The organism is uncultured Microbulbifer sp. (assembly GCF_947489355.1).
Taxonomy (GTDB): Bacteria; Pseudomonadota; Gammaproteobacteria; order Pseudomonadales; family Cellvibrionaceae; genus Microbulbifer.
This window is the reverse complement of record NZ_CANLDD010000018.1, coordinates 1-57,671: the sequence shown is the minus strand read 5'-3', so window position 1 is coordinate 57,671 and position 57,671 is coordinate 1. Positions and strand designations below refer to the sequence as shown.

The following is a 57,671-nucleotide window of genomic DNA, read 5'->3' as shown; positions in this document are numbered from 1 at the left end:
CCAACTGGATGTGTGCCGCCGGCCACCCGGGCGAAGAGGAAAAACTCTACCGCACCGTGGAGGCGGTGGGCATGGAACTGTGCCCGGCACTGGGCATTACCATTCCGGTGGGCAAGGACTCCATGTCCATGCGCACCGCCTGGGAGGATGAGGGCGAGCAGAAGGCGGTTACCGCACCACTGTCCCTGGTGATCTCGGCCTTTACCCCAGTGACCGATGTGCGCAAAACGGTGACGCCGCAGCTGCGCACCGACAAGGGCGACAGCGAGCTGCTGTTGATCGACCTGGGTGCGGGTAAAAACCGCCTGGGCGGTTCTTGCCTGGCGCAGGTTTTCAACGAACTGGGCGACAAACCTGCCGACCTGGACGACGCCAGAAAGCTGAAAGGTTTTTTTGAGGTGGTACAGCAGGCCCTGCAGGAAGACCTGATTATGGCCTACCACGACCGCGCCGATGGCGGCCTGTTCACCACCCTGGCGGAAATGGGCTTTGCCGGCCGCGTGGGTATGGATGTGGAAATTTACGAACTGGGTGAAGATCCGATTGCCGCATTGTTCAGTGAAGAGCTGGGTGCGGTATTACAGGTCCCCGCCTGTGAGGCGGATATGCTGGTACAGCGCTTTGCCGCAGTCGGTGTGCCTACCCATAAGATTGGTTACCTGAACAACAACGAACATCTGTGTATCACCAATAACGGCATTGAAATCTTCAAGCGCGCCCGTGCCGAACTGCAGCAGATCTGGTCGGAAACCAGCTTCCGTATCCAGTCCCTGCGCGATAACGCCGAGTGTGCCGAGCAGGAATTTGCCGCTATCGCCCAGGAAGATCCGGGTCTGTCGGTGAATCTTACCTTCGATATCAACGAAGATATCAGCGCGCCTTATATTGTCAGGGGCGTGCGTCCGAAAGTCGCCATACTGCGCGAGCAGGGGGTAAACAGCCAAGTGGAAATGGCGCACGCCTTCCACCGCGCCGGCTTTAATGCCGTCGATGTGCATATGAGCGACATCCTCTCTGGTCGTGTGGCCCTGGATGCGTTCAAGGGCCTGGTGGGCTGTGGCGGCTTCTCTTACGGTGATGTACTCGGTGCCGGTGAGGGTTGGGCCAAAACCATCCTGTTTAATGATCGTGCCCGGGATCAGTTTGAAGGCTTCTTTAACCGCAAGGACACTTTCGGCTTGGGGGTGTGTAACGGCTGCCAGATGTTCTCGGTGATCAAAGCATTGATTCCCGGAGCAGACCATTGGCCGCGGTTTGTGCGCAACCTGTCTGAGCAGTATGAAGCGCGCTTTTCCCTGGTGGGTATTGAGGATTCCCCCTCGGTGTTGTTTAAGAACATGGCCGGTACCTATATGCCGGTTGCTGTTGCCCACGGTGAGGGCCGTGTGGAATTTGCCGACCAGCAGGCACTGGAACAGTGTGAAGTTTCCGGCACCATCGCCATGCGTTACCTGAATAACAGCGGTGAGATTGCCCGGATTTATCCGGCCAACCCCAACGGTTCGGTCAATGGGATTACCGCCCTGTGTTCGGAGGATGGGCGTGTCACCATTATGATGCCGCATCCGGAACGCGTTGCCCGTACAGTCAGTAACAGCTGGCATCGGGATGAATGGAAGGAAGACGCGGGTTGGATGCGCCTGTTTCGCAATGCGCGGGTGTTTGTCGATTGAGGCGTATCCGCTTGTTCCCCAGGCCAGTGCCCTGGATTCAGGCAAGGATTGACTGGACCTTGCCCTAGATCGGCCATAACCCTTTCACAGGCGCCCTTGAACTAGGCCGACAACCCTGCGGAGTTGTTTGGTCTTTTTCGGGGCTCACGCCAGCCTGTTGCCGGTGCTGGCCTCTCTCTGGGCCCTATTCTCCGAGCGACTGTCGGGCTAATACTCTTAGGTATGCGAAATAGATAATTAGATCGGATAAGAATTGAATATCAAGAATACAGAAGAGCTGATGGATTATGTCAGTCACGGAAATAAGGTGAAGTACCTATTCTTCTGGGGGCATAGGAAACCGAAGAAAGGGGTATCGAAGTCTTGTTTGAGCCAGTGGTATGACTCGCCTTTTGAATCTGACAGCAACAGATTTCTCACTGCCGAACATTTTATGATGTATAAAAAAGCAAAACTGTTTGGCGATGATTCAGCTGCAGAAAAGTTGCTTACTGTGACTGATCCAGGTGCTGCTAAAGCAATTGGTCGTCAGATTGAAGGGTTTGATCAAGAGCTTTGGGATAAGAAAAGGTTCGACATCGTTGTACAGGCAAATTTGGCGAAATTTAAAGACAACCATGCGCTGAAAGAGTTTTTATTGAATACTGGTGATCGGGTACTGGTTGAAGCGAGCCCTGTGGATAGGATTTGGGGAGTGGGCCTGGCTGAAGATGATGAGAGATGTCAAAATCCCAACAAATGGAAAGGCCACAATCTATTGGGTTTTGCCTTAATGGCTGTTCGCAGCAGGCTGAGAGAGGGCGGCACATAACAAGTGTCGGCACGATCGCTAATACTGTGCCTATGCTGGACCTCCACCGCTTTGCGGCTCCGGCCCGTGCAACAGGCGATAGTGATAACGCTGAGTGCGGGCGCCTGACTTGCCTATTGGGAAAACAACGCTATGAGCAACAACCACAAGCGTCCGCTTTATATTCCCCACGCAGGGCCCTCCCTGCTGGAGATGCCACTGTTAAATAAGGGCAGTGCATTTACGCTGGAAGAGCGCCTTGAGTTCAACCTGGCGGGACTTCTGCCAAACACGGTGGAGACCATTGAAGAGCAGGCGCGCCGCGCTTATCACCAGTATCAGCACTGCAAGACCGACCTCGACAAGCATATTTACCTGAGGGCCATTCAGGATGACAACGAAACCCTGTTTTTTTACCTGATTGAGCACCATATCAAGGAAATGCTGCCGATCATTTATACCCCCACTGTTGGCGCCGCCTGTGAAGAGTTCTCCAATATCTATCGCGACCACCGCGGGCTCTTTATCTCCTACCCGGATCGCGAGTATATGGATGATATATTGCGCAGCGCCACCAAGGAGAACGTCAAGGTGATCGTTGTGACCGATGGCGAACGCATACTGGGCCTCGGTGACCAGGGCATCGGCGGGATGGGTATTCCTATTGGCAAGTTGTCCCTGTATACCGCCTGTGCCGGTATCAGCCCCGCCTATACCCTGCCTGTGGCGCTGGATGTGGGCACCAACAACCGCAATTTGTTGAGTGATCCCATGTATATGGGATGGCGCCACGAACGCGTTTGCCAGGAGGAGTACGATGCATTCCTCGAACAGTTCATCGCTGCGGTAAAACGCCGGTGGCCAAAAGTACTGGTACAGTTTGAGGACTTTGCCCAGACCAATGCCATGCCGCTGCTGCAACGGTATCGCGAGCAGCTGTGTTGTTTTAACGATGATATCCAGGGTACCGCATCGGTGGCACTGGGCACCATTTTGGCAGCCTGTAAGGTCTGGCAGGAATCCGTTGCGGTTCAGCGGGCTGTTATTGTCGGTGCCGGTTCCGCGGGCTGTGGTATTGCCGAGCAAATCGTGCGTGCCATGGTGCAGGCGGGTCTCAGCGATGCGCAAGCCCGCGCGCGTATTTTTATGTACGACCGTTACGGGCTGGTGACCTCGGACATGAAGGGTTTGCACGACTTCCAGGCGGCGTTGGCCCAGGACCCGAAAGCCTTTGCGGGGGCTCGGGAGTGGGATCTGCAGACCCTGATCGGCAAAGTGAGCCCGAGTATCCTGATTGGCGTCTCGGGACAGGGAGGACTGTTTACCCAGCAGGTGGTCGAGGCTTTGCACACAAGTTGTCCCCGCCCCCTGGTGATGCCGCTATCCAACCCCACTTCCCGCGCCGAAGCGACGCCCGCGGAGATTTATACCTGGACCAATGGCGAGGCCCTGGTGGCAACCGGCAGTCCCTTCGCGGCGGTGGAGACAGGGGGGCATCATATCGCTGTGGCCCAGTGCAATAACGTCTATATTTTCCCCGGCATCGGTCTCGGTGTGATCGCCGCCGCTGCAACGCAGGTGACTGACGGCATGTTGATGGCGGCATCCAACGCCCTGGCCGAGCAGGCACCGGTGGTAAAACACGGCGAGGGTGCACTGTTGCCGCATTTGAGCACTATTCGCGCGTTGAGCAAGCATATTGCCCGGGCTGTTGCGGCTCAGGCCCAGTTGGATGGGGTGGCGCCAAAAGTCAGTGGAGAAAGCCTGGAGCGGTCCCTGGAGCGCAATTTCTGGCGGGCCGATTACCGCAGCTATCGTCGGCGCTCTTTTTAAGGAAAGGGCTGCTTTTCCAGGATTGTCGAACAAGGTACGCTGTTATGGCCACTGATGGAGCGGCTGCCCGCAGCTAATTTGGTCCCTCCTTGCCTGAATTTTTCACCAAACCTATTATGTTCAGGGGCAATCGCACAATCTTGTTTCGGGTATTCAGGCAATAGCTATTTTTTTTCAATAAATAGCTAACCCAGCGCAATTACGATGCAACTCCCCCAACCCCCCATGCTTTTTCTACCCGCCGGGGACAGCGCTTATGCGGAGTTATCCGCTGAGCAGGCGCTCTGCCGTGTGGCGAAATAGTTTTTGCCAAGGATACTGCACCGCTAGTTGGAATACCCAGCGCGATGGTTTGTAAACCACCACAGCTGCTACTTTCAATAGTTTCAGTCGAAGGGCTTCTACATAGGCATTGGCCAGTTCCGTTCCCTGCAGCGCCAGCGCGCGGTATGACTACCCGGCGCGCAGCCTATGTTCCGAACCCTGGCTTACCGGGTTGCACGAGAAGAAGGCGCCCACAGTGGGGCTCTACCGGGACCCGGAACAAGGGTTTATATTACTGGCCCATATTGAGACACAGGGCCTGTATCGCAACCCGCACAATCACGGGGGGATTTTACACGCTGCAGCACGGGGCGATGCAAATGTCCACCTAGGGTCAGTTTGAAGAACCAGGCAATGGGCTACAACTGGTCAGCCGCAGTGCAAACACCCTGGAAATGGGTGACTGCTGCGCTTTTTTGCCCGAAGATATTCACGATACACTCTGCCTTTCTGCGTATGCTCTGATATTCCGTCTGACCAGCTGTGATTTCCCAGAAAAAAGCGGGCTGGCGGGTTACAGCAATTTGAGCCGGTTCGGAGAGAGGGCAGGGTGCTTGTTAAAAGTGCACAAAAAATCGCTTCCCTATAGTGGAAAACCCCTCCCCAATCGTCTGGACATTCAATGGAGGAGAATCGACGGCTATCAGGGTTGGGGGTAACGATATCGATACAGGGCTTAAGTGCTCAAATAACAAACAATTTAATGGGGTTTTAATTCGGAATTGCACGGATTCGGTTCTGCAAGCAGCATTTTTAGAGCAAAGATTGAGTAATTTGGCAAAGTGCTGGGCTGAGTAGTTACGGTTGGGGAGAGATGTCAGAAAAAGAAACACTAAGCGGCATATATCTCGCAATCCGGGCGACACTGGCGCGGGCGGTATCGCGCCTTGTACCACCGAAAGAGATTGAGGATATCGTTCAGGAGACCTATGTCAGGGTCTGTCAGGTTAAGCAAAAAGAAGAGATATTGTACCCGCGCTCCTTTTTACTAAAAACGGCCCGAAACCTGGCACTGGATTACCTCAAGCGGTCAGAAACACGGCTGGCGGTGAGCGCCGATGAAGACCCGGAACTGGCGCCTGGCCAGGGGGAGTATTTTTCCGACGCAACCTATGACCGGGTCGCGGTGGAGGAAGAATTCGCACATTTTTGCGAAGCCGTTCGCCAATTGCCCGTACAATGCCGCAAGGTGTTTGTCATGAAGAAAGTGTACGGCTACTCCCAGCGGGAAATAGCCAAAGAGTTGAATTTAAGCGAAAGCACTGTGGAAAAGCATGTTGCCACCGGCATCAAGCGCTGTACCTATTTTATGATGCAACGGAGCAGCCTTGAGCCAGACAGCCATGGCCTGAGCAAACAGCGGCCACTAGCCTCCACCTCGCCGTCTGTAGCGGGGCAGGGGGAGCGCAGATGAGTAATATCCACAAACTGCAAACACAGGAACAGCGCTACGACCAGGCCAGCCAGTGGATTGCCAAACTGGACAGGGGCTTGAGTGCGAAAGAAATTCAAGCCCTGCACCAATGGTTGGCGGACACTGGCGATAATCGCCAGGTACTGTTCAAGATGGCGGAAATCTGGGACAAAATGGACGCCTTGTCGCGGCTTTCCGAGCTGTTCCCCAGCAGCCCAAAGCCCGAGCATGGCACTCCCCGGCCCTACCTGGCCGTGGCGGCGTCTGTGCTGCTGGTGTTTGCCAGCCTGTGCGCCTGGGTGGGCACTACGTTTCCCGAAAAGTTTGCCGGGCGGCAATACCTGTTGGCCACTGTCGTCGACCGGATGTACGAAACGGCAATCGGCGAACACTCGTCGATTCATTTACCCGACGGCAGCCAACTGGTGCTCAATACCAACAGCCGGGTAAAAGTCAACTATACCGACCACCACCGAGTGCTGGTGCTTGAGCGCGGCGAAATCCACGTCAAAGTGGCCCACGATAACGCCCGCCCCCTCAGTGTTATTGCGGGAGATAAAGTGGTGCAGGCTGTGGGAACAGCGTTCAATGTGGAAATTAACAGCGATCAGCATATCGAGCTGGTGGTCACCGACGGCAAGGTCCTGGTCGCCGTACACCAGACACCGGGCAAAAATGCGCTCGAGTTCGGACCCGATATTTTGCCACCTTCCTCAGTGGCTGTCTCAAAAGGTGAACAACTGGTACTTGGGGGAGAGGAAGAGAAGAAAGAAGTCGAAAAAATAAAACCGGAAGAAATACAAGTCAAATTGTCCTGGCGAGAAGGCAACCTGGTTTTTCGGGGGGAATCGCTGGAGGACGCAGTGGCCGAAATAAGCCGCTACACACAGGTTGAATTCGTTATTCTCGATGAAAACCTGAAAAAAATGCGCATTGCCGGATTGTTTAAGGCCGGCGATGTTAAGGGCTTATTGTTGGCCCTGAGAAAAAACTTCAATATCTCCTATCAGCGGGTTGGGAAAAGCAAGGTCTTGCTAAGCGCCCAGTAACTCCAGCCTGATAATCCTAAGCGGTGCGAAATGCACAGCAAGTATACTAATTATAAAAAATGCATTTGGCAGTATGGTGGAAAAAAATTGCTAGGTCGTCTACCCAGTACGCGAGCCCGAAGCTCGCGACTGAGAATAATAATCTGGTGCGATTTCGGTGTGTTGTCCTCTTCCTACTGATGATACTGTCATCTGTATTACCTGTAAAAGCGGCACAGGCACTTGAAAAAATTCCTTTCGTTATTCCTCAGCAAAGAGCGGACCTGTCGCTCACCGAATTTGCGCAGCAAGCCGATCTAACGCTTATTTTTCCTTTTGATATCGCACAGGAAAAAACGGCAAACCGTTTGGTGGGTGCCTACTCGATAGAAGAAGCTGTTGAAGGTTTACTATCGGGAACGGGGTTAAGCGCAAAACTGGAGGGGGATGGGCTGCTCAGTATCAGTATTGATAGCGCCCGAGGAGGGGTGAATTCCATGAGGTTGGATTTTTGTAAACCACAAAAAAAGGCAATTGCACAGACGATTCGTGAGGTGCAGCAGAGCAAGCACAGCGCTCCCGCTTGGTGTAGCGCGGCACTGGCCTACCTGGCGATAACCGCGACGCCCGCCAGCGCCCAGAGCAATGAAGAGGCCGATAGCAAGGCGATTGAGGAAATCACTGTTACCGCACAGAAGATTGAGGAGAGCATTCAAGACGTGCCTATCGCCGTGTCTGCCATCTCCGGCGATACCATGGGCGACCTGAAGATAGAACGCGGTGATGAGTTGGTACGCGCAGTGCCTAATGTGAATTTTTCCAAGGCCAATTTCAGTACCTACAATTTTTCCATCCGTGGTGTGGGTACCAAGGCCATTTCCGCCAGTACCGACCCGGCAGTGGCGGTGAGTTTTAACAATGCACCCATGATCCGCAACCGCCTTTATGAACAGGAATTTTTTGACGTGCAGCGGGTGGAGGTGCTGCGCGGCCCACAAGGCACGCTGTATGGCCGCAATGCCACCGCCGGGGTAGTGAATATGCTGCCGCAGATGCCGACGCCGGAATTTGAATCGAATATCAAGGGAGAAGTAGGCAGCTACAATACTCGCCGTACCAGCGCGATGCTGAATGTGCCCCTGGGGGACACCCTAGCCATGCGCTTTTCCGGCGCCATGACCCAGCGGAGCGGCTATGACTACAACACCTTTACCGATAATGACGTCAATGACCGGGATCTCTATTCCACCCGCGTTATTTTGCAGTGGGAGCCCAGTGAAGTATTTAACGCCAACCTTATCTGGCAGCACTTTGAGGAAGACGACAATCGCTCCCGCACCGGCAAGCAGCTCTGCACCCGCGATCCGGGTCCGGATATGGTTGGCGAAGCCAAGGTGTCAGATCAACTAAAACCGCAGTTTAGCCAGGGTTGTTTGCTCGGTTCCCTGTACGATGGCGATGCCTTTGGCGCTCCCAATGGCCAAGCTTTAGCCTTTCTTCGCGTTCATTCCTATCCTCTAGGAGTCCCTTTGGGGCAGTTGCCCCCCACGCCCGACAGGCCTTACAACCCACTTCCGCATGTCAAAAATATTGACCCCTATAAGAACGTTAAGCAGTCCCGCGATCTGCACGAGATCGAGACCAGCTACGATCCGGTATTTCGTGCCGAAAATGATGTGGCGCAGCTGAATCTGGAGCTGGCTCTGGGGGATTCACTGCGGCTCTTTGCCCAGTCCACCTATGCCAAGGACGACTACTACAGCTCCCAGGACTATAACCGTTATCTATCCGCCCCAGTCTTTAACGACTCCGCCCGGGAGGATCTGTTTGGCCTTGGGGGTAAGGGCCCTAATCGTACGTTCACTTTGCCGGGAATAAGCCCAGGGGGTGTCTTTACCGACCCCCAGTTGGGCCCTTCCGACCGGATGCTGGCGGTGGACATCAGTCAGTCGGATAACCGCCAGTTGAGCCAAGAGCTGCGTTTGCAGTCCGCCTTCGATGGCTCGTTTAATTTCTCCCTGGGAGCCAATTATCTGGATTTTGAATCCCAGGACGACTACTACGTCTTTAACAATCTCTTTACTCATCTCGCTACTACCTTTTATCCCCCTGCGAAAGATGAAGAAGGCCGTCCCACCCACAGTGCCTGCGACGATACCAGGATGGAGGAGTGTATCTATGTGGACCCCAATCCCCTGGGGCAATTAAACGAAGAAGGACACAACTATTTCCTTAGTCGTAACCTAGTCAAAACCCGCTCCAGTGCGCTCTTTGGCGAGACCTACTGGCAAATGACGGACGATGTCAAGCTGACCGCCGGTCTGCGCTACACCGAGGACCGCAAGACCGCCACCCCCATCCCCAGCCAGCTGTTGCTGGGTACGAGACAACATGAGGGAGAATTTGTAAATGGCGGGACTTCCGGCGGCAAAGCGCGGCGCGGCTATCCCCGTGGGCAGGATATCAAACAGAAGTGGCAGGAGTTCACCGGCAGGCTGGTGCTCGATTGGCGCACCGAGACCCCCTTCACCGACGAAACCCTGTTTTACACCTCCTTCTCGCATGGCTATAAGGGCGGCGGCAGTAACCCGCCTCGGGTGGATATTGATACCAGGGTGGTGCAATACCAGCCATTGGCCGAGACTTTTGAACCGGAATTTGTCAACGCCTTTGAGTTTGGAGCCAAAAATACCTTACTAGATGGTAGCCTCCAGGTGAATGCCACCGCCTTTTACTACGATTACAAGGCCTATCAGATTTCGCAGATTGTCGATCGCATCTCCTATAACGAGAACTTCGATACTGAAACCTGGGGGCTTGAGCTGGAGAGTGCCTGGCAACTAACCCTCAGTACGCGCATGGATTTTAATCTGGGCTATTTACAAACCCGTATTGCCGACGGTGAGGGATCCATCGACGTTATGAATCGCACTCAGGGCAACGCGGACTGGATGCTGGTACGCCCCACCCTACAGGTGCCCTCCAACTGTATTGCGCCACGTCACATCGTTGAGAAGCTTGTTGCCCAGGATGCGATTGGACTCCATGTGGGCCAGCTTTGCGGTGGTGCGATCAATTATGGCACCTATGCACCAGTAATAAACCCGAATCGAGCTCGTCCTATACGGCTTGATGTGCTTTACAACCTGGGCGAAACCTATGATCCGCTGATCCAGGCACCCAACGGCGGGCGTGGTTTTTCTGCCGACCTGAGCGGAAACGAGTTGCCCAATGCGCCGCGTTTTACCGCCAACCTGGGCCTGGAGCATGTGATCCAAGTAATGGATTGGGATCTGAAGCTGCGTGCAGACTACTACCGCCAGGGAGAGAGTTATGCGCGGGTGTACAATACCGAGTATGACCGCCTGGAAGCCTGGAGTAACCTGAATGTATCGGCCACCTTTACTCAGCCGGAATGGGACCTGCAGATGCAGCTCTATGTAAAGAATGTATTTGACGATGCACCCATTACCGACTTCTTTACCAATAGCGATGATACCGGGCTTAGCACCAATGTATTTACCCTGGACCCGCGTATTGTGGGGTTGAGTGTGTACAAGGGCTTTTAAAGGTAGCCATTCCTTGGGATGGCGATGATTTTTTCAGCTATCAACCCGGCGGCGATGTAGTTCTTTATAGTGTGGTGTCCTACTACAGGCGCCGCACGATTAAATATGTAGCATCAATAACTATTTTCCTGCCTGATTAATAAGATAAGGAAATTTCCTCATTGGCCGTAACTTATTGTTGTGGCCCTTTTTATCCCCGATAAAGAGAAGGGGGGGTAGACTTTCCAGCATTGAGGCTTGCGAGGATACCGGGATGGGGCAGTTTATCTCGGTGGACCCCAACCCTCTGGGACAATTCAATGCGGGCGGGCATATCAGGCGGAAGCCCGCTGGCCTGAATAATAAGGGAAACAGAGCTGTTGCCCTTATTTTGGTGAAATATTCAGGCTAGCTCTGTTTTTCGCTGGCTTCTGCCGTGCCCCGCTGGCGTAGCAGCAGATAATCCGCCCACCGAAAACCACCGCCCAGGAACTCAGTGGCAGCTTTTGCGCCGGATAAAAACAGGTGTTCACAGTGGCTTTCCGGCATGGAGAAGTCGAGCCAGTGGGGAGACTCGCCAGTTGCCATTGGCTTGATGGCAATCTCTTTAACCAGGGTGTGGTACTCCGCATTAAAGTGCGCGCGCATATGGCTGTCGAGAATATTGCGGCAGGTATTGACCAGCCCCATGGTAAAGCGACCGGCCCGGCTGGATTTCGGCTGGTAGTGATCCACCTCCAGCTTGATACCGAAGGTGGGCAGTTTCGGTATGCCGCTGGGCTTGTGGAAGATGTCAAAGGGAAAATTGGACACCAGACCGCCGTCCACAAACTGGACATCTCTGGGAAAGCCGTTTTTAAAAAACTGCCTGGGAACCCCCTTCATTCTGTGCCAGTTGTCCGCCACGGAAGCGCACTCGTCCAATTGCGGGATATTTTTTACCGTGTGGGGCTGGAAGAAGCCGGGCACAGACATGGAGGCGCGCACATATTCGGCAGGGTTGACGGCGCTGGGATTGGCGTAATAGAGGGGGGCTTTGGCCGGAAACACAGCCCGGGTTTCTGTGGTGATATCTGCGGCCACCAGTGCCACTTCGGCTCTGGCTACCTGGCTGTCGGGATTGCCCCGGTAGCACAGGGGCGGGAACTGGTTGATGCGCTGGTTGAGTTGCGCGGTGTTGGTAATGCCCAACTGGCACAACGCTTCCTGCAGCCAGCGGGTAAAGGCGTCGCCGGGATTGAGCCCCTTGTGGCGCAGCAATTGTCTACAGGTACGCAGGGAATCCAAAGGATGCAGGACCAGGCTGCTGAACAGACCCTTGCCCCCGAGCAGGCGCTGCACGGTTTTACAGGCAAAAGGTTCGCCATCCTCGAAACTGGCAAAATCCGCATTGGCCATAATGTCCAGCAGCACCGTACTCTTGCTGACCTCAGGTGTGCCGACGGCGGCCAGAAACAACGTATTGATGGCGCCTGCAGATGTCCCGGCGATTTTGCGAAAGCGAATACCGGCTTTTTCCAGAATGTAGGTATAGCCTACCAGGGCAATCCCCAACATGCCCCCGCCCTCCATCACCAGGTCGACATACTGGAGCCCCTCTGTATCGTACACATCGCTAAACTGCTTGCCTTCAATGTCGGCCCTGGCGTTTTTCCAATAGGTGTTTGCCTGGGAGATTGCGTTGTTGACCCACTCTGTTTTTTTCATGGGAGTTTTCCGTATCAGGTAATTTTTCACTTCAAATCTGGAGATTAGGCGTATTTTTTTGGATGGCGACAGGGTACCATCCCGGATTAACTTCGCCAGTCCTTGCAACGGGTTTTCTGTGCCCAGTCAACAGGATTTTTCAGATCGTGCAGAAAGCTTGAGGCAAATTTGCACGGCTGTGCCATTTAGATCCGCTGTGTCAATCCCTTTCCAAAAGCCATTCAGCAAGTGGATGATACTGGGTGTTTTCATCCCGTATTGCCCGGCAGTCTCAACAATGCACGTTTGGCCTGCTCTCGGGAACACCCACGCAAGGCCCTCAAATTAAAAATACCAGTACTCGATTGAGTAATAGGGTTTGGGTGCTTTTGAAGCCTGGATGCCAATAAGTGCCCAAGGTACAGGCCCGCCGGGCGACAAAGGGATAGAAAGGCTCTTGGGCGCACTAAGAGTGGAGCAAAGTGCGGTGTGACCGCTGTCTGTAACGGTTGTTCAAATGAGAAAATCAGATCATACAGTGACTGATCACTGTAATGGATCTATTGTGTAGTGGCATGGTGAATCACAGTGATATCTCTTGTTTCCGGCAAGCGGTGGCGCCGGCACTGCATTTTCGGGCTGTTTGAGAGCCGCCATGATCGGGCTGTCGGTAGTGGTTATGACCACCCTTATACTTTGTATTTACTGCCGGGTCTGAAGGAAAGAATACCCTTACCCCGGGACGCGCTGTGAATACAGCCCTGTACGCTCGTAATCGGCATCCATGCCTCATGTGATCCCAGGAGAGGGGGTATCTTTCTTCCTGTCTTACTGGTATGTGTCCAAAACGGGCTGCTGCATGGTTTAATGAGGATTGTCAAAGAGTTGACACAGTATTGCTCTGGAAGTGGTCATTGGGATAATACTGATCACTAGATCAATGCCATGTATCACGGAGAGAGCTGTATGAATACACTTTTGCTCGCAGCAGGGCTGCTTTCCATTTTCGTAGGCTTGATCCACTCAATTTTAGGTGAGCTTCTAATTTTCAAAAAAAGTCAGAGATGGGGCCCTTATTCCCGCTGTCACAAGCGGGCTGCTTGGTGAAGGCAATATTCGCATATTGTGGGCCATGTGGCATATTGCAAGCATTTTTGGATGGGTTGCTGGCGTCATGCTTATCAGTATCGCAAACAATGGTTTTTCAGCCTCAGCATTATTTATTCAGTATATTTCAGCATCAATGTTCGCTGCGGGTTCACTGGTTTTTATAGCAACCAAAGCCAGGCACCCTGGTTGGATTGGGCTTTGTGGTGTTGCTATTCTTTGTTGGTTGGCATGAAAATTAGCAGTCTCATAACAACGCAATCAAAGACGCCCCTGTGGGCAGGGCCACCACTTCGCGGCTTCGCTGTTAAGGTCCGGCAACTTCCCTTATTATGGCGATCAATATCAAGCATAGACTGGTTTACTCGGGAGGCATCGTGATTAGGCAATACGGGTTCATTGTTAAGGCTAAAAGCTATGATTATCATCATCACAAAACGGTTATGGATGCAGCAGATTTTTTCACAGAAGTTATCGGTGTAAGCAATGATGATGACGCTGTCTTAGTTGCTAGAGGAATGGTGGAGCGTGGTGTGCAGGTCATTGAGCTTTGTGGTGGTTTTGGTTCGGAGAGTGCAGAATATATAATCTCGCAATTAGACACAGATATTCCTGTTGGTTACGTTACGTTTAATGAGAAGGAAAATCAAAAATTGGTGCGTATCCTGTCTGAGGCTTCAGGTGCTTAACAGTCATTTCAAGCCCACTGACAGCGCGTGGCCGTTTCTGTTTGAATTGGTTTTAGTGTTTGTGGTGGTCTATTTAAGTGGTTTTGGACTTTGACAGCAGCACCTATACCGAAAGTAGATTTTGTCATAGGTTATCTCTTTTTTGCTAATGGTAAAGAAATAACGGAATTCTGAACACTACCCAGCTTTTAGAAGCAAAAAATTGATATGGTTGCAGAAATGCTTGTCTCATTGGGTTCAGGATAAAATTTTCCCACAATTTATCTTTTCCCATCTTTACCTGGCACCATCAATTAAAAGCTCTGGCAACTTTTGTTTTGGTGGGAAACAGTATGTATAGCCGATATCCACCTGTTTACAGGTGGATATCGGATTGACAGCACGGCCATTTTATGGGCCTGAAGGTGCCGGGTGCCGACGAACCACTTCCTCTAGGACCGAATCAAGTAGTCGAAGGCACTGAGCGCCGCGGTAGAGCCGGCGCCCATGGAGACCACGATCTGTTTGTAGGGCACGGTCGTGGCATCGCCGGCGGCATAGACGCCGGGGAGAGAGGTTGTTCCGCGTTCGTCGATCATTATTTCGCCCATGGGATTCAATGCCACATCTGTTTTCTTGAGGAACTCGGTGTTAGGGACCAAGCCGATCTGTACAAAAACACCGGCAATCGCAAGAATGTAGCTTTCGCCAGACACGCGCTCGGTATAGGCGAGGCCATTAACCTTATTGCCGTCACCGAGTACTTCGGTGGTCTGGGCATTAACGATAATATCGATGTTATCCATCTGTTTTGCTTTTCGCATCAGGACTTCATCTGCACCCAGCCGATCGGCGAATTCCAGCACGGTGACATGCTCGACAATACCGGCGAGGTCAATGGCGGCCTCGATACCGGAGTTGCCACCGCCGATTACCGCAACGCGCTTACCTTTGAAAAAGGGGCCGTCGCAGTGGGGGCAGTAGGCAACGCCCCTGGTGCGATATTCCGCTTCACCGGGTACGCCCAGCGCTCTCCAGCGGGCACCCGTGGCGAGTACTACCGAGCGGCTGGACAGGGTGGCGCCGCTGTTGAGTTCCACCTGCAGCATGCCTTTGCGCTGTAAGTGCGCGGCGCGCTGCTCAGTAATAATATCCACGCCGTATTCTTTTACATGTTGTTCCAGACTGGCGGCGAGTTTAGGGCCCTCTGTGTAAGGCACGGAGATCAGGTTTTCAATACCCACAGTATCCATCACCTGGCCACCAAAGCGCTCCGCCACTAACCCCGTGCGAATGCCTTTGCGCGCGGCGTAAATGGCTGCTGCAGCGCCGGCCGGGCCACCTCCAACTACGAGAAGATCGTAAGGGGCTTTTTCATTCAGTTTAGCAACGTTACCTTCGGTGGCACCGGTATCCAGTTTGCCTATGATTTCCTCAAGCGACATCCTGCCCTGACCAAAGTGTTCACCGTTTAAGTAAACGGCGGGTACTGCCATTACGTTGCGTGCGTCTACCTCTTCCTGGAACAAGCCGCCATCAATCATCTCGTGGGTAATATTTGGGTTGAGCGTGGCCATCAGGTTCAGTGCCTGCACCACATCCGGGCAGTTTTGGCAGGACAGGGAAATATAGGTTTCAAAGTGGAATTCACCCTCCAGGTTGCGCACCTGCTCCAGCACCTCAGGATCGGCCTTGGCGGGGTGGCCACCCGCCTGCAGCAGTGCCAGTACCAGCGAGGTGAATTCGTGGCCCAGGGGAAGACCGGCAAAGCTTACACGGGGCTTGGTCCCGACAGGCGCAATGGCCATGCTTGGGCTGCGTTTAGCCCGGTCTTGCCGTGGGGTGATTTTTCCGGAGAGCGCAGAGATTTCGTCCACCAGGGTTTTCATTTCTTTGGATTTAATGCTGTTGTCTGTGGATACATGAATTGCTATCGGTTTGACAATATTTTGCAGGTAAGCATCCAGTTGATTTTTCAGGTTTGCATCTAACATCGGTGTTCCTTTCTGTCGCAATCTCGATATTTCACCTGCCCGCCTTTCGGCGGGCTCAAGAGGTCAAGGGTTTAAATTTTTCCTGCCAGGTCCAGGGAGGGAGCCAGGGTTTCCCCGCCATCTCTCCACTTGGTTCCACTTGGTCGAGCAGACTTCGCCGGGGTGTCCTGGTAAATCTTGGTGTTAAAAGGGTTCAATTCGGATTCGATGTGGCGTGACATGGAGAGCTCCTCAATCTTCAGTGTCTTGTCGGTGGTGGTTCTAGAGTAGATTTAATGCTATTAATTTTTTTATCTTGATAGAAATTATTAATATAAATCCCTTTAATAGTTTTCTTATATCAGTGGTTTCTCTGGTAACCCGTCTGTGAATTGCGATACTGGTGCGGGGTGGTGTACGGGTGTGTCCAAGGCCCCCTTGTTGACCCAGGTAAAGACAGAGAGAGAAAGAGAGACGTCAGGTTTGAACCGGTACGCTAAAGAAGGGGTGACGTGTAAAGCCGGGGGAATATGGAAAATACAGTGCGGGTTGATGAGTAACCGCAAATGGTTGCTTGAAGGGCAATGTCCGCTAGACAGCGGACATTGCCAGTACCAACCCTGTGAGATGTGGTTCAGCGATGCCTTAGATTTTGCCGATCAGGTCCAGGGAGGGGGCCAGGGTTTCTTCACCCTCCTGCCACTTGGCGGGGCAAACCTCGCCGGGGTGTGCGGCAATGTACTGGGCGGCCTTTATCTTGCGCAGCAATTCGCCGGCATCGCGACCAATACCACCGGCAGTAATCTCCACGAGCTGGATACGGCCTTCGGGATCGATGACGAAGGTGCCGCGGTCGGCAATACCTCCCTCTTCGATCATTACACCAAAATTACGTGTGATGGTGCCGGTGGGGTCGCCGATCATCGGGAACTGGATCTTGCGGATAGTTTCTGAGGTGTCGTGCCAGGCCTTGTGGGTGAAGTGGGTATCGGTGGATACAGAGTAGATTTCCACGCCCAACTTCTGAAAGGCTTCGTAGTTGTCTGCCAAGTCACCCAGCTCGGTGGGACAAACAAAAGTAAAGTCTGCGGGATAGAAGAAAAACACGGCCCACTTGCCCATCACGTCGGCGTTGCTGATATCAAGGAAATCGCCGCTCTGGTAAGCTTTGGCGCTGAAAGGTTTCAATTCGGATTCGATGTATCGGGACATGGAAAGCTCCTTAGGGTGTGTAAACTCTGGTGTTGAATAAGCTTGCTAGGTTGTATTCTATTTGTGCTTTTTGATTGATAGAAATAAACAATTTAAATGTGCTAAATAGGTTCCTGCTATCTGTAGTTAGCCCTGCCACAGTTCCAGTTTTGTCATTTATTCCCTGTGGATGGGCAACACACTAGGGGTACGCCAGCGGTTTGTGGCCTCGTTCACCGGTTGCGCCGACAATGGCGTTTTTGTGCAAGGGAATGGTATGCGATTGATTCGGTTGTTAAAGCACGATCTGGCTCGGGAGGCCCGGGAGTGGGTGGCGGATGGCGTGATCAGCGAGGGCCAGGCGGAGTTGATCTGTACCCGCTATGAGGTGGACTACCACGGGGCGCACCAGCGTGCGCTCGGTTACAACCTGCTGGTGGGACTTGGATATTTATTTGTCGGACTGGCTGTGATCACCCTGATAGGGGCCAACTGGGAAGAGATTCCCCGCGCCCTGCGCATGGGAGGGGTGATTGTCATCACCATTGGAACCCAGGTTTTGGCTTTGCGGGTATATCTCACCCGCGATCCCCGGGCGGGGGAGGGGCTCTTTCTGCTGGGGAACCTTTTCTTCGGTGCGGCGATCATTCTGATCGCACAGATCTATCATCTGGGCGAGCATATGCCCGACGGGGTCTTCTGGTGGGCCCTGGGGTGTGTGCCGTTTGCCTTGATTACGCGAAGCCCCTGGCTTGCCGGCCAGGCCAATGCGCTGGCGCTCATCTGGTTCTTCCTGCAAGTTAACCTGGGTTTTTATCCGGTGCTTTTCCCGCTCTTTATCCTGGTTTCCCTCTATGTACTGATTTGGGGACGGGCAAGCATCATTCTGTTGCTGATGAGCATACTCAGCGCGGGCCTGTGGCTTGAATATTCCCTGGCGGAATTATGGCGGTCGCAGACGCAACGCTTTGGTTTTGACTTATTCCCGGAAAATCTGGCGGTGGCGGTTGCCCTGTTTATCTTTCTGTATGTCTTCGCGCATTGGCTGGCACGGCGGCCGTCACCGACGGCCAGGGACTATGCCTCTGTGATCTCGGTGTGGTGCCTGCGTTTTGCCCTGATTGCCCTGTTGATTTACAGTTTCGAGCAGCCCTGGAAAAAACTGATTGAGACGGACTGGCATCACCGCTATACCATGTGGGTGGTGATTGCGGCCATAGGGGGTATTGCCCTGGGGCTGGCTGTGCCGGCGAGGCGTTTGTTGGCCTGTGGAATCCAATTTGTGGCGTTGGTCGCTTCACTGCTTCTGGTGAGTATCAGCGACAATACTGGGCTGGCAGTCTACCTGCAGGTGGCCACCAATTTTGCTCTGATCGGCAGCGGCATCTGGCTTATTTTACGCGGCATCTACGCCGGTATTTCTCATTATTTTTTCCTGGGAGTGATGGCTATTTTACTGGTGGCGCTGTTACGGTATTTCGACCTGATGGGAGATTACGTGGGAGCAGCACTGATCTTTATCCTGTTTGCAGGCCTGCTGATCGGTGCTGCGAAGTATTGGAGGTATCATCAAAACAGGGGAGACCTGCGATGAAACGCATACCCCTGATTGGTCTGGGCATTGCTATTGCCACACAGTTTTTGATTCTTATCGGGTTGTATGTACAGGCGCAGATTCCCCTGTGGCTTGGCGAGCCGATTCGGGTAAAGACCGTGCCGGTGGACCCCCGCTCCCTGTTTCGCGGCAATTACGCCAGGCTGAGTTACGATTTTTCCAGTATTGACCAGTCAGCCTTTAAAGAAGATCAGCCATTGCGCCAGGGAGAGGTGGTTTATGTCTCCCTGAAAAAGCACCCGCCTGGCCTCTATGTATTTTCCTCAGTGAGTCTGGAAAAACCGCAGAAGGGCATTTTTCTCCGGGGACGCGTGATGGGGAATCGCTGGCGCAATAACGCTGGCTACCGTATCAAGTACGGTATTGAAGCCTATTTTGCCCCCAGGGAAAAAGCGCTGGAGCTCGAAGACGCGTTGCGGGATGGTGGGGTGGCAGAGTTGATGGTGACGCCCAGCGGCAGGGCTGGTCTCAGGAAAGTGGTTGGCAATCATTGACGCTTGCAGGCAGTTGGAGTGACGGTACCCCAAATGACCACGACAGGAGTTTTTCCCCTATTGCTGGCCATACAGGCCGCCTGTCTATTGACCGCTGTAGTGGGGGGGTACTTTTCCGGTGTTGAGATGACTTTGTTGGGTGGTGCCCTTTGGGGCGCGCTTTGTTTTGCATTGATTGGTGCACCGGCAGGTTTCGCCGCGGTCATCTGGCTCACCCGCTCCAATACCGTTGTGGGCCGGACTTTGCGCCGGCATTGTAATCAGTTGATGCCGGTATTTGCGGGGCTCTCCCTTGGCCAGATCGCAGTGATTGCCGTTGTTACGGGGGTTTGTGAGGAGCTGCTGTTTCGCGGTTTTTTGCAGGTTTGGTGGTCCCAGTTGAGTTCCCCCTTGTCTGGGCTATTGGCTGCCTCTCTGGTGTTCGCGTTATTGCACTGGGCGTCGCGGGTTTATTTTCTGCTGACTTTTGTGTTCGGCTTGATTTTGGGTCTTGCGTACCAGACAAGTGGCAGCTTATTAGGTGTTATAACCTGGCATGCCATCTACGATTTTCTGGCATTGACGACGCTCGTTTATCACCCGCGTATGCTCGGTGTGGATACACCTGGGCTCAACTGAACTGGTCAGTCCCGGAGTGCCAGGCTAGAGGAGTGTGCTGGCGAGCAGTCCCGATAAAAGTGCGGTGACTGCGAATGCCATCAGGGCCAGCAGACCGTCGTGGGACACCAGAGCCAGACCGAATATCGTAAGGGCGAATCCCGCGGTAGTCGCGGAAAAAGGCACCGGCTCCATCAGGGGTATGGCCAGTGCGATTAGGGAGCAGATGACAGCGATGGCATAGGTTCCCCCCCGCCTGACCAAAAAGTCCAGGCGCGGCTGCATCCAGCGATCGGCGAGCTCTGCAGGTTTTTTCATGCCATTGAGGACTTTGCTGAGTTTTCTTTTGGAGATGGAACGTCGCAGTAGCCACTGGGGCAGCCACACATGCTGGCGCCCGAAGAGCAGTTGAATGGCCACCAGGAGCAGCAGAGCCGCCATGACACTGGATACACCGGGTACACCACTGAGCGGTGAGAACAAGATCAGCCCCACCAGTAACAAAAAAGGGGCAAAGGATCGGAGTCCGATGGCTTCAATCACCAATTGAAGAGAGATGCGCTTTGTATGCTGGCTGCTGGTTTCGATTTGATCCAGCAACTGGCTCAATCCTGTGATTTCATTTGCCATGGTGATGGTTTGGCTCTGGGTTGTTGCCCCACTGCCCACATGTTTGCCGATGCCAAGGCAAAGTGCTCCTGGGATTCGATCATCCCTTTCCAGCCGCCTGCTGGTTGGCCGCCGCATAGCCTGGGGTTACTGATAGTCTGAACTCCATAAGAGGGGATCGCCAGTTTTCTATTGGGCTGTTTGCATTGCATAGAAGGTGGGAGGAAGTGGTTGTGAAAGCAGGTGGTGCAAATCGGATCAATAAGTGCCGGTTTACGACGCGCGGTTTTCGGGCCAATCCGGTGATCCCGGTTGTCGGTTCGTAAGATGCCGGTGCGGTGGCTGCCAGGCAGCCTCTGCGCAAGCCCCTGCAAGTCGGTCAACTGCGCGCAATGGCCGGTATTTCAGGGGAGCTTATCGATCCGTACTGGGAACCGGCTGGTTCGCCAGGCCAGCAATATCTTGCAGGTTAGCTAAATAACTTGGGCAAAGCCTCCTTTTCTTCCGCCTCGCCACTATGACCGGCCCTGCGCGCCATCAACCCCTCTGCAAGTCTCCGGATTTTCCCTATGTGCAACGGCTTGGGCGGCTGTTGATAAAGGGCGGCACTCAGCAGTTCTTGCAACTCATCCAGCTCTTCGAAGCCGAGCTGTCGGGCGGCATCACCCAGGCTATTGCCTTCAAACTGAGGCCAGCGGGAGTGCAGCCAGTTTAGGGTGGCCTGCTGGATGTGACAGGGATTACCACTATCGACAGCCCGTTTCACGGCACCGGTGCCATAGTCTTTGTGCGCCAGCGGGTTGTTAGTCACAGTCTGCCCTTTTCCGGGATTGCCCCGGCGGCGCAGGTGGTAAAGGTAGAGCAGCCATAACAGATGAGAGGCAAGTGCGGCTATTGCCAGGTTGCGCCAGAAGTGGTCCTGCGCTTCGAGGCCGGCAGTGCCTGGCACCAGTGTTTGCAGGGCTCCGCCTTCCCCGTTTGGCACAGCGGGTGCAGCGCTGCCGCTGACGTTAAAACGGAAGGCGGGCAGTTGCGTAGCTCTTTGCCGATTGTTCTTGGTGTCCCACCAGATGATGGTCACGGCCGGCAGCTGGTAGCTTCCGGGTCGGGTGGCGACAATTGCTGTGGTCTCGATACGACTGCCGGTCACGCCGTCGGGACCGGTCTGATCTTCCTGCTGGGGTTGATCCGGATAGGTCTTCAGGCCCTCTACATCCAGTTTGGGCAGTGGTGGCAGTTGTGCTGCGCGCAGACCTTCGGCACGCACCGTAAGGATACGGGTAATGGGTTCGCCAACCGCGAAAGTATTGGCGTCCTGGCTCCAGCTTTGTACTATCCCCAGGCTCGAAGCAGGCAGCCATTGGGCACCGCTATAGCGATCGGGTTTGGGTGACACTTGTACGGTTTTTGCCTGGGAGCGGAGACGCAGGCGCTGGTTGTTGCGGTTGAAAAGGGAAAAGGGGTCCCTGCGCCCGGCCACTGCAGCATAGGTCAAAGCCGGAATGGTGAGTTGCCCCGAGTTGTCTGCAAAGACCGCATAGGTCAATTCGTACACTGCGTAACTGGTGCCGTTCAGTTTGCGCTCGTAGCGCTGTTCATTCACTTTGTCGACGTGGGCTCCGGTGATCTGCAAGGGCTCGGTGGCAATATCGTGCAGGCCGATGGTGGTATACAGGCGCACATCCACCAATAATTGCTCCTGCACGTAGACTTTGCTTTTATCCGGCTCTACTTCCAGAAAGACTTTGCGCTCCCCGCTGTCTGGGTGGCTTTGCGCTTCGCTCACGGAGATGGGGATGGCATTGGAAACCTGGTCCTTGTAGTGGAGGGAAGGAATAATTAACTCGCCCTCACGCTTGGGGGCGAGCGCGAGCACCCATTCCACAAAGCTCTCTGCGCGACCATTGATCACGCGGTATTGGTTCGACTGTTGCCGTGAGAGAATATCAAAATCCTCCTCCAGCAGTTCAAAATCGGGCTGCCCGCCACTTTCTTCGCCGGAGTATCTGAGGCGTAAGTTGACGGTCTCCTCAATAGCGATTTTGTCTCGATCAACGCTGGCATTCAGTTCGCTTGCATGTGTGACGGTCGCCAAACCGAGCAGTACAAAAATGAAACACAACCGATAGAGCCCCATCCCAAATCGAATTCCTGAGCCGTGGGTAAACTGTTTTTTGTTTCGCTGCCTCATAGGATTACCCGATGCCAGTGCCGTCATAAAACCCTATCACCTTTTTCCCTACCATCTTTGAGTGGCGCCATTTTCCGGGGGTTCCCATTCGCCGCTGCGATAAGCGCGGCGTCTTTGCAGACTTTCATATTTGAATTTTTCACGCATCAGTCCAGCGGGGTCGTCGGGGATCTGTCGTAGCCACTGGTCCAGCGCCTGCTGGGTTTCCGGGTCCAGAGCAGTTTCCCCGCTACCCGACCCAGAGGGTTCCTGACCCTGTTCCTGTTCTTCCCCGCGCTGTTGGGCTTTTGAAGGTTGCTGTTCTTTTTCCTGCTGCGCCGGATTGGAGGTTTTTTGTGCAGAAGATTGTTCCTGTTCCTGTTCTTGGCCGGGCTCCTGCTCGGGGGCGCGGGCTTCGCGGTCAGCGGATGGCTGATTGTCGCCCTGTTGCTGTTGTTGGTCCTGTTGCCCTTGCTGGCTCTGCGGTTGATTACCGGGCTGCTGCTGGTTTTGTTGTTGTTCCTGCTGTTCTTTGGATTCCTGTTGCTGCGGAGGTTTTTGCAGCTCCTGCAGTTGTTTGGCGATACGCCGATTGTGTTCAGCGTCGGCGAATTGGGGGGCTTGTTCCAGGGCGCGGTCGTAGGCTTCAATGGCCTTGTTGTAATTCCCCTGCTGTACCAGGCTATTGCCCAGGTTGTAGAGGCCTTGAGGATCATCACTGAGGGCGAAATCCTTCTGGGCTGCGGCATAGTCACCGGCGCGATAATTGGCCGTGCCCCGCCACTGGGGGTTCCTGAATGTCCCCGCCGCCGCCTCGGGCTCACCCTCTGCAAGCAATTGCCGGCCCTGTTGGTCCTTGCGTTGCCAGAGATCTTTCCATTCGAAAGCCCGGCTCTCGCTGGGCAGGCCCAAAAGCAGGACCAGGGGCAGGATGCAGGCCAGTGCGCCGCGGCGGAATAGGAAGGCGGCAAGGGGCAGGACCAGCAGGAGCAGCAGAGGGCCCTCATCGCGCCATTGATCGAACTCTCTCTCCGTTAACTGCGCCTGCTGCGGGCGCCCGGATTGTGGCAACAAGTGGTCGATATCGCGGTCGTTTACGGCAATCCTTGCATAGCGGCCGCCACTGTTGTTGGCGAGATGGCGGAGTGCGCGGGGATTGAAATTGGAAATCACAATTGTCCCTTTACTGTCTGTGACAAAGCCACCGCTGGCGCCCCGGGGGATAGGGCTGCCTTCGCCACTGCCCACAGCGAGGATGCTGAGCGCCACATTGGCATCGGCAAGCGACCTGGCTACGCTATCCAGTGCCATCGGGTCAATACCGTCGGTTACCGCGAGGAGCTGACCGCGGCCGGCAGCCCCGTCTTTCAGAAGGCGGATGCCGGTTTCCACACCCATTTCAATATTGCTCCCGGGTACCGGCATCACAGAGGGCGAGAGTGCGGGAACCAGGTTGGCAATGGTGGCAGTATCCTCGGTGAGCGGCGTGACTATGTGGGCCTCGCCGGCGTAGGCAACCAGAGCCGTCAATCCGTCTTTGCGCTGCCGCAGAATATCCAGGATTTTCAGTCTTGCGCGCGTGAGGCGATTGGGGGAGAGGTCTGTCGCCATCATGGAGGGGGACAGGTCCAGCAATATCACCAGAGCGTCCTGATTGCTGTATACCGGTGTCGGCAGCTTTCGCCAGGTGGGTCCGGCCAGGGCGAGAATCATCGCGGCCAGCAGGGCAAAAACCAGCGCAAACAGCCAGGGGCGTTTGGCCCCTCCGCGCAACAACAGGTGCGGTAACAGGTCTGCATCAATTACTTTTTGCAGTTGTGCGCTGTTGAGAACGGTCTTCCAGAGCCCCCAGCAAACCAGTGCGGCCGGTATCAGCAGCCACAGCCAGTAGGGGCGCAGAAAGTGAAAGGACTGTAATAAGTCTGGCATATTCATTGTGCCCGGCCTCCGCGGACAGCTGTGCGGCTATGACGGCCTCCGGCATGGCTTAAATGGGTAACAAGTGGCGCCAGGGCCCAGATACCCGACAGTAACAGGGCGGCGCCCAGCGGCCAAAAAAAGAGGGATTTCAGTGGTCGATAACTTTCCGCTTCCTGCTCTACTGGCTCAAGGGCATCCAGTTCGGCGTAAATCTCCGCCAGTTCCCGCGGGTTGCGGGCGCGAAAGTAGCGCCCGCCAGTTTCTTCGGCGATGGCTTGCAGTGTCTTGCTGTCCAGATCCCTGGAGGGGTTGATCCTGCGACTGCCATAACGACTGCCCAAAAGACCTGGCTGCACCATCTCATCGGCGCCCACACCGATGGTATAGACAGTAATTCCGGCCTGTTGTGCCAGCTGTGCCGCTTTGAGTGGAGAGACTTCCCCGGCGGTATTGGCACCGTCAGTCAGCAGAATAAGAACCCGCTGTTCGGCGGGGCGCTGGGTGAGCCGCTTTACGGACAAGCCAATGGCATCGCCGATAGCGGTGCCCTGACCGGCGAAACCAATCTGTGCCTCGCGCAATAATGTGCCGACGGTTTCCCGGTCATAAGTGAGCGGGGCCTGAAGGTAAGCGCGGGTGCCGAACAGTACCAGCCCCAGCCGATCGCCCTTGCGACGCTCGACAAAATCCCCGACAACCTGTTTGACGGCGTCGATACGCATGGCCGGACGACCGCCGATGAGCATATCCGGAGTTTCCATACTACCGGAGATGTCTACGGCCACCAGCAGGTCACGGGCGCTGCCGGCCTGGGTGATGGGCTCGCCGTACCAGCGTGGGCGGGCCGCGGCGCAGATCAGCAACAGCCAGAGTAGGGTGAGCAGCGCCAGGTTGAAAAGGTTACTTTGCCCGCCGCTATCGCGGTGGGACAGGGCCGCATAAAAAGGCACTTTAAGTGCACTGTTCAGCGGTTTGGCACGGGGCAGCAACCAGCGCAGCAAAAGTGGCAGTGGTGTGAGTAAAAAAACCCAGAGCCAGTCAAACTCAAACACGGCTGGCTTCCCTGTTAAGCTCGGTAGAGGGCACTTGTGCAGATTGCGCAGATCGGCCGTGTTGTTCCACCCAGCCAATGGCGTATTGTCGCAATGCGTTGTTTCTGTCCGGGTCGCCAGTACCGCGATACAATTGTTCCAGCAGGACCTGCCTCGCATCGGAGGGGCATTGCAATGGGGCGGTATTTTCCAGGAAGGCCAGCCACTGAAGGCCGGTGAGATTGGCGCACTGCGGGCGACCAAAGCTGGTCACGGCGACCCGCTTTAGGATTTCGTTCATCTCCGCACTGGCGGTGGGCTGGCTGGTATCGACCGCTTTCAGTAGGGCCACAGCTTGCACCCGATAGCGGTTGCGGCGGGCTTGTTTGCGCTGTCGCCCAACCCCCACTGCAGTGCCCAGCAGACAAGCGAAGATGAGTGTTGCGAGCAGCCACCATCCCGGCGCAGGCGGCCACCAACCGACGGAAGCAGGCTCTTGTATATCGTGTAATTGTGCCAGGAGTTCCTGGGACTCCGGCGAAGGTGCCGGGTTTTGTCGCTGATTGGTTTCTCTCAGCATAACGGCTCCCAGGCTGGCACAAGCTTGCCGAAAGCGATGCTCCTGAGCGTCTGGCGACAACCGCTGGCAGATAGCAGAGCGTCCCTCTTATCCATCACGACTGCCGCCTGTTACTGTTCTTGTACCAGTTGTTTTTCTGGTGTGACCCATAGAAGGACATCAGCTCCGGTACCAGGGGTTTGGTGTTGTCAAAGTCCAGTAACGGCAGCCGGTGTCGGCGGCAGAGCTGCTCCACTTCGGTATGAAGGCGAGCCTGTTCCTTCGCGAAGGCGTCCCGTTGAGGGCGGTTGACGGCATTGAGAAAAGTGCGCTGGAGGCCGTCGGTGATCGTCATCGACTGCGCCGGAAGTTTTCGTTCCAGGGGATCGGTTACCCGAATTACCTGCAGGTCCGCTTGCCGGGATAACAGGTAAAGGGGTTGCGAGCAGGGTTCATTGAGATCGTGACAGTCGCTGATCAGAAAAAGGGCACTGCCAGGGCGGGCGATGCGGCGGGCTTCTTCCAACAGGGTTTTCAGGGAATGGCCGCCATTTTCCGCTATCGGGCTGTGAAGTTCGCCCGCTCTGGCCACCATACTGTGAATCATTGCCAGTACGGCGTGGTGACTGCGCCGCGGACGAACGGTATCAATCTCCCGGTCGGAAAAAAGCAGGGCGCCGATGCGATCACTGTGCAGCAGTCCGGCCCAGCCGAGAGCTGCGGCAATGCCACTGGCGGCGACAGATTTAAACGCGCGGTGGCTGCCAAAGAACATCGGTGAGCGCAGATCCAGCAGGATGACCACCGGCCTTTCCCGCTCCTCCTGGTAAAGCTTGGTATGGGTCTTGCCGGTGCGTGCAGTTACGCGCCAGTCAATAGAGCGGACATCGTCGCCGGCCTGATAGTCCCTGACCTCCTCAAAGTTCATGCCGCGGCCACGGTAGCGGGTGAGCAGGTTGCCGGCCTGGTCGCTGCGCGCCAGGCGCGGTTGAAACAATTGCAGCTGGCGCGCTACATAGCGCAATTGCACCAGCGGGCCCACTTGTGGATAGGCACCGCGCAAATCCGTTTCTAACGGGGGGGCTGCAGCTTGCATCAGATGGCCGGAACCTGCTGCAGTAGCCGCTCTATGACCTGACTGGTGTTAATACCGGCGGCTTCGGCTTCAAAACTGAGCAGCAGGCGGTGGCGTAAAATATCGGGCGCCACCTCCATTACGTCGTCTGGCGTAACATAATCGCGACCGGCAAGCCAGGCCCGAGCGCGGGCACAGCGGTCGAGGGCAATGGTTGCCCTGGGACTGGCGCCAAAATCTAGCCAGGACGCCAGCTCGCGGTCATATTTCATTGGCTCGCGCGTGGCAATAACAAGCTGGACAGTATAGGTTTCCACTGCCTCAATCATCTGCATGTCCAGAATCTGCTTGCGGGCCTGGAAGATGGTCTCCTGATTGATCACGTTGTCAGGGCGATTTTCGCCAAGGCTAGCCTCGGATCTGGCCAGACGAAGAATTTTTGCTTCCGCCTCCGCATCCGGGTAGGCAAGATTCACCTGCATCAAGAACCGGTCTAACTGGGCCTCTGGTAGAGGATAGGTCCCCTCTTGCTCAATGGGGTTTTGAGTGGCCATCACCAAAAATAACTGTGGCAGCGGATAGGTTTTCCGCCCTACACTGATTTGCCGCTCTGCCATGGCCTCCAATAATGCGGATTGCACTTTGGCGGGAGCGCGATTGATCTCATCGGCCAGGATCAGGTTGTGAAAGACCGGCCCGGGTTGGAAATGGAACTCTCCGCTTTCCGGCCGGTAAATATCGGTACCGGTAATATCTGCCGGCAACAGGTCCGGTGTGAACTGAACGCGATGGAAGTCTCCCTCAACAGCTTCGCCCAGTGTTTTAATCGCCTTGGTCTTGGCCAGGCCCGGAGCGCCTTCCACCAACAGGTGGCCGTCTGCAAGCAGGGCGATCAATATGCGATTGACCAGGGTTTTCTGCCCGATAATCTGCTCTTCCAACCAGTCGCCCAGGGCGACGATGCGATCTCTGGTATTCCGGTTTGCTTCCATAGCCTCTCTTCTTTTGCGAATGTGCCCGCCGGGTCGAATTGGCTGGCTATCTGCGATCTTTTATATATAGTCGCCACCATTGAGGTTGGCTCCGTTGATTTTAACGGCACCAGATAAAGAGGCAAGTAGGTAACAACGGGTCATCGGTAAGGCGACAAACTTTTGAGGTGGTTCTGTCACTCCTCAAAGGGTATCTGAACGTGAACCTGTAGGACTCACCCCGGTTGTAATCCGGGGATGAGAGGACCGTCTTTTCGGATCTACAGTTATTGGATCGGATGAGACAAAAATGCGATTGGGAGGTTCCCCGTGAATATGGCGACGGTGATTACCGATAGCCGTGATGAGTTAGTGGCACAGATTTGTGAGCTGATTCGCGATAAGCTGGCGAGTGAAGCCGAGCCAGTTGTGGCTTTTGCGCAGCAGTTTCTGCACCAGTATCCGCTGGAAGACCTGGCGGGCCGACGACTTGTGGATGTCTTCGGTTGCATCTACTCCTGGTGGAACTTTATTCAGCAGCGCTCCGGCGATCTTCCCAAGGTGTGGATCTTCAATCCGCGTCTGGAGGACGATGGTTGGGAATGTACCCATACGGTGATCGGACTGTTGCAGCAGGATATGCCATTTCTGGTGGATTCTGTGCGGATGGAGGTCAATCGGAGAAATACCGTCATCCACTCCATCAAAAGTACGGTACTGCATCTTGAACGCAATGCCAGTGGTAAGTTGAAGCAGCTGCTTCCCACTCCCGGAGTGTCGCCGGATTTGTCCTTTGAGCATATCTCGACAGGCAGGAACAAGCCTGGCAAGGGGGCGGGAAAGCTGGTCGAGGCCCTGATTTATATCGAGGTGGACCGCGACACCTCGGCAGAGTTCGCCTCTGGACTGACCGCCACCTTGAAAGAGATTCTGGGCGAGGTGGAATTGGTGGTAGATGACCATGCGCCCTTGCTCGAGGCCTGCAGCGAGATGGAGGGCCAGCTTCAGGCCGGACTCTCGGAAGATGACACCAATCTGCTGGAGGCATGCGCTTTCCTGCAATGGATGCGCGATGGCAACTTTACTTTCCTGGGCTATCGGGAATACGAGTTCAGCCAGGCTGGCGACAAGAAGATTCTCAGCGAAATGGAAGACCGGCGCCTGGGGATTTTCAAGAAGTTGCAGGAGGCCGCCGCCCCCATGCCGGAGACTGCTTTCAGTGAGGGAAAACAACGCTTTTATCAGGGCCCCAATTACCTGACGTTCGCCAAATCCTCGGTGAAATCCCGTGTGCACCGCAGTGCCTATTCAGATTACGTTATGATCAAGCGCTATAGCGCGGAAGGCGAGGTCATTGGCGAGTCGGCGTTTATGGGGCTTTATACCTCCCCGGTGTATACAGAGAGCCCGGCCAAGATCCCGATTATCCGGCGCAAGATGGCGTCCATCATCGAGTACAGCGGCCTGACCGGCCACGGCCACGACGGCAAGGCGCTGCGCCGTATACTGGACACCCTGCCCCGCGACGAGCTGTTCCAGGGCAGTACACAGGAATTGTTCGATGTGGTGATGGGGGTGCTGAGCCTGAATGAGCGCGCCCAGATCCGTCTCTTTATGCGCCGGGATCCTTTTGGCAAGTTTGTCACGGCGACGGTGTTTGTGCCGCGGGAACAATTCAGTAGCAGCGTGCGCGAACTGATTTGCTCGCATATAGCTCGGGCCATTAAGGCCAGGGATTCGGATTTCACCACTTTCTTCTCCGAATCCATTCTCGCGCGGGTACATTTTGTTTTCCGCGTTTCACCCGATGAACCCGTAGATATGGATGTGGCGCTGCTGGAGGCGCAGATTGTGGATATAACCCGCTCCTGGGAAGATGTATTTCAGAGATCGTTAATTGAAAGCAGTGGGGAAGAAGAGGGCAACCATCTCTTTCGCATCTACGGGCGCGCCTTCCCGGCGGGCTATCGAGAAGATTTTGAACCGCGTATCGCGGTACAGGATGTCACCGCCATTCAGGAGTTGAATGAAAACAACCGGGTCGCCATGAGCTTCTACCAGCCTGCCGGTGCAGCCCAGGGCAGCCTCCGTTTCAAAGTCTTTAACTGGGGCAGCGGCCTGACCCTCTCGGACATTATCCCAGTGCTGGAGAACCTGGGTCTGCGGGTCATTGGCGAGTTCCCCTATACGATTCGCCCCTGTGGCGGCACCGATGTGTGGATGCACGAGTTCCACCTGGAGTTTGGTTTACCCACTAAAATCGATGCCCAGGCTTCCCGCAGCCTGTTCCAGGATGCCTTCGCGGCTATCTGGAATCACACTGCCGAAAGCGATGCCTTTAACCGCCTGGTATTGGCCGCCCGCCTGAACTGGCGTGAAGTTTCCATGTTGCGCGCCTACGCCCGTTATCTGAAGCAAACAACATTCAGTGCCAGCCAGGGCTATATCGCAGCAACGCTGGCCAGCCACGTGGAGATCACCCGCAACCTGGTGGCGCTTTTCCGCGCGCTGTTTGATCCGCGCCTGAGTTCCGGCAAGCAGGAACAGACCCGGGTCGAGCGGCTGATTATCAAAATCCACGATGGTTTGGATGGCGTCGAAAATCTCAATGAGGACCTGGTGCTGCGTCGCTACCTGGAATTGTTGCTGGCGACCCTGCGTACCAACTTCTTTCAGAGCGATGCCGAGGGGCGTCCCAGGGATTACATCTCAATCAAATTCAGCCCACGCGACATTCCGGGTATCCCCGAGCCACGCCCCGAGTTTGAGATTTTTGTCTACTCGCCGCGAGTGGAAGGTGTGCATCTGCGTGGCAGTAAAGTGGCACGGGGTGGTCTGCGCTGGTCGGACCGACTGGAAGACTTTCGCACCGAGGTATTGGGTCTGGTGAAAGCCCAGGCGGTGAAAAATGCCGTGATCGTTCCCAGTGGTGCAAAAGGCGGTTTTGTGATGCGTCGTCCACCGGTGGATGGCAGCGGTGAAGCTGTGATGGAGGCGGGAATCGCCTGTTATAAAACCTTTATCCGCGGCCTGCTGGATATCACCGATAACTTGAAGGATGGCGAGGTCATTCCGCCACCATTGGTTGTGCGCCGGGATGAGGACGATCCCTACCTGGTAGTGGCGGCGGACAAGGGGACCGCCTCTTTCTCCGATATCGCCAATGGCATTGCCAAAGACTATGATTTCTGGCTGGGCGATGCCTTTGCTTCCGGCGGCAGCCAGGGGTATGACCACAAGAAGATGGGGATAACCGCCCGTGGTGCCTGGGTATCTGTGCAGCGACACTTCCGCGAAATGGGAATGGATGTCCAGAAAGAGGATTTCTCGGTAATCGGTATCGGCGATATGGGCGGCGATGTTTTTGGTAACGGCATGCTGTTATCCGAACATATTCGCCTGACAGCCGCCTTTAACCATTTACACATCTTTATTGATCCTAATCCGGATACGGCCATCAGTTTCGAGGAGCGCAAGCGCCTGTTTGGCCTGCCTCGCTCCGGTTGGAGGGATTACAACCGCAAGCTGATCTCCAAGGGTGGAGGGATTTTCGAGCGCCGTGTCAAGGCAATCAAGATCTCCGCGGAGATGAAGAGCGCATTCGATATCAAAGAAGACCGGCTCACGCCCAACGAGCTGATCAGCGCCCTGCTGCGTGCACCTGTGGATTTGATCTGGAATGGCGGCATTGGTACCTACGTCAAGGCGGCCACAGAATCCGATGGCGAAGTGGGAGATAAGTCCAACGACCATCTGCGCATCAATGGGTGCGAGCTGCGCGCCAGGGTTTTCGGCGAAGGGGGTAATCTGGGCATGACCCAGCGCGGACGCATTGAATACGCCCTGCATGACGGCCGCTGTAATACCGACTTTATCGACAACGCCGCCGGTGTGGATTGTTCCGACCACGAGGTGAACATCAAGATCCTTCTCGATCGGGTGGTGGTAAACGGGGACCTCACCGACAAGCAGCGCAATCAGTTGCTGAATGGAATGACCAACTCGGTGAGCGATCTTGTGCTGCGCAATAACTACGACCAGACCCGCGCATTAAGCATCGCTGAGTACCAGGTTTCCAAGCGTCTGGATGAATACCGGCGCACCATTAATGCACTGGAGGATGACGGTCGCCTCAATCGGGCACTGGAGTTTATCCCCGACAATGAACAGATTTCCGAGCGGTTGCACAAAGGGCAATGCCTCACCCGTCCCGAATTGTCGGTTTTGCTTTCCTATGTGAAGGTGCAGCTCAAAGAAGCGCTACAAGGCTCAGAAATTGCCAATAATCCCCAAGTGCGTCGGGCTGCCGAGTCCGCCTTTCCGGCAGAGCTGGTGGCGCAATACGAGGAACAGGTATACGGGCATCCGCTGCTGCGCCAGATTGTTGCCACCCAGGTGGCCAATGAAATGGTCAACAGCATGGGGATCACATTCTATAATCGCATCAGCACCGCCACCGGGGGAAATATCGACGATGTTGCAGCGGCCTATGTGAGTGCCCGCGATGTTTACAGCATGCAAGAGTTTCAGGAGCAGGTGGTCCAACTCGACTACAAGGTACCGGCGGAACTGCAGACCGAGCTGCTTAATTCCATGATCGGCCGGGTGCGCCGCGCCACCCGCTGGTTTCTGCGCAATCGCCGCAGTGATTTGGAGCCGGCGCGCAATTGTGCGTTGTTCCAGGAGCCGGTACAGCGCGTCATCAAGGCCCTGCCTAAAATTCTGAGCGGCGATCCACTCAGTGAGTGGGAGCAGCGTTACCAGAAGCTTTTGGAAGCGGGGGTGCCTGAGCCTCTGGCACTACTGTCAGCCTCCCCAACCTATCTCTATTCTGCACTGGGTATTTCTGCCTCGGCGCGGGCCAGTGGCAAGTCGGTGGAAGAAGTGGCCATCGTTTACTTTCGGCTTTCCGACGCGCTGAACCTGCACTGGTTCGGCAACCTGATTGTCGATCTGCCGGTCGACAGTTTCTGGCAAGCGCAGGCCCGCGAAACCAGCATGGATGATCTGGACAGCCAGCTCTCGACCCTTGCGGTAAACATCCTGCGCCTCGCCAGTGGGGAGAAATTGGATGTCGATACCGCGATGTTGCGCTGGAGCGCTATTATGGCGTCTGCCATTGCACGTTGGCACACGATGATTGCCGAGCTGAAAGCAGCCTCTGTGGGTGATTTTGCGATGTTTACGGTGGCTCTGCGCGAGTTGATGTACCTTGCTCAGGCTACCGCAAACTGTGAATCCCTGCAGGAATAACACAGTCGCCAGTTCCGGGAATTGTTTGATTGCCGGATTGGTATGGGTTGGAGGGGCCTCTGTGGGTGGCCCCAACCATGTATTTGTGAAACCCGAGTGTTTCGTTTGCCCTTTTCGTGGCAAGTGGGTGGCCGCTCGCTCCCCATATTAAGGAAAGGTATGTATTCAACACTGCGTAAGGCATTGTTCGCGCTCGATCCCGAGCGAGCCCACCATTTCTCACTGGATGCGATCGGGGCCGCCGAGCGTCTCGGTCTGATGTCGCTGTTCAAAAAGCCCATAGCGCATGACCCCGTGGAGTTGATGGGGCTGACATTACCCAACCCCGTGGGACTGGCTGCGGGGCTGGACAAGAATGCGCAGGCATTCAACGGATTGGGTGCACTGGGCTTTGGTTTTATCGAAGTGGGGACCGTGACCCCACGCCCGCAGCCAGGCAACCCACAACCGCGCCTGTTCCGTGTGGAGGAGGCTGGTGCCCTTATCAACCGTATGGGGTTTAATAACCTCGGTGTCGATTACCTTGTACAGCGGGTGCGGCATCGCCGCTACAAGGGGGTACTGGGCATCAATGTGGGCAAGAACTTTGATACCCCGGTTGAGAGAGCGGCGGACGACTACTGCCTGTGCATGGAAAAAGTCTATCCCTTTGCGGATTACATCACAGCCAATGTGTCCTCTCCCAATACGCGCGGTTTGCGAGATCTGCAGTTTGGCGAAAGCCTGAAACGTCTGCTGGAACGTATCAAAGACAAGCAACTGCAGCTGGCGCAAAAGAGTGACCGCTATGTGCCCGTGGCGGTAAAGATTGCCCCAGATTTGGAGGGGGAGGTCATCGCGCAGATTGCCGAGGTGTTGTGCGAGTACAGTGTCGATGGTGTCATCGCGACCAATACCACCATCGATAAGTCTTCGGTCGCCAAGCTACCCTATGGAAGCGAGGAGGGCGGTCTCAGCGGTAAGCCGCTACGGGAGCGCTCGACCCAGGTTATTGCGCAATTGTCCCAGGCGCTGGACAAGCGGATCCCGATTGTTGGTGTGGGCGGTATTTTTGATGGGGACAGCGCGGTGGATAAAATTCGTGCCGGTGCCACTGCGGTGCAGATCTACACCGGGTTTATCTATCGGGGCCCGGCGCTCATTCGCGCTGCCGCGGAGGCCCTTGCCCTGGAGCGCCGTCACTCAGTTGGCGGTGAGTCCCAATAAGTCTGGTTGCACATGGACAGCCGCCGTTGAAAAAGCATTGGTATGTATTGCAGAGCGCCATATCAAAAGCACTCTGCGCTTGTTGGCCCTGAGCAGGGACCGGGAGAGGTCATGGGTTGTCGTTAAGGGCTAAATGGTACTCCAGCCGTCCGGGTACTGGATGTCGGTGGAAACAGCGCTATAAATCTCCAATTTTTGCGCCTTAGTGGTTCTGTCAAAGCCATTCCAGTAGTCTTCCCGCCCTTCACGCCAGCCGTTGACCCATTCCTGGTGGGCATCACTTTCCACAAAGGGGCAACTGTCAATGGACTTGTTGTTCAGTGCAGCTAAATAACCCCGGTAGAATGCCCTGTCGGTGTGATTGCGTTTTTGGCGTTTCATTGTATAAGGCACCTCTGTTCGTAGATGTACCGGTGGCAGCGCGGTATGATGGATACGCTTTACAGTTATATTGCACCGTTTGTTTAAGCTTAGTGAATCTTTCCCGCAGGTGACCGCGCGCTTTCCTTTCCGCCTCCTATTGCAAGAATACTGTCGGGTTTGCCCAATCGGAAAACTCTGGACAGGCCATTTGAACGCTACGGGTGGGGCGGGAAAATCCCACATGACTCCACAGACATGGCGCCAATCGGTGCGTTTAGCGTGGGTTGAGACGGCACAGGGGACATCGCGACGGCGGCGGAGTGACCCTCCGCTTGTGACCGGTTTCGAGGGTGGCTGTGCATGTCAGGAGTACGGGTGCCGGTAGGTGCTCACTGGTTCTAAGTCTCTGAGGGCGGCATCGTTTCTCTCATCGATGCGCACCGGGCGGGGTAAGAAAATCGGCGTCTAACAAGCCCCGGGAGACGTGAAATGTCCCCTTCTGGAGGGGGAAATTGGGTAAATATGTTGACTGATTTACAGATAGAAGCATTAAAGTTCACTGCCACCTGCCCCAAAGGGCTTGAAAGTCTGCTCGCCCAGGAGCTGCGGACTCTCGGTGCGGATGGATTGCAGGAGCAGCCCGCGGCGGTGCACTTTTGCGGCTCTTTAGCCCTGGCCTACCGCTGTTGTCTCTGGAGCCGCCTCGCCAACCGTATCCTGGCGCGCCTGGATCAGGTGCGTATAGGCGGTGCCGAAGATCTTTATCGAGCAGTTGCCGCTCAGCCCTGGGAGCAGCATATACAGCCGTCTGGCAAGCTCTGGCTACAGTTCTCCGGCACCAATCGTGAGATTCGCAACAGTCAATTCGGTGCACAGAAGGCAAAAGATGCAATTGTCGATCGCCTGCGCCGTCAGACCGGTGCGAGACCGACCATTGTCAAGCACAATCCCGATTTGACCGTGGCGTTGCGATTACAGCGGGAAAAACTGGATATCGCGATTGATCTCAGTGGTGACAGCCTGCATAAACGCGGCTACCGCACCCAAATTGGCGCTGCACCATTAAAGGAGAATCTCGCCGCCGCGCTCTTGCTGCGCGCCCAGTGGCCACGGATTGCCGCAGAGGGCGGTGCATTGCTGGACCCCATGTGTGGCTCGGGCACCATTTTGATTGAAGCGGCCTTGATGGCGGCGGATATCGCCCCGGGCTTGTTTCGCGAGCAATTTGGTTTTGAGTCCTGGCTCAATCACCAGAGCGATATCTGGAATCACTTGCGTGAGGAAGCCCTGCAGCGCCGCGCTGCTGGCCTGGAGAAAGATTTACCCGAAATTCGCGGTTATGATGCGGATGCCAGGGTGCTTTTTGCGGCCGAAGCCAATATTGCCAGGGCGGGACTGGAACGCCGGGTTCGAGTGCGTTGTCGTTCCGTAGCCGCTTTCAAAGTCCCGAGCCACAGGGCAGTCAAGCCGGGCCTAGTGTTGACCAATCCTCCCTACGGTGAGCGTTTGGGAGATCAGGAAGCCCTGCGGGAAACCTACGCGGAGTTGGGGCGCCAGCTGAAAGTGGAATTTCCAGGCTGGCAGGTGGGTATTTTTACGGGCAACCCAGAGCTTGGCTATTCCACCGGGCTGCGCTCCCACAAGCACTACCAACTGTACAATGGCAGTATTCCCAGCCAATTGTTATTGTTCCGGGTGCATCAACTGAATGCGCCGGGACAATCGGCTGACAAAGAGCGCAAACTATCCGTAGAAGCGGAAATGGTGGCCAACCGCCTGCGTAAGAATCTGCGCACGACTGGCAAATGGGCCGATAGGAACGGTGTCGATTGTTATCGCCTCTACGATGCCGATCTGCCGGAATATTCTGCTGCAGTGGATTTGTACAGAACCAGTAGTGGTACGCTGTATGTCCATCTGCAGGAGTACCGCCCACCGGCCAGTATTGATGAGGGTAAAGCGCGTAATCGCCTGCGCGACCTGATGCGTGCTGTGCAAACTGTCCTGGACTTGCCGCGGGCAAAGATCAGTATCAAGGAGCGGCGCCGTCACAGTCACAAGAGTGGGCAGAAGGGCGGTGGCCAGTATCAAAAGCAGGCGGAAGCTGGAACCGCTTTGCGAGTGAAGGAGTACGGTGCTGAGTTCGAAGTGGATTTGTGGCGTTATCTCGATACCGGACTGTTTCTCGACCACCGTCCGGTGCGCAAGTACATTCGCGAGTTAGCCTCCGGCAAAACATTTCTCAATTTATTCTGCTACACCGCCAGTGCGACAGTGCAGGCCGCCCTGGGGGGCTGTGTGCGGAGTACCAGTGTGGACATGTCCAGAACGTATCAGTCCTGGGCCGCACGCAATTTTCGCGCGAATACTATGGACCCTTACCGGCACCAACTGGTGGAAGCGGACTGCCTTCGGTGGCTTGCCTCAGCCCAGCAAAATCGCAAAGGACAGTACGATTTGATCTTCCTCGACCCCCCCACCTTTTCCAATTCTGTCAAAATGCGCAGGGTACTGGATATACAGCGCGATCACGCAACGCTGATTCACCAGTGCATGACGTTGCTGGCCCCCGGTGGCAGACTGGTGTTTTCAAATAATTTGCGCAGTTTCAAAATGGATGGGGAGATTGACAAAGCCTACCGGGTAAAGCCGCTGCAATTGCTGGACAGGGATTTTCACAGAAACCCGAGGATTCACAATGTCTGGGAATTGTGCGCAGGGGAATAGACCCGATGCGCTTCGAGGCTCAACCCTTAAGTCAGCGGGCCGGCTGAAACATCAAAAATATCCCGGCAGGGACACGCTTTACTCGAGTTCCATAACCACCCGAAAACCGAGATCCCGCAAGCGGCTATCATCGCTGAGGCCCTTGCGATAATCCGCACTGATCTTGCTGGAGGTGTCCCGCATAGAGCCACCGCGCACGCTGTGCAATTTACAGTTCGCTATCCGCAGCGGGTTTGCATCGGTGCGGCTACTGTCATAACCGGGCTGGTAGCAGTCCTGCACCCATTCGGCGACGTTACCCGCGGTATCGTAGAGTCCGAAGGGGTTGGCCGGGTAGTGACCCACGGGTGCAGTGGTGACACGGAAGAGGCTGTTGAATTCGCTATTGCATCCCCGCCGGCAATTGGCCTTGCCGCGCGCATCATCGCCCCCCCACCAGAAAGGCTCTGCAACACCTGCGCGGGCCGCGTACTCCCATTCCGCTTCAGTGGCCAGGCGGTAGCGCTGGCGGGTTTCTGAGGATAGCCACTGCACGTACCCTTGGGCATCCTCCCAGCTGACATGGATAACGGGCCTGTCTCCGCGCCCCCAGCCGGCGTCGTCCGGCAGAGCACGACCGGTGGCCAGAGCAAAACGATCATACTCATCAAAGGTAATTTCATGGGTTGAAATGGCAAAAGCACGGGTGATTGCCACCTTGTGGGCCGGACTGCTGAAAGAGCGCCGGTTATTGCCCATGGTAAACCTGCCCGCTTCGATCACAATCATCTGTGGCCCCCAGCCCCCGGATGGGAGTTTCGAGCGGATTTTTTTCCCGGCAAAGTAAGCCCGCTCCAGCGCAAGCGATAGTGTGAGGTCACTATCTTTGATATCGACCCAGCGGCGCACCTTGTTAAAGCCGGGCTTGCTGATTTCCAGGTCGTATTTTCCCGACTTTAGTTTGATGCCCGGCTGATAGCGGGGTGCAATATTCATAATGCGCACACGGGCGTCTTGCGGCGATGTCTTCACATTCAGGGCATAGGTGGGTGGGGCTTTGGGAATCTCGGATAACGCAGCCTGGATGGTCCCGGAGGCACTTTTCGTTGTCTCCGGGCTCAATGGGGTTGTTGTGGCCGTTTTGTCCATGCCGCTGCCGGGGCTTCGCGGAGGCCCGCCACTTTCTGCAAGCGCAACGGGTTTTGTGGTTATATTTTCCCCGCCCTCTGTTGCCCCTAAAGCGGTCGTTTGGGTTTCACTGGCGGGATTCTTATCAGGTATTGAATCGGGAGTGGGCAATAATGCGGCTGCCTGACCCGACAGGACCCCGGCGGTAAAGCGGCTGGCGCTGTCGAGGAGCGGGAGGCCGCTGCGCCATTGGGCTTTGGCGCTGATCAGGCTGAACAGACTCCAGGTGAGGAACAGGGAGAGGGCCATGAGTCCGCCGGCCAGCCAGGGGCGTTTGTGTTTTGCGGGTTCACGCAGCAGCTGGTGCAGGCGCACGAGAGTGTCCCGTTCTGTTTGTGTTCGCTGTGGCTGCTCGGGGTGTTTTCTGCCTCGTTTCAGGACCCGCACAATCCGCTCGCTGACGCTGCTGTACAAGGTGAGCAACAGGGCGCGGGTGAGGCTGTAAATCCCAACGGAGGCATTGTTGAGCTGGCTGATTTGGCTGCTGGGCTTACCCGCCAGGGTAGCAACCCATTGGTCCACGGCATCACTCACATCCAGTCCGCGCTGAAACCGTTTGTCCGGGTCCTTCGCCAGAAAGCGGTCTATCAGTGGCTGGTAAATGGCGTTGCGCGACGGCAGCCGCGGGATAGGGCCGGTCAGATGCTTGATGGCAATGGCCACCGCTTCCTCGGCTTGATAGGGCACGGCACCGGTCAGCATTTCATAGAAGACCACCCCGAGACTGTAGAGGTCGGCGCGACCGTCAATGGCGGCTCCCCGTGCCTGCTCGGGGCTCATGTAGTGGGGGGTTCCCACTACCATGCCGCTATTGGTCATGCGGGTGGTGCGCGCGACCGCCCGCGCGACCCCGAAATCGCTGAGTACGGCGGAGCCGTCCTCCCGCAACAGGATATTCTCGGGTTTGAGATCGCGATGTACATAGCCCTTGCTGTGGGCGTGATCCAGTGCCATGGCGATTTGCCGCACGACATTCAGGGCTTCCAGCGGCGCCATAGGGCCTTTTTCAAGCCGTTCTGACACCGAGCCTCCCGGCATATAATCCATGGCAATATAATTTAGGCTGCGGTAGCGACCAATATCGTGGATGCCGACAATATTGGGGTGGGAGAGCTGCCCGACGATATTGGCCTCGCGCTGGAATCGCTCACTGAAGACCGGGTCTGCATTCAAAACCGGCGACATCACCTTGAGGGCCACCTGGCGGCCCACACTCCGCTGGATTGCCAGGTACACCGTGGACATGCCGCCCTGATTGATTTTTTTGAGGATACGATAGCCCGGAATTTGCAGGGATGAACTACCGCTGGTGACGACTTCCATGGTGAGCGGGTCCTGTTAAAGCAGCTTGGGAAGCCCGATGATTGCCATCGTGACTGCGGCTACCACAAGAAGTGCTGCAAACACCCGCTTCGACAGCCCCTGGAGCTGCTTGAATGGCGGTTTGTTGTGAACAGCTCGGGAGTGTGCGTCCGAAGTTGAGCAGAGGGCAGGTGCCCGGGGTGGGGCATCGATAATTTGTACGGTAATGTTATCTCTGCCGCCGGCATCGAGTGCGGCCCCGATCAGTAAATCCACCGCGCGATGATTGTCGGTATTTTCTGCCAGTATTTGCGCAATCTTCTCATTGGGCACTTCGGTGCAGAGGCCATCACTGCACAGCAACAGTTTTTGCCCTGCAGCCCATTGGTAGGAAACCCGGTCTATTTCCAGGTTTGGGTTTGTACTGCCGCCGATACAGCGGGTAATAACATGCCGGTTGGGGTGGCTGGCCGCCTCTTCAGGATTGATGGCACCGGAATCCATTAACATCTGAACGTAGGAGTGGTCATTGGTCAGCTGACTGAGTTCGCCGCCCCTGCCGCCTGGTGTCCACCGATAGGCCCGGCTGTCTCCCACCCAATAGATACGGAAGTAGTCGCCCTCCTCGGCCAGAACGACTGCGGTGGAGCCCATGTTGGCCGTGCAGTGTTCATCTCCAAGGAGCAGGGTATGGGCCTTTCGCAGCGCCTGTTCGTAGTGGCGGTCAGTCGCTGCAGATTGCTGAACCTCTTCGACAACCGTTTTGCTGGCAAGCTCGCCGGCATGGTGTCCGCCCAGACCATCGGCAACCACCCAAATCCCTTTCTGTTCATCGGCCCAGTAGGCATCTTCATTCTGTTCACGCCGGTAGCCGGGATGGGTGGCGCCGGCACTGCGCGTGGCGCCTTGCATGCACTGAACAACTCCGCTTTGCCGCGACACTTTGGCTTCACTCACTGGCGTGTAACTACCTGTACTCTGTGATGATCATTGTATAGGAGATAGCCAGCCCGGCAGAAGCCGGCCCTCCTCCAGTGGCGCGGCAAATATACTTTATGTAACCCCACCTACTGCACTCAAGTGGCCATCATCGCACCTTGCGGATACTAGACCTTCGCTTCATTGTATGCTGCAAACCCAATCACACGCTAATGGTATTACCCATGTTAAACTCAACTTTAACAATAAAACTGAGCGTTTCGGCAGCTTTTTACCAGTGGTCTTCTCAGCCTGGAAACCCGGCAGGTCTTCCATTCCTATGGGGTTGCCGCCCTGGAAATGCCGGTGCAATGTGCGCAGTTGCGCGTATTTCAGGCGCCTGCGCCAGCCCGGCCCTGGTTTATTAACCCGGCAAGGCATTGGTTCGATTGCCAGGTTAAGCGTCGAGCGTTTTATCTCCTGGATGAGGCCTGTTTTTTAATTCCCTTTAGGTTGAGGAGCGACGTCAATGCTCAAACTTTGCGACGTGAAGGACCCAGGTCAAAGTATCTGGCTGGTTTCACCGGGCGTGACCGTAGGGCGGGCCCAGAGTTGCGATCTGTGTCTGCCCGATGACTCTGTGGCCAAGTTGCACCTGAAAATTGCTGTAAAAAAAGAGCATCAACTGATGCTCGACAGTGTCTGCGCCGGCTCCCAGGTTCTGGTCAATGGGCAGGCTGTGACAATGCCGCATCGGTTGTGGCTGAATGACCAGCTGACAGTTGGTACCCGTATACTGAGAATTGTCGATCCGAAAGTGACCAGGCTCAAAGCGGCACCTGCGAAAAGTGTTGCCTGGGCCTTAAGAGCAAACCACCGGGCCATTGCCGGGAAAGTGTTTGCTGTGAAAGCGGGTTCGGTGGTGGGGCGTTCGGAAGAGTGCGATATCACCTTTTCCCTGTCTCATTTATCGCGCCGCCACGCGCGTCTGGAAGTGCGCGAAGGGTTGTTATTTGTAATCGATCTCGGTTCGGCCAATGGTACTTATGTCAATAATCGCCGGGTTGCGGAGAGTCGTGTACGTCGCGGTGACGAGCTGCGTTTCGATACCTTGTGCTTTACCGTTGTCGGCCCCGCGGATGATATTGACAGAACTGCAGTGCGTCCCGCAGTTTCCATGGCTGAAGTGGCGCGATCGGAGGGGGCAGTCAGCACAGGAGCGGTTGCAGAGGATACCACCGGGCCTTCTGCTATTGCCAATGGTCATGTCCTGTCGGGCGCTGGTGCTGTTGGCGTTTCCGGAGCGCGCAAGACCCCAGCGCGCACCTGGGTGGTGGCCCTGCTGCTGGGTGTGAGTGCCGCAGGTCTTTACTGGGCGGACTCGCAGGGACTTTTCGGATGAAAGGCGCAACCGAACTCATACTCTATACGACACTTGGGTGCAGTCTGTGTGAAAAGGCAAAAGTGGAAATCTGGCCCCTTCTGCCCCGGTTTGGTTTGCGATTGCGCGAAGTGGATATCGCCGATGACGATCAATTACTCGAACGCTTCCGGTTGATGATTCCCGCAGTGGGGCTCGGCGATCCTGAAGAGGTCTGCCCCTGGCCCTTTGACCGGTCGCAGCTGCAAGCGTGGTTGGCCGAGAGATTGGGGTAGTTAGAGTTTGCCTGTGGCTTCATTCTCCTTTAGTAACTGTAATCTGGCACCGTTGCGGTAGGCGTAAATGACCGTGTATGCCAGCACATTTTGAACATAGGTGCGTGTTTCGCTGTAGGGAATGGTTTCTATCCAGACGTCGTAGGGCAGGCGTTTGCGGGTCTTCCTCAGCCAATTCGCCACTCGGGATGGCCCCGCATTGTAGGCTGCTGCAGCTAGGATGCGGTTGTTGTCGAAGCGGTTGAGCAGGGTGCTCAGGTAGAAACTGCCGAGGGCGATATTGGTGCCGGGACTCAACAGGTCCCAACTGCGGCGGAAGGGCACCCCGGAGCGGCGCGCGGTGTCGCGGGCTGTGGAGGGCAATAGCTGCATAATCCCCAGAGCACCGGAGCTGGATTTGGCATCGTGACTGAAATGGCTCTCCTGACGTGCGACCGCGTAAATCATATAGGGGTCCAGTGGCGAACTCTGCCTGCCCACCCGTTCACTGACATTGTGAATGATCTCTGCGAAGGCCAGTGGGAAGCGCAGCTCCAGATCGTCCAGATAGTTTGCGGCCAACACGGACTGGATGGACTTGTGATACCAGCCCCAGTTGCTCGCCACCTTACCTGCGGCCAGTAATTCCTCGGGAGTCATATCCCGGGTGGCGTAATTCCACTCCCTGCGCGCATGAAAGAATTCACCCATGGCCTGTAATTCACGCGCTCTCTGAAAGGCCGGGCGGCGCGCTATGGTTTGAACCTGCTCGGTCGTGATCGGCGCGGGCCTGTGAACAAAGCTGTAGTGTTGCCCCAGTGCATCTGCGGCGAGAAAGCCGTAGTAGCTGCGTTTCTGTGCCAGTTGTCGGTAGAGGTGTGCAGAGACCCCGGTGTGTGACTCGCCGTAGAGCTCGTCCAGTGAGCGGGCTTTCCAATAGAGCCAGCGGTCGAGTTGCTGCTTGGCTGGCGGTAGTCGGTCGATCCAGAAGGCAACCTGTTCCCAATCCAACTCGCGCAGGAACTGGCGTGCCAGCCACTCGATGCTGTGCCCATTTCTGATCGCGCGACCCCGCCCAAGCCGCAACAATCCCGGCATATTCTCCTGTCGCGCAAATTGCCGCGCCAGGTGGTGCAACAGTGTCTCCTGTTCGGTATCGCTGAAGAGAAAACTGGCGCTATAGCGCTGCCAGGCCTGTTCGGCGCTGGCTGCGTCCTGTCGCGCCAATCGATGAAGGCCGTACAGGATAATTTCCCGGTTCTGCTGGAGGCCGTCCAAAAAGCGGGAATAGTTGAGTAGCAGCTCGGGGGTTTTGTGTACTTGGCGCAAGCGTGCTGACAGCTCCTTGTAGGGCGCCTTCATTTTCCTGGCAATATAGGTGGCCAGTGCCGGATTACCCTCTTTGAGTGCGAGCAGATGGCGTCTCCAAATCAGCTTCTGGGTAAGTCCACCGTCCTGCCTCCAGCGGGCAAAAACGGGGTCGCATTCCTCCACCTGGGAATGCCCCACCAGCCAAAGCTGCCTTGCCAGCCGGTAGGCTTGTGCCCTGTCCCCATGACGGGACAGGGCATCGGCATAATAACAGCGCAAGGCAGTGCGGTTTTGTGGCTTCGGCCGGTAGTATTTCAGATAGGCTTTAAACTGGCCCCGACTGCCCAATTGCATCAGGAGTTGTATGCGCATCCAGTCGCCAATGGCGGTATTTTCATTCTCGGTGAGAAACCGGTTTATTTCCGCCATGGGCAGCTGCGGCAGATTTTTATGAATGATCCAATAGTCCAGATAGGGGGCCAGAGGATAGTCCTTGAGTTCGGATTTCAGTTTTTTAAGCTGGTGTGGGTGGTTGTGGCCGATGGCGAGCCGTGCCCTGCGCAGTTTCTGGCGATAGACAATAACCTCTTCGCCCGGGATTGCCGCTGACTGCTCCGAAGGCGGCGCCTGTTGCTGGGCCTTGCACGGGGCAATCAGGCAGACACAGATCATCAAGAGAGGGGAGAGCAGGGCAATCTCCCTTGTGTCGGTCCACATCTCATTTATCCCGATATTGGGTGCATCCTCGCCAGTATGCGGGAGAGCACGATAAAAATGCTAAAATAGCGGATTTTTCACAGGGCCCGTAGTATTGAGTTCGCGTTTTCATTTGGCGGGAATGCAATCCGGGTTTGTTAAGTGTAGTGCGTGTTTATGTTGCTTCTATTGGATGGGGTCAGTCTTCGCTACGGGACCCAAGTACTTGCTGAGAAAGTCAGCGCAAAAATCGAGCGTGGTGATCGCATTTGCCTTGCGGGGCGCAATGGGGAGGGTAAATCCAGTTTGCTGCGCCTGATTGCCGGGCAGGCCGACCCCGACGAGGGTGAGGTTGTTCGCGCCAGCGGCATGGTGATGGCGATGCTGGAACAGGCCCTGCCGTCGGGTTGTAATGAATCCGTCTATGCCTATGTCGCAGGTGGACTGGGTGAGATCGGCGCCGTATTGGCGGGCTACCGGGATAATCCCGCTGCCGAGCTGCAGGCGCAACTGGAAGCTGCGCAGGGCTGGGGCCTGCTGCCGCGTGTCAGTGGGGTATTGGACCGTCTCGGCCTCGATGGCGATGGGCGGGTTGAGGCGCTCTCCGGTGGCTGGCAGCGCCGCGCGGCACTTGCCCGCGCACTGGTAACGGAGCCGGACCTTTTGATCCTCGACGAGCCCACCAATCATCTGGACATTGCTGCGGTGGAGTGGCTTGAGGACTTCCTTGCCGACTATCGTGGCGCCCTGTTATTTGTGAGCCACGACCGTGCGCTGGCCCGGCGTCTGTCCCGCACAGTTTGGGACTTGGACCGGGGCCATTTGCGCGCCTTTCGCTGTCAGTTCGAGCGCTATCAGGAGGAAAAGGAAAAACTGTTGGAGGAGGAGGCCAGAACTGAGGCGCTATTCGACAGGAAACTGGCCCGGGAGGAAGCTTGGATTCGCCAGGGTATCAAGGCCCGCCGCACCCGCAACGAGGGGCGAGTCCGCGCCCTGCAAGGGCTCAGGCGTCAACGGGAGGCGCGCAGGCGCCAGCAGGGCATTGCGAGAATTTCTGTCGACAGCGGGGAGAGGTCCGGCAAGTTGGTGGCGGAGCTGACCGATGCCACGTTTGCTTATCCCGGCGAGAAACCGCTGATTCGTGATCTCTCCTTCAGCTTGATGCGCGGTGACAAGATCGGCCTGATCGGCCCCAATGGCGCGGGCAAGAGTACCCTGATTCGCTTGCTGCTGGGAGATTTGCAGCCCCAGTGTGGCCGTGTGCGCCTGGGGACCAAGCAACAGATAGCCTACTTTGATCAGCACCGTGACCAGTTGAATCCCGATTTAACGGTGTTGGATAATGTGACCGGGGGCCGCGATTCGGTACTTGTTGGTGGTAAGAGCCGCCACGCAATGTCCTATCTGTCTGATTTTTTGTTCAGTGGTGCCAAGGCGCGCACCCGGGTTGGCGCCCTGAGTGGTGGCGAACGCAATCGTGCTCTGTTGGCTAAGCTGTTCAGTCTGCCCGCTAATATTCTGGTACTCGACGAACCCACCAACGACCTGGATGCGGAAACCCTGGAGTTGCTGGAGAAATTGTTGCTGGACTTCAGCGGTACCGTCCTGTTGGTGAGTCATGATCGCGCCTTTTTGGACAATGTGGTGGGCGCCTGCCTGGCTTTTGAAGGGAATGGCTACATTCGCGAGTATGTGGGAGGTTATGACGATTTTATTCGCCAGGGGGGCAGCTTCGCAGCGGGGACCAAAGCGGAAAAGATCACCGAGACCACGCCCTCCCCCAAACCCGCGGATAGGGCGAAGTCGCGGGATCAAAAAAAGAAGCTCGGCTACAAGTTGCAACGAGAGCTGGACAGCCTGCCTGAGTTGATTGAAGGGCTGGAAGAGGCAATCGGCGCTTTGCAAGCGGAGGTTGCTGATCCCGCTTTTTTCCGCCAACAGCCGTCTTTGGTGCAGGGGCGGTTGGGTTTGCTCACAGAAAAGCAAGCGCAGTTGGAGGCCGCTTTTGAGCGTTGGTCTGAACTCGAAGGCGGGGGCGGCTGAGCGTGTTTCTGGCGATTGAGGGCGGTGGTTATGCCAACCTTAAACTGCCCCCCTGATCAGCTACTTATCTTCCAGGTGCACGCGGATTGCCAGCACATCGCATTTGGCCCCGTGTAACACCCCATTGGCCGTTGAGCCCAGCAACAGGGCCAGGCCGTGGCGGCCGTGGCTGCCGATGACGATCAGGTCTGCCCCCAGGTCCCCGGCCAGGCGGTGTATTTCGGTAGACGGCTGGCCGAGAATGACATGTTGTCGTTCGGTGGGAATATTCAGCGCATGTGCGGCCTTGCGCAGCTGTTCTTTGGCCTGGGTTTGCAACTGATCCTGTACTTCGGAGAGGTCCATAGGGATATCTCCGCCATAGGCAAAAGTCAAAGGCTCTATGGCATGCACCAAACTCATCTCAGCGCCGAATGCCCCGGCAAGTGCTGCGGCTTTTTTCAGTACCTGAGAGGATTCCTTGGAGAGATCAAGGCCGACCAAAATTCGTTGATATTCCGCCATAATGTGCTTTCTCCCGTCTCTATTATTGACTTTGTGAATACACCCTTTCGACAGCCATTTTCAGTCTACCGTAAAAAAACTGTTTGACACAGATCATACGAAACAGCACACAATGGCGGTTTTTGTCTATTGATCAGGTGGGCGGTTATGTCGGAATGGGTGCCAGTGATCATTATTGCCCTCGTCATTGGACTGGTACTGGGGCCGGTGATGTGGCTGAAACCCAACCGGCGAGACCGCCAGTTGGCGGACATGCGCAGCCGGGCTGCACGGGCGGGCATTACTGTGCAGATTCAGGCCCTTCCGGCCCCCGCTGGCAGGGGGACTGCCGCCGTCTATTCCCATCCGTGGCGGGATCGCAAAGGGCTGCAGGTCGGCTGGAGTTTACAGCGCCAGCGGGTGGCGCACGAGTTGAATTTTGCCGGGTGTTGGGATTGGGGTAGCGCTCGGGCGGCTCCCCAATCCGCCTGGCATCATCTGCATCAATTGCTGGAAAAAGTGCCAGTGGATACCGATGCAGTCGTAGCCACCGATGTGGGGTTGGGCATCCAGTGGCGGGAAACTGGTGGGGGACAGGCCTTTGCAAAACTGTTATCGGCACTGGCTGAATTCAGTCCGCTGATAGAGGGGGTCATACGCAAACCGAGTCCGGCAAGGCCTCCGGTAGATTAGCCTGATGGGCTCGATAGCGTGAAGAGGAGACAGGCGCTATGCCTCTTTTCCAGTCCTTTATCGGGTGGACATTTTTGTTGTTTGGCACAGAAAATTGTCAGCTCTGCTTGACCGCGCAGTGACTGGAGCTTATATATTCGCGCAGCGCAAGCCTGCACTCACGGCTTGCCGGGCCTCAAACAGCAGTAAATTTTTATTTTAAATCAGAGAGTTATGGGTAAATCACTGGTCATCGTTGAATCACCGGCCAAAGCAAAAACCATCAACAAATACCTCGGCAAGGACTTTGTGGTTAAGTCCAGCGTTGGCCATATTCGCGATTTGCCCACAGGTGGGGGCCGCAAACAGCCTGTTGATGCAAAGGCTCGGGCGCGGCGCGCGGCAGAAACCCGCAAGCTCTCCCCGGAGGCGAAAGCGGCTTACAAGCGCAAAAAGAGTCACGAGCAGCTGATCAAGCGCATGGGCATAGACCCGGATCACGGCTGGCTGGCACATTATGAAATTCTGCCAGGCAAGGAAAAAGTCGTCAGCGAATTGCGCAAGCTTGCTGAAAACGCTGACCATATCTACCTAGCGACAGATTTGGATCGCGAGGGGGAGGCAATCGCCTGGCATTTGCGCGAGGCCATCGGCGGTGATGACGATCGCTATCGCCGGGTGGTCTTTAACGAAATTACCAAGTCCGCGATTCAGGGTGCCTTCAAAGACCCCGGGCGCCTGAATATCAACCGGGTGAATGCCCAGCAGGCACGGCGGTTTCTCGACCGTATTGTCGGGTATATGGTATCGCCGCTACTTTGGGAAAAAGTGGCCAGGGGATTGTCCGCAGGACGCGTGCAGTCTGTGGCCGTACGTCTCGTAGTGGAGCGGGAACGGGAGATCCGCGCCTTTATCCCGGAAGAGTACTGGACTCTGTTTGCCGACACAAAAACCGATCAAGCCGACAAGCTGCGCCTTGAGGTCAAAAAGCAGGCCGGTCAGGTATTCCGTCCCGTCAATGAGGCCCAGACGAATGGTGCCACGCGACAGTTGGAGTCCAGTACATTCGTTGTTAGCGGGCGGGACGACAAGCCGACCAGCTCCAAACCCGGAGCCCCGTTTATCACCTCGACACTGCAGCAAGCGGCGAGTAATCGCCTCGGTTTCGGTGTGAAGAAGACCATGACCCTGGCTCAGCGTCTGTATGAAGCGGGGCACATTACCTACATGCGTACCGATTCCACCAACCTCAGTGGGGAGGCAGTGGAATCTGCGCGGGAATATATCGGCGAGCACTACGGCGATAAGTACCTGCCAGGAGTGCCTAACACCTACAGCAGCAAGACGGGTGCCCAGGAGGCCCACGAGGCCATTCGACCCTCCGATGTACGCATGGGCCCGAATATGCTATCCGGGGTAGAGCGCGATGCGGAAAGGCTCTACAACCTGATCTGGCAACAGTTTGTCGCCTGCCAGATGACACCTGCACAATTTACCTCTACCTCCATCGTGGTCAGCGCCGGTGAATTTGAACTGCGCGCACGGGGCCGGGTTATCCGCTTTGATGGTTTCCTCAAAGTGGCGCCTTCTGGGGGCAAAAAGGAGGAGGATCTGGTGCTGCCGGACGTCAAAGTCGGCGACAGGCTCGCACTGCAGAAATTGGACCCGAGACAGCATTTCACCAAACCGCCTGCGCGCTTTAGCGAAGCGGCCCTGGTTAGGGAATTGGAAAAACGCGGCATTGGTCGGCCCTCCACCTATGCATCGATTATTTCCACCATTCAGGACCGCGGTTATGCGCGCCTGGAAAACCGGCGTTTCTACGCGGAAAAGATGGGCGATATTGTTACTGATCGCCTCAGCGAAAGCTTCAAAAATCTGATGGACTTCGGGTTTACCGCGAGCCTGGAAGAGTCCTTGGATGCGGTGGCCGAAGGGGAGAAAGGTTGGAAACAGTTGCTCGATGAGTTCTATCGGGACTTTTCCGCTCGCCTGGAAAAGGCGCAGTCTGCCGAGGCGGGCATGCGCCGCAATACCCCGACCGATACGGATATCACCTGTAGCAAATGCGGACGTCATATGCAGATTCGCACCGGTTCCACTGGGGTATTTCTGGGCTGTTCCGGCTATGCTCTGCCGCCCAAGGAGCGCTGCGTCAATACCATGAACCTGGTGTCCGGCGATGAGGCGGTTGATGCGGACACGGATGAGGAAGCGGAATCCCGCCTTCTACGCGAGAAGCGTCGTTGTGCCAAATGCGGCACGGCCATGGACAGCTACCTGCTGGACGAACACCGCAAACTCCATATCTGTGGCAACAATCCGGATTGTAACGGCTACGAAATTGAGCAGGGCACCTTTAAGATCAAAGGCTACGATGGTCCGATCATCGAGTGCGACAAGTGCGGCAGTGATATGCAGCTGAAGTCCGGTCGCTTTGGTAAGTACTTCGGCTGTACCAATGAAGCTTGTAAAAACACCCGCAAGTTATTGAAAAGTGGCCAGCCGGCGCCACCAAAAATGGACCCGGTGCCCATGCCGGAGTTGTCGTGCTTGAAAGTGGATGACCACTATATCCTGCGTGACGGTGCCAGCGGGCTTTTCCTGGCGGCCAGCCAGTTTCCAAAAAAACGCGAGACACGCGCCCCTCTGGTCAAAGAGCTGCTGCCTCACAAGAGCGAAATCGACCCCAAGTACAGCTTCCTCTTCTCGGCCCCGCTCAAAGACAATGAAGGGCGGGACACTGTAGTCCGTTTCAGTCGCAAGATGCAGCAGCAATATGTGCAATCTGAGGAGGAGGGCAAAGCGACGGGATGGCGTGCTTTCTATCGTGAAGGCGCTTGGCGGGTGGAGACCGGCAGTAAAAGCACCACTGCCAGACGTAAACCCCCGCGCAAGAAAGCAGTTCAGGGCAGCCAATGACGACTCTCTATACGGGGTTGGTTGTCTCTGCACTGCGCAAATGTCAGCTGTTGTTACAGAGGACCGGCGAATCTGACTTGCAAAGCAGGGCCCTGGAAGAGGCGGCCCTGTTTCAGTTATGGAAAGCCTACAGGGCTTTCCTCGCTGAGCTGGCAATCCAATTGCAATTGGGTTTCGAGCCTGAGTCTTTGCAAGTAATCCTGGATAGTCTTGAAAGCCAGGGAGTGGTCAGCAGTGAGGCCAGGGAATTGTCCTTGCTCAGCGCTGATCCCGATAGTTGGTTAAGTAAACTGCTTCAAGCTTGGAAGCAGCTGCAACAACTTGCCCCCGGGCCCACTAGGGAATCCGTGCGGAAAGGGGCAAACCTGATCCCACTGCACAGTATTGCCTTCCCCGCATCTAACGCGATTTCCGCTGAAATACTACTAGAGTGGCACAGTGCCCTGAGTGAATTGGTGCGCAGGCAGCGCGCCAATTTGGAGGAGTGTTAAGGGTACCTGTGTACCATTTGCTCCGCCGGCTGCGCCCACTGAAACTTATAAATAGCCTGTGGTACACTGGGCGGAAATTGATTTGTGGTGAAGGAAAAGCAAATGTCCTCCGAAACTTTTGAGATTATTGAACTGGCCAATGGCGACGTGGCATTGCGTCGTAGTGGCCACAAGGAGGACCCTCTGGTGAGTATTCATTTCTCAGACGAGAGTCTCCAGTTTATGAGAAAGCATAAGGTGGCTATTGCCCGCGCTATGCTGGAAGCGGGCATTGAGGCTGTGCATAATCTGGATGACCTGGAGCCTGGTTACCTTGAGGAAGACGAGGAGGCACTGCCGGTTAACCATACGATCCACTGATCGAGCGGTTACCCAGGGGAGTTTCAACAGCGGCCAGTGGCCGCTGTTTTCGTTTCAGGCGTGAAAAATTAGGGGGTTTGACGAATAACGCCCACGGCCAACCCTTCAATCACAAAGTTGTTGTCCCGCATATCCACCCGAAGGATGTCAAAGTCCTCGTTTTCAGGCAGCAACTGCACCGCCGCCTGGTTGCCTTTGCGGCGGAAACGTTTAACGGTTACCTCGTCGTCAATGCGCGCCACGACAATTTGTCCATTCCTGACCTGTTCGGTTTTTTGTACCGCAAGCAGATCACCGTCGAGTATGCCCGCATCGCGCATACTCATCCCGTGTACCCGAAGCAGGTAGTCTGCAGGGGGGCGGAAGAAGTTGGCGGGAAGGTTGCAATAGTCCTCGATGTGTTCTGCCGCGAGAATAGGGTGACCCGCGGCAACACGACCAATGATGGGAAGGCCGGATTGGTGGTCGGGAATCCGAATGCCGCGGGAGGCGCCAGCGACCATCTCAATGGCTCCTTTGCGCGCCAGAGCCTTGAGGTGCTCTTCGGCGGCATTGGGTGATCGGAATCCCAGCTCTTGGGCAATTTCCGCCCGGGTCGGCGGATAACCTGTTTCAACCAAATAGGCTTTGATCAGCTCCAATACTTGGGTTTGTCGGGCGGTGAGATTGGTCATAGGGTTACCTGAAGTTCTGTATTTTTATACAGTTGCTGGGATTATATACAGAATTGATGTTCTTGCAATCCCAATGCACCCCCGTTCTATATGCTGCTACATTGGTTATGCAGACAGGGAATGAACACGATTGTTGAAAGGCCTGACAGAGAGGGAATAATGCTGGATGCAAAAATGGCCGAGGCATGGCGGGTGCTGCGCATACAGTCGGAGTTGGTAGATGGCATTGAACGCCTGATCGCACTCAGTGGTGCGGTTACGGTTTTTGGTGGTGCGCGCTTTACAGAGAATAGCTCTGAATACCAGCAGGGCGTGAAACTGGGTGAGCTATTGGCAGCAGAGGGTATTTCGGTTATCACCGGTGGGGGACCGGGTTTGATGGAGGCGTGTAATCGTGGTGCTTTTGACCTGCCGGGTACTTCGATCGGTTTGAATATCGAGCTTCCCTTTGAGCAAACGGCCAACCCCTATCAGGATATCAGTTTGAATTTTCGTTATTTCTTTGTGCGTAAATTTATGTTTGTCAAGCATGCTGTGGGGTTTGTGGGGCTGCCGGGAGGTTACGGCACCTTGGACGAATTATTCGAGGCACTAACTTTGGTGCAAACGCAAAAAGTACGGCGTTTTCCCATTGTACTAGTGGATAGGCACTACTGGAGTGGCCTCTACAACTGGCTAGTGGATACGGTTTTGGAGCGAAATTGCATTGATGCAGGAGATCTGGACTTGTTCCACATCGTAGAGACAGTAGAGGAGGCGGCAGAGCTGATACTGCATTATATGCGACCTCAGGGGTGACCGGAGTTTTTCCCTGTGTGCCGCGCCTACCTTCCCTTCGTATTTTAGCCCGCAGAGGAAACCGCACTATCAGGATCTATTGGTCAAGATCTGTTGGATAGACGCTTTTGAAAAACCGGCACAAAGGCACAGACTGCCTTTATTGTGTGATTGTGTGACTCGCACCGGCCTGGGCCTGGCGGCAGCACCCTCTCGCATCGCAATGACCCGGCAATCTAGAGTAGGGCGGGCTAGCCATAACTAAGCCAACCACACCTGCTCCTAGGGGAGTGGTACGTCTCAACATAGCTTTCCTAACCAATACGCACTGTGGCCACGGCCTCGATGATTGATCGGGGACTTGGGGGGGGTAGAACAAGGTGTCACCGGTGCGATGGTGGAATGTGCTAGTCTGGCCAGAATCAAACACCTGTTTTAAATTTTGGTCTAATGCTTATGAGCCATACGGACACCGTTAGCCGCATACTGGACGCCGCAGAGGTTCTGTTTGCGGAGCGCGGCTTTACCGAGACATCCCTTAGGACAATCACCAGCACGGCCGGGGTTAATCTGGCCGCGGTCAACTATCACTTTGGTTCAAAGAAAGCATTGATTCAGGCGGTATTTGAACGTTTTTTAACCCCGTTCACTTGCGCGCTGGAGTCAGAGCTGGACAGGCGGGCTGCATCTGGACTGCCCCTGCATGTGGAAGACCTGTTGGGGAGTCTCTACCGGGTGGGGCTCGGCAGTCTCAGTGAAAATGGCCTCGACCCCCAGCGTTTCATGCGCCTTTTAGGGTTGGCCTATACGCAGTTCCAGGGGCATTTGCGCCGTTTCATCGTGTCCCGATATGGCGATAGCTATCGCCGTTTTGCCGGCCTGTTGGCAGGAGCCCTCCCCGGGGTGGACCCTGTCACTTTCTACTGGCGCCTGTACTTTATGTTGGGTGCGACCATCTTTACGTTGTCGAGTTTCGATGCCATAGAGGCTATCCTGAGGGAGGATTTTGGTGCGCAGAGCAGTTTGCCGGAGACTCTGGAGCGACTGGTGCCAGCTGCCACTGCCATGCTCAAGGTTGTTGCGAAATAGCCTCTGACAGAGGTGTTCAGGCGGCGGAACTATTCGAGGAGCTTATTATGTCTGCACCGCTGGGGCCGGTTATGGTCGATATTGAGGGGCTTGAGCTTTCCGGTGAGGATTGCGAGTTGCTGAGACATCCGCTTGTGGGGGGAGTGATTTTTTTCGCGCGCAACTATCACAACCGGGTCCAGTTGCAGGAGCTGATTACTGCAATCCGCACGGTGCGTCCGGAGTTGCTGTTGGCTGTCGATCAGGAAGGGGGCAGAGTCCAGCGTTTTCGCGATGAATTTACCCGGCTGCCATCCCTGCAGGCCCTGTCCGCGCGAGCCTCACAGGAGCAGCTGCGGGATGTGGGCTGGCTGCTGGCGGCAGAATTGCTGACAGTTGGGGTGGATTTCAGTTTTGCGCCGGTTTTGGACGCAGATGACCAACGCAGTCGGGTCATTGGTGACCGCAGCTTTTGCGCAGACCCCAAGCGCCTGACCGCATTTGTACGCCCGTTTATCCAGGGCATGCGGGAGGCGGGCATGGCGGCGACCGGCAAGCATTTTCCAGGCCACGGCCATGTGCTTGAGGACAGCCATAGGGAATTGCCCGAGGATGGGCGCACCCTGGATCAGGTGATGGAGTCCGATGCCTTGCCATTTATTGACTGTATTGGTACCGCAGAGTTGGATGCAGTTATGCCGGCCCATATTCATTTCGTGAATATTGATAGCCGACCTGTGGGCTTTTCCCGCTACTGGCTACAGGATATCCTGCGGGGACGCCTCGGCTTTGGCGGGGTTATTATCAGCGATGATCTGTCTATGAACGGTGCTGCTGTCATTGGCGGCTATGGGGAGAGAATCCGAGCTGCCCTGGAGGCCGGCTGCGATATGGGGGTAGTGTGCAACAGTCGTGAGGGCGCCCTGGAGGCGCTCGCCGCCCTGCGGGACTTTGTGCCGCATTCAGAATCCCGTGCGCGTCTGAGTGCCATGCGCGGCAGGCCCTCTATCACTACTTGGTCTGAACTGGAAACCAATGCCCGTTGGCACAGAACGCGCGACTGGCTCTTATCCTGGCACCATTAGTAGAGAGGGGAGGCAGTTGGGCTGTATGGTTGTTAAACGTAGGGGATGTTAGTGGAATCCGTAGAGCACTTGCTTTTGTCCTGGTTGGGCGAGAATCGCGCCTGGATCGTGATTGTCTTCCTGTTCGTACTGATTGCGGCACTGGCTGCCTGGATGTATGGCCGTTTCGTCATGCGGCTGGCGGCTCGGGCTGAAAAGACAGAGAACCCTTGGGATGATGCCCTGGTGCGGGCACTGTCGCCCCCGGGGCAGGTTTTGGTGTGGTTGCTGGGACTGACGTTTGCGGCACAGTATGCGGAACAGGCCACCGGTGCGGAAATCTTCTCTGTAGCAGAACCGATGCGGGAGATAGGGCTTATCCTGGTTCTGGCCTGGTTTGCCTGGCGTTTCTCCCACAGTACCGAGTGCAATCTGAGTAATCCGCGCTATATCGGCAAGCCGATGGATGCAACCACGGTACGTGCGATCGGTAAGCTTGTCAGGGCCTCCATAGCCATTACCTCAGGCATTGTAATTATGCAGTTCCTGGGCTACAGCGTGAGTGGCCTGCTGGCTTTCGGTGGAATCGGCGGACTGGCGGTAGGTTTCGCGGCCAAGGATTTGTTGGCAAATTTTTTCGGTGGCCTGATGATCTACCTGGACCGCCCCTTTGCGGTGGGGGACTGGATACGCTCACCAGATAAGGAGATTGAGGGCACAGTCGAGGATATCGGTTGGCGCCTTACCCGGATACGTACCTTCGATCTGCGCCCGGTCTATGTGCCCAATAGTGTTTTTACCCAGATTGCGGTAGAAAACCCTTCACGCATGCTAAATCGGAGGATTTTCGAAACCATCGGAATCCGTTATGAAGATGCGCATTTGATGGCGTCGATTGTTTCAGATGTAAGGGCAATGTTACAGCGGCACCCAGAAATAGATGCCAATCGAACACTGATCGTTAACTTCAACAGCTTCGCCGCCTCATCGCTGGATTTCTTTGTGTATACGTTTACGCGAACGACAGACTGGATCCGTTTTCACGAGATAAAACAGGAGGTTTTATTATCAATCTTAAGGATTGTCGAGGGTCATGGAGCCTCCTGTGCATTTCCTACGTCTACCTTACATATTGCCGATATTCCTTCATTAACAAGGGAGCCTGTGTGTGACAGCCCACCGCAAGTGTAATAAGGTACAAGTGAGTCATATAGATACTGCCCTTTGCCAAGCTTTTGACGGTTAATTACGCATATCGGTACAAACCTAGTATCTATTTCACATAGAAAACTAGACACTGGCGCTGTTTTATCTAAAAATCAGTTTACGTTCGCTGGATATCTGTCCAAAGGATGATTCAAGACAGCATTCTGCATGGTGCAGTCTGTTAATAATAGGGTGGCGTTTGTCCCTCTTTACGTATGGGGTAATAGAGGTGGGCGCAATAACAATAATGAGGTTGTCTCAATGAGTGATCGCGTTACAGGTACTGTGAAGTGGTTTAATAACGCAAGGGGTTATGGCTTCATCACCTGTGGAGAAGGAACTGAAGATATTTTTGTTCACTACCGTAGCATCCGCGGCGAGGGTTATAAGACCCTTAATGAGGGGCAGGCGGTTGAGTTCGAAATGCAACAAGGTGACAAAGGACTGCTGGCGGAAGATGTTGTTCCCTGTGAGTGATTTCCGGATTGCTCGTTGAAAGAACTGTTGTCGTGCGGGGTTGGGTGATTGTTAGCTGCCAGCTCTGCCAGCGCCTCTAGAAAAGCGGGTCTTTCGACCCGCTTTTCTAATTTCGTTCGTTATCATACAGACTGGCTCGCTTGGCAATCCAATGCATGAGCGTATAAATAGGATGAGTGGCGCGCTGCCGCCGGGCCTGGGAATACTGGCGTAACTTACATTGCTGTTGGTATTCAAGGGGTGGCAGCCAGGCGGAGCTGCTCGCCATAGCGTTTATTGATGTTGTGAATAATTGGGTGCAGAGGCTTTCGTATATTCGTTTTTTTTTCGCTTTCACAGTATTTTTTGGCAATGGTGGCAAACCGGGACATAGCGTGAATCAAACAGGTATCCGGCCGGTCAGTGTCTTTTGAATACAATGGTATGAGTCCTGGTGGTTGGTATCCACGATGAACTGGGTAGTAAAAGCAGCTGCCCGTTATGCTCTTCTTCGACATGGAAGTCGAGGGTGTTCAAAACTCTGTGTCAGCCAAGTAGCCTCATAGGCTGATATATTTCTCCAGGCGATCCGGGAAGTGAA

The 57,671-nt window shown here is 55.4% G+C and carries 43 protein-coding genes and 1 pseudogene (1 of these 44 running past the window's edge); 26 read left to right on the top strand and 18 right to left on the bottom strand.

Features of this window, described 5'->3' with window-relative positions:
- The 3 genes from purL to Q1A48_RS09795 form a co-directional block, all read left to right on the top strand.
- On the top strand, positions 1-1,673 hold the 3' end of the coding sequence (purL, locus tag Q1A48_RS09805) for a phosphoribosylformylglycinamidine synthase (protein WP_299944171.1). 2,194 nt of this gene lie to the left of the window's left edge; the window shows 1,673 of its 3,867 coding nt (coding positions 2,195-3,867); its start codon lies off the left edge, out of view; its stop codon occupies positions 1,671-1,673.
- Positions 1,674-1,926: 253 nt separating this feature from the next.
- Positions 1,927-2,484: an NADAR family protein gene (locus Q1A48_RS09800; RefSeq protein ID WP_299944168.1), complete on the top strand. Its 558-nt coding sequence runs from the start codon at positions 1,927-1,929 to the stop codon at positions 2,482-2,484.
- 132 nt (positions 2,485-2,616) lie between these two features.
- The gene (locus Q1A48_RS09795; RefSeq protein ID WP_299944166.1) at positions 2,617-4,296 is read left to right on the top strand and encodes an NAD-dependent malic enzyme; all 1,680 of its coding nucleotides are present in this window, start codon (positions 2,617-2,619) and stop codon (positions 4,294-4,296) included.
- A 264-nt stretch (positions 4,297-4,560) separates the two neighbouring features.
- Here Q1A48_RS09795 and Q1A48_RS09790 read toward each other — a convergent pair.
- Positions 4,561-4,800: pseudogene (locus Q1A48_RS09790) on the bottom strand (transposase); the annotation flags it as partial.
- On the opposite strand from Q1A48_RS09790, the gene Q1A48_RS09785 reads away from it, so the two are divergent.
- The 4 genes from Q1A48_RS09785 (at position 4,709) to Q1A48_RS09770 (ending at position 10,631) form a co-directional block, all read left to right on the top strand.
- Entirely contained in the window at positions 4,709-4,963 is a 255-nt protein-coding gene (locus Q1A48_RS09785; protein WP_299944209.1) for a hypothetical protein, read from the top strand. The pseudogene Q1A48_RS09790 and the gene Q1A48_RS09785 overlap by 92 nt on opposite strands.
- Positions 4,964-5,434: 471 nt before the next feature.
- Positions 5,435-6,034 (top strand): sigma-70 family RNA polymerase sigma factor, encoded by a 600-nt coding sequence (locus Q1A48_RS09780; RefSeq protein ID WP_299944163.1) that lies wholly within the window; start codon positions 5,435-5,437, stop codon positions 6,032-6,034.
- Positions 6,031-7,083: a FecR domain-containing protein gene (locus tag Q1A48_RS09775; protein ID WP_299944158.1), complete on the top strand. Its 1,053-nt coding sequence runs from the start codon at positions 6,031-6,033 to the stop codon at positions 7,081-7,083. Before Q1A48_RS09780 ends, Q1A48_RS09775 begins: the two co-directional genes overlap by 4 nt.
- 146 nt (positions 7,084-7,229) lie before the next feature.
- Positions 7,230-10,631: a TonB-dependent receptor gene (locus tag Q1A48_RS09770; RefSeq protein WP_299944155.1), complete on the top strand. Its 3,402-nt coding sequence runs from the start codon at positions 7,230-7,232 to the stop codon at positions 10,629-10,631.
- Between the two features lie 387 nt (positions 10,632-11,018).
- Here the strand turns inward: Q1A48_RS09770 and Q1A48_RS09765 are convergent, their stop codons facing one another.
- Entirely contained in the window at positions 11,019-12,317 is a 1,299-nt protein-coding gene (locus Q1A48_RS09765; protein ID WP_299944152.1) for a patatin-like phospholipase family protein, read from the bottom strand.
- 1,463 nt (positions 12,318-13,780) lie between these two features.
- Here Q1A48_RS09765 and Q1A48_RS09760 point away from each other — a divergent pair.
- Positions 13,781-14,092, top strand: coding sequence for a DUF6506 family protein (locus Q1A48_RS09760; protein WP_299944149.1), 312 nt, complete (start codon positions 13,781-13,783; stop codon positions 14,090-14,092).
- Between the two features lie 431 nt (positions 14,093-14,523).
- On the opposite strand, the gene ahpF is transcribed toward Q1A48_RS09760, so the two are convergent.
- From ahpF to ahpC, 3 genes are all read right to left on the bottom strand, one after another.
- Positions 14,524-16,065 (bottom strand): alkyl hydroperoxide reductase subunit F, encoded by a 1,542-nt coding sequence (gene ahpF, locus Q1A48_RS09755; protein WP_299944146.1) that lies wholly within the window; start codon positions 16,063-16,065, stop codon positions 14,524-14,526.
- Between the two features lie 71 nt (positions 16,066-16,136).
- Positions 16,137-16,286 carry a hypothetical protein gene (locus Q1A48_RS09750; protein ID WP_299944143.1) on the bottom strand — a complete coding sequence of 50 codons (150 nt, stop codon included), beginning with the start codon at positions 16,284-16,286 and terminating at the stop codon, positions 16,137-16,139.
- Positions 16,287-16,689: 403 nt separating this feature from the next.
- Entirely contained in the window at positions 16,690-17,256 is a 567-nt protein-coding gene (gene ahpC, locus Q1A48_RS09745) for an alkyl hydroperoxide reductase subunit C (RefSeq protein WP_299944140.1), read from the bottom strand.
- 256 nt (positions 17,257-17,512) lie between these two features.
- Here ahpC and Q1A48_RS09740 point away from each other — a divergent pair, with 256 nt between their 5' ends.
- Genes Q1A48_RS09740 through Q1A48_RS09730 form a run of 3 tightly spaced genes read left to right on the top strand, consistent with a single transcriptional unit; the run spans position 17,513 to position 19,962 of the window.
- Positions 17,513-18,829, top strand: a complete 1,317-nt coding sequence (locus Q1A48_RS09740; RefSeq protein ID WP_299944137.1) for a DUF2157 domain-containing protein — start codon at positions 17,513-17,515, stop codon at positions 18,827-18,829.
- A complete protein-coding gene (locus tag Q1A48_RS09735; protein ID WP_299944134.1) occupies positions 18,826-19,344 on the top strand; it encodes a GDYXXLXY domain-containing protein in 519 nt (172 codons plus the stop codon). Before Q1A48_RS09740 ends, Q1A48_RS09735 begins: the two co-directional genes overlap by 4 nt.
- A gap of 33 nt (positions 19,345-19,377) precedes the next feature.
- Entirely contained in the window at positions 19,378-19,962 is a 585-nt protein-coding gene (locus Q1A48_RS09730) for a CPBP family intramembrane glutamic endopeptidase (protein WP_299944131.1), read from the top strand.
- Between the two features lie 24 nt (positions 19,963-19,986).
- Here Q1A48_RS09730 and Q1A48_RS09725 read toward each other — a convergent pair whose 3' ends face one another.
- The 7 genes from Q1A48_RS09725 to Q1A48_RS09695 all read right to left on the bottom strand — a co-directional run bounded on the left by Q1A48_RS09725 (position 19,987) and on the right by Q1A48_RS09695 (position 28,297).
- Positions 19,987-20,571 carry an exopolysaccharide biosynthesis protein gene (locus Q1A48_RS09725; protein ID WP_299944128.1) on the bottom strand — a complete coding sequence of 195 codons (585 nt, stop codon included), beginning with the start codon at positions 20,569-20,571 and terminating at the stop codon, positions 19,987-19,989.
- A 448-nt stretch (positions 20,572-21,019) separates the two neighbouring features.
- Positions 21,020-22,741 (bottom strand): BatD family protein, encoded by a 1,722-nt coding sequence (locus Q1A48_RS09720; RefSeq protein WP_299944126.1) that lies wholly within the window; start codon positions 22,739-22,741, stop codon positions 21,020-21,022.
- A 48-nt stretch (positions 22,742-22,789) separates the two neighbouring features.
- Positions 22,790-24,655: a VWA domain-containing protein gene (locus Q1A48_RS09715; protein WP_299944123.1), complete on the bottom strand. Its 1,866-nt coding sequence runs from the start codon at positions 24,653-24,655 to the stop codon at positions 22,790-22,792.
- Positions 24,652-25,692, bottom strand: a complete 1,041-nt coding sequence (locus Q1A48_RS09710; protein WP_299944120.1) for a VWA domain-containing protein — start codon at positions 25,690-25,692, stop codon at positions 24,652-24,654. The genes Q1A48_RS09715 and Q1A48_RS09710 overlap by 4 nt, the downstream gene beginning before the upstream one ends.
- Positions 25,685-26,251: a DUF4381 domain-containing protein gene (locus Q1A48_RS09705; RefSeq protein WP_299944117.1), complete on the bottom strand. Its 567-nt coding sequence runs from the start codon at positions 26,249-26,251 to the stop codon at positions 25,685-25,687. Before Q1A48_RS09705 ends, Q1A48_RS09710 begins: the two co-directional genes overlap by 8 nt.
- Before the next feature lie 94 nt (positions 26,252-26,345).
- Entirely contained in the window at positions 26,346-27,326 is a 981-nt protein-coding gene (locus Q1A48_RS09700; protein ID WP_299944115.1) for a DUF58 domain-containing protein, read from the bottom strand.
- Positions 27,326-28,297 (bottom strand): MoxR family ATPase, encoded by a 972-nt coding sequence (locus Q1A48_RS09695; protein WP_299944112.1) that lies wholly within the window; start codon positions 28,295-28,297, stop codon positions 27,326-27,328. Before Q1A48_RS09695 ends, Q1A48_RS09700 begins: the two co-directional genes overlap by 1 nt.
- Before the next feature lie 315 nt (positions 28,298-28,612).
- Here Q1A48_RS09695 and Q1A48_RS09690 point away from each other — a divergent pair, with 315 nt between their 5' ends.
- Together Q1A48_RS09690 and Q1A48_RS09685 are read left to right on the top strand one after the other, a co-directional pair.
- The gene (locus Q1A48_RS09690) at positions 28,613-33,529 is read left to right on the top strand and encodes an NAD-glutamate dehydrogenase (protein WP_299944206.1); all 4,917 of its coding nucleotides are present in this window, start codon (positions 28,613-28,615) and stop codon (positions 33,527-33,529) included.
- Positions 33,530-33,688: 159 nt separating this feature from the next.
- Positions 33,689-34,735, top strand: a complete 1,047-nt coding sequence (locus tag Q1A48_RS09685) for a quinone-dependent dihydroorotate dehydrogenase (protein ID WP_299944110.1) — start codon at positions 33,689-33,691, stop codon at positions 34,733-34,735.
- A 129-nt stretch (positions 34,736-34,864) separates the two neighbouring features.
- Here the strand turns inward: Q1A48_RS09685 and Q1A48_RS09680 are convergent, their stop codons facing one another.
- The gene (locus Q1A48_RS09680) at positions 34,865-35,116 is read right to left on the bottom strand and encodes a ribosome modulation factor (RefSeq protein ID WP_299944107.1); all 252 of its coding nucleotides are present in this window, start codon (positions 35,114-35,116) and stop codon (positions 34,865-34,867) included.
- Between the two features lie 504 nt (positions 35,117-35,620).
- On the opposite strand from Q1A48_RS09680, the gene rlmKL reads away from it, so the two are divergent.
- Positions 35,621-37,825: a bifunctional 23S rRNA (guanine(2069)-N(7))-methyltransferase RlmK/23S rRNA (guanine(2445)-N(2))-methyltransferase RlmL gene (gene rlmKL, locus Q1A48_RS09675; protein ID WP_299944104.1), complete on the top strand. Its 2,205-nt coding sequence runs from the start codon at positions 35,621-35,623 to the stop codon at positions 37,823-37,825.
- 78 nt (positions 37,826-37,903) lie between these two features.
- On the opposite strand, the gene Q1A48_RS09670 is transcribed toward rlmKL, so the two are convergent.
- On the bottom strand, positions 37,904-40,315 hold the full coding sequence (locus Q1A48_RS09670; RefSeq protein WP_299944101.1) for a bifunctional serine/threonine-protein kinase/formylglycine-generating enzyme family protein: 2,412 nt from the start codon (positions 40,313-40,315) through the stop codon (positions 37,904-37,906).
- A gap of 15 nt (positions 40,316-40,330) precedes the next feature.
- Positions 40,331-41,206 carry a protein phosphatase 2C domain-containing protein gene (locus Q1A48_RS09665; RefSeq protein ID WP_299944099.1) on the bottom strand — a complete coding sequence of 292 codons (876 nt, stop codon included), beginning with the start codon at positions 41,204-41,206 and terminating at the stop codon, positions 40,331-40,333.
- Between the two features lie 535 nt (positions 41,207-41,741).
- Between Q1A48_RS09665 and Q1A48_RS09660 the strand changes: the two genes are divergently transcribed.
- Together Q1A48_RS09660 and Q1A48_RS09655 are read left to right on the top strand one after the other, a co-directional pair.
- A complete protein-coding gene (locus Q1A48_RS09660) occupies positions 41,742-42,614 on the top strand; it encodes an FHA domain-containing protein (RefSeq protein ID WP_299944096.1) in 873 nt (290 codons plus the stop codon).
- A complete protein-coding gene (locus Q1A48_RS09655) occupies positions 42,611-42,868 on the top strand; it encodes a glutaredoxin family protein (RefSeq protein ID WP_299944093.1) in 258 nt (85 codons plus the stop codon). Before Q1A48_RS09660 ends, Q1A48_RS09655 begins: the two co-directional genes overlap by 4 nt.
- Here the strand turns inward: Q1A48_RS09655 and Q1A48_RS09650 are convergent, their stop codons facing one another.
- Positions 42,869-44,875 carry a transglycosylase SLT domain-containing protein gene (locus Q1A48_RS09650; protein ID WP_299944090.1) on the bottom strand — a complete coding sequence of 669 codons (2,007 nt, stop codon included), beginning with the start codon at positions 44,873-44,875 and terminating at the stop codon, positions 42,869-42,871.
- A 156-nt stretch (positions 44,876-45,031) separates the two neighbouring features.
- Here Q1A48_RS09650 and Q1A48_RS09645 point away from each other — a divergent pair, with 156 nt between their 5' ends.
- Positions 45,032-46,897, top strand: a complete 1,866-nt coding sequence (locus Q1A48_RS09645) for an ATP-binding cassette domain-containing protein (protein WP_299944087.1) — start codon at positions 45,032-45,034, stop codon at positions 46,895-46,897.
- A 60-nt stretch (positions 46,898-46,957) separates the two neighbouring features.
- Here the strand turns inward: Q1A48_RS09645 and Q1A48_RS09640 are convergent, their stop codons facing one another.
- A complete protein-coding gene (locus Q1A48_RS09640; RefSeq protein ID WP_299944084.1) occupies positions 46,958-47,401 on the bottom strand; it encodes a universal stress protein in 444 nt (147 codons plus the stop codon).
- Positions 47,402-47,548: 147 nt separating this feature from the next.
- On the opposite strand from Q1A48_RS09640, the gene Q1A48_RS09635 reads away from it, so the two are divergent.
- The 4 genes from Q1A48_RS09635 (at position 47,549) to Q1A48_RS09620 (ending at position 51,825) form a co-directional block, all read left to right on the top strand.
- A complete protein-coding gene (locus Q1A48_RS09635) occupies positions 47,549-48,073 on the top strand; it encodes a hypothetical protein (RefSeq protein WP_299944082.1) in 525 nt (174 codons plus the stop codon).
- Between the two features lie 213 nt (positions 48,074-48,286).
- Positions 48,287-50,974, top strand: coding sequence for a type I DNA topoisomerase (gene topA / locus Q1A48_RS09630; RefSeq protein WP_299944079.1), 2,688 nt, complete (start codon positions 48,287-48,289; stop codon positions 50,972-50,974).
- Complete coding sequence (locus Q1A48_RS09625; RefSeq protein WP_299944077.1) at positions 50,971-51,465, top strand: DUF6586 family protein; 495 nt, start codon at positions 50,971-50,973, stop codon at positions 51,463-51,465. The genes topA and Q1A48_RS09625 overlap by 4 nt, the downstream gene beginning before the upstream one ends.
- 102 nt (positions 51,466-51,567) lie before the next feature.
- Positions 51,568-51,825 (top strand): hypothetical protein, encoded by a 258-nt coding sequence (locus Q1A48_RS09620; protein ID WP_299944074.1) that lies wholly within the window; start codon positions 51,568-51,570, stop codon positions 51,823-51,825.
- Positions 51,826-51,893: 68 nt separating this feature from the next.
- Here the strand turns inward: Q1A48_RS09620 and lexA are convergent, their stop codons facing one another.
- Positions 51,894-52,499 (bottom strand): transcriptional repressor LexA, encoded by a 606-nt coding sequence (lexA, locus tag Q1A48_RS09615; protein WP_299944071.1) that lies wholly within the window; start codon positions 52,497-52,499, stop codon positions 51,894-51,896.
- 159 nt (positions 52,500-52,658) lie between these two features.
- On the opposite strand from lexA, the gene Q1A48_RS09610 reads away from it, so the two are divergent.
- The 5 genes from Q1A48_RS09610 to Q1A48_RS09590 all read left to right on the top strand — a co-directional run bounded on the left by Q1A48_RS09610 (position 52,659) and on the right by Q1A48_RS09590 (position 57,091).
- Positions 52,659-53,297 carry a TIGR00730 family Rossman fold protein gene (locus Q1A48_RS09610; protein ID WP_299944068.1) on the top strand — a complete coding sequence of 213 codons (639 nt, stop codon included), beginning with the start codon at positions 52,659-52,661 and terminating at the stop codon, positions 53,295-53,297.
- 435 nt (positions 53,298-53,732) lie between these two features.
- Positions 53,733-54,365, top strand: coding sequence for a TetR/AcrR family transcriptional regulator (locus Q1A48_RS09605; protein ID WP_299944065.1), 633 nt, complete (start codon positions 53,733-53,735; stop codon positions 54,363-54,365).
- A 47-nt stretch (positions 54,366-54,412) separates the two neighbouring features.
- Complete coding sequence (gene nagZ, locus Q1A48_RS09600) at positions 54,413-55,429, top strand: beta-N-acetylhexosaminidase (RefSeq protein WP_299944063.1); 1,017 nt, start codon at positions 54,413-54,415, stop codon at positions 55,427-55,429.
- 45 nt (positions 55,430-55,474) lie between these two features.
- Positions 55,475-56,599, top strand: coding sequence for a mechanosensitive ion channel family protein (locus Q1A48_RS09595; protein WP_299944061.1), 1,125 nt, complete (start codon positions 55,475-55,477; stop codon positions 56,597-56,599).
- A 276-nt stretch (positions 56,600-56,875) separates the two neighbouring features.
- Positions 56,876-57,091 carry a cold shock domain-containing protein gene (locus tag Q1A48_RS09590; RefSeq protein ID WP_020413094.1) on the top strand — a complete coding sequence of 72 codons (216 nt, stop codon included), beginning with the start codon at positions 56,876-56,878 and terminating at the stop codon, positions 57,089-57,091.
- The last annotated feature ends 580 nt before the right edge of the window (positions 57,092-57,671 follow it).

Coding starts and splice junctions, on each gene's coding strand:
- Q1A48_RS09795 (WP_299944166.1), top strand. CDS start 2,617: ATGAGCAACAACCACAAGCGTCCGCTTTATATTCCCCACGCAGGGCCC.
- Q1A48_RS09780 (WP_299944163.1), top strand. CDS start 5,435: ATGTCAGAAAAAGAAACACTAAGCGGCATATATCTCGCAATCCGGGCG.
- Q1A48_RS09775 (WP_299944158.1), top strand. CDS start 6,031: ATGAGTAATATCCACAAACTGCAAACACAGGAACAGCGCTACGACCAG.
- Q1A48_RS09765 (WP_299944152.1), bottom strand. CDS start 12,317: ATGAAAAAAACAGAGTGGGTCAACAACGCAATCTCCCAGGCAAACACC.
- ahpF (WP_299944146.1), bottom strand. CDS start 16,065: ATGTTAGATGCAAACCTGAAAAATCAACTGGATGCTTACCTGCAAAAT.
- Q1A48_RS09750 (WP_299944143.1), bottom strand. CDS start 16,286: ATGTCACGCCACATCGAATCCGAATTGAACCCTTTTAACACCAAGATT.
- ahpC (WP_299944140.1), bottom strand. CDS start 17,256: ATGTCCCGATACATCGAATCCGAATTGAAACCTTTCAGCGCCAAAGCT.
- Q1A48_RS09740 (WP_299944137.1), top strand. CDS start 17,513: ATGCGATTGATTCGGTTGTTAAAGCACGATCTGGCTCGGGAGGCCCGG.
- Q1A48_RS09735 (WP_299944134.1), top strand. CDS start 18,826: ATGAAACGCATACCCCTGATTGGTCTGGGCATTGCTATTGCCACACAG.
- Q1A48_RS09730 (WP_299944131.1), top strand. CDS start 19,378: ATGACCACGACAGGAGTTTTTCCCCTATTGCTGGCCATACAGGCCGCC.
- Q1A48_RS09725 (WP_299944128.1), bottom strand. CDS start 20,571: ATGGCAAATGAAATCACAGGATTGAGCCAGTTGCTGGATCAAATCGAA.
- Q1A48_RS09720 (WP_299944126.1), bottom strand. CDS start 22,741: ATGAGGCAGCGAAACAAAAAACAGTTTACCCACGGCTCAGGAATTCGA.
- Q1A48_RS09715 (WP_299944123.1), bottom strand. CDS start 24,655: ATGAATATGCCAGACTTATTACAGTCCTTTCACTTTCTGCGCCCCTAC.
- Q1A48_RS09705 (WP_299944117.1), bottom strand. CDS start 26,251: ATGCTGAGAGAAACCAATCAGCGACAAAACCCGGCACCTTCGCCGGAG.
- Q1A48_RS09700 (WP_299944115.1), bottom strand. CDS start 27,326: ATGCAAGCTGCAGCCCCCCCGTTAGAAACGGATTTGCGCGGTGCCTAT.
- Q1A48_RS09695 (WP_299944112.1), bottom strand. CDS start 28,297: ATGGAAGCAAACCGGAATACCAGAGATCGCATCGTCGCCCTGGGCGAC.
- Q1A48_RS09690 (WP_299944206.1), top strand. CDS start 28,613: ATGGCGACGGTGATTACCGATAGCCGTGATGAGTTAGTGGCACAGATT.
- Q1A48_RS09685 (WP_299944110.1), top strand. CDS start 33,689: ATGTATTCAACACTGCGTAAGGCATTGTTCGCGCTCGATCCCGAGCGA.
- Q1A48_RS09680 (WP_299944107.1), bottom strand. CDS start 35,116: ATGAAACGCCAAAAACGCAATCACACCGACAGGGCATTCTACCGGGGT.
- rlmKL (WP_299944104.1), top strand. CDS start 35,621: ATGTTGACTGATTTACAGATAGAAGCATTAAAGTTCACTGCCACCTGC.
- Q1A48_RS09670 (WP_299944101.1), bottom strand. CDS start 40,315: ATGGAAGTCGTCACCAGCGGTAGTTCATCCCTGCAAATTCCGGGCTAT.
- Q1A48_RS09665 (WP_299944099.1), bottom strand. CDS start 41,206: ATGCAAGGCGCCACGCGCAGTGCCGGCGCCACCCATCCCGGCTACCGG.
- Q1A48_RS09660 (WP_299944096.1), top strand. CDS start 41,742: ATGCTCAAACTTTGCGACGTGAAGGACCCAGGTCAAAGTATCTGGCTG.
- Q1A48_RS09655 (WP_299944093.1), top strand. CDS start 42,611: ATGAAAGGCGCAACCGAACTCATACTCTATACGACACTTGGGTGCAGT.
- Q1A48_RS09650 (WP_299944090.1), bottom strand. CDS start 44,875: ATGTGGACCGACACAAGGGAGATTGCCCTGCTCTCCCCTCTCTTGATG.
- Q1A48_RS09645 (WP_299944087.1), top strand. CDS start 45,032: ATGTTGCTTCTATTGGATGGGGTCAGTCTTCGCTACGGGACCCAAGTA.
- Q1A48_RS09640 (WP_299944084.1), bottom strand. CDS start 47,401: ATGGCGGAATATCAACGAATTTTGGTCGGCCTTGATCTCTCCAAGGAA.
- Q1A48_RS09635 (WP_299944082.1), top strand. CDS start 47,549: ATGTCGGAATGGGTGCCAGTGATCATTATTGCCCTCGTCATTGGACTG.
- topA (WP_299944079.1), top strand. CDS start 48,287: ATGGGTAAATCACTGGTCATCGTTGAATCACCGGCCAAAGCAAAAACC.
- Q1A48_RS09625 (WP_299944077.1), top strand. CDS start 50,971: ATGACGACTCTCTATACGGGGTTGGTTGTCTCTGCACTGCGCAAATGT.
- Q1A48_RS09620 (WP_299944074.1), top strand. CDS start 51,568: ATGTCCTCCGAAACTTTTGAGATTATTGAACTGGCCAATGGCGACGTG.
- lexA (WP_299944071.1), bottom strand. CDS start 52,499: ATGACCAATCTCACCGCCCGACAAACCCAAGTATTGGAGCTGATCAAA.
- Q1A48_RS09610 (WP_299944068.1), top strand. CDS start 52,659: ATGCTGGATGCAAAAATGGCCGAGGCATGGCGGGTGCTGCGCATACAG.
- Q1A48_RS09605 (WP_299944065.1), top strand. CDS start 53,733: ATGAGCCATACGGACACCGTTAGCCGCATACTGGACGCCGCAGAGGTT.
- nagZ (WP_299944063.1), top strand. CDS start 54,413: ATGTCTGCACCGCTGGGGCCGGTTATGGTCGATATTGAGGGGCTTGAG.
- Q1A48_RS09595 (WP_299944061.1), top strand. CDS start 55,475: ATGTTAGTGGAATCCGTAGAGCACTTGCTTTTGTCCTGGTTGGGCGAG.
- Q1A48_RS09590 (WP_020413094.1), top strand. CDS start 56,876: ATGAGTGATCGCGTTACAGGTACTGTGAAGTGGTTTAATAACGCAAGG.